This window comes from Winogradskyella sp. A2 (assembly GCF_046762865.1).
GTDB lineage: Bacteria > Bacteroidota > Bacteroidia > Flavobacteriales > Flavobacteriaceae > Winogradskyella.
Window position 1 is genome coordinate 57,672 of sequence record NZ_JBKQXM010000009.1, and the last position, 57,671, is coordinate 115,342.

Annotated in this window: 50 protein-coding genes (2 of these 50 cut by a window edge); 26 read left to right on the forward strand and 24 right to left on the reverse strand. The window is 32.9% G+C overall.

Translation table 11 applies throughout. From position 1 onward, the window contains the following. The 4 genes in view from ACFWV9_RS15415 to ACFWV9_RS15430 are tightly spaced (at most 2 nt apart) and all read left to right on the forward strand, a layout consistent with a single transcriptional unit that may run on beyond the window. On the forward strand, positions 1–67 hold the 3' portion of the coding sequence (locus tag ACFWV9_RS15415) for a BatA domain-containing protein (protein ID WP_411896128.1). The gene continues 1,859 nt to the left of window position 1, outside the view; the window shows 67 of its 1,926 coding nt (coding positions 1,860–1,926); its start codon lies off the left edge, out of view; it ends in the stop codon at positions 65–67. After that, positions 64–1,317: a dihydroorotase gene (locus tag ACFWV9_RS15420; RefSeq protein ID WP_411896129.1), complete on the forward strand. Its 1,254-nt coding sequence runs from the start codon at positions 64–66 to the stop codon at positions 1,315–1,317. The genes ACFWV9_RS15415 and ACFWV9_RS15420 overlap by 4 nt, the downstream gene beginning before the upstream one ends. Beyond that, positions 1,317–1,649, forward strand: a complete 333-nt coding sequence (locus tag ACFWV9_RS15425) for a hypothetical protein (protein ID WP_411896130.1) — start codon at positions 1,317–1,319, stop codon at positions 1,647–1,649. Before ACFWV9_RS15420 ends, ACFWV9_RS15425 begins: the two co-directional genes overlap by 1 nt. 2 nt (positions 1,650–1,651) lie before the next feature. Beyond that, positions 1,652–2,296: an alpha/beta hydrolase gene (locus ACFWV9_RS15430; RefSeq protein WP_411896131.1), complete on the forward strand. Its 645-nt coding sequence runs from the start codon at positions 1,652–1,654 to the stop codon at positions 2,294–2,296. On the opposite strand, the gene ACFWV9_RS15435 is transcribed toward ACFWV9_RS15430, so the two are convergent. Together ACFWV9_RS15435 and ACFWV9_RS15440 are read right to left on the reverse strand one after the other, a co-directional pair. Beyond that, complete coding sequence (locus ACFWV9_RS15435) at positions 2,293–2,799, reverse strand: hydrolase (RefSeq protein ID WP_411896132.1); 507 nt, start codon at positions 2,797–2,799, stop codon at positions 2,293–2,295. The genes ACFWV9_RS15430 and ACFWV9_RS15435 overlap by 4 nt on opposite strands. A 2-nt stretch (positions 2,800–2,801) precedes the next feature. Beyond that, positions 2,802–3,563, reverse strand: a complete 762-nt coding sequence (locus tag ACFWV9_RS15440; protein ID WP_411896133.1) for an MBL fold metallo-hydrolase — start codon at positions 3,561–3,563, stop codon at positions 2,802–2,804. Between the two features lie 90 nt (positions 3,564–3,653). Here ACFWV9_RS15440 and ACFWV9_RS15445 point away from each other — a divergent pair, with 90 nt between their 5' ends. From ACFWV9_RS15445 to ACFWV9_RS15460, 4 genes are all read left to right on the forward strand, one after another. Then, entirely contained in the window at positions 3,654–5,102 is a 1,449-nt protein-coding gene (locus ACFWV9_RS15445; protein WP_411896134.1) for a TonB-dependent receptor, read from the forward strand. A gap of 136 nt (positions 5,103–5,238) precedes the next feature. Further along, the gene (locus tag ACFWV9_RS15450) at positions 5,239–6,102 is read left to right on the forward strand and encodes a family 16 glycosylhydrolase (RefSeq protein ID WP_411896135.1); all 864 of its coding nucleotides are present in this window, start codon (positions 5,239–5,241) and stop codon (positions 6,100–6,102) included. A gap of 55 nt (positions 6,103–6,157) precedes the next feature. Further along, positions 6,158–7,042, forward strand: a complete 885-nt coding sequence (locus ACFWV9_RS15455; RefSeq protein WP_411896136.1) for a hypothetical protein — start codon at positions 6,158–6,160, stop codon at positions 7,040–7,042. Positions 7,043–7,143: 101 nt separating this feature from the next. Next, positions 7,144–8,703 carry a sugar porter family MFS transporter gene (locus ACFWV9_RS15460; RefSeq protein ID WP_411896137.1) on the forward strand — a complete coding sequence of 520 codons (1,560 nt, stop codon included), beginning with the start codon at positions 7,144–7,146 and terminating at the stop codon, positions 8,701–8,703. Between the two features lie 29 nt (positions 8,704–8,732). Here ACFWV9_RS15460 and bcp read toward each other — a convergent pair whose 3' ends face one another. Next, positions 8,733–9,188, reverse strand: a complete 456-nt coding sequence (bcp, locus tag ACFWV9_RS15465; protein ID WP_411896138.1) for a thioredoxin-dependent thiol peroxidase — start codon at positions 9,186–9,188, stop codon at positions 8,733–8,735. A 34-nt stretch (positions 9,189–9,222) separates the two neighbouring features. Between bcp and ACFWV9_RS15470 the strand changes: the two genes are divergently transcribed. Further along, a complete protein-coding gene (locus ACFWV9_RS15470; protein WP_411896139.1) occupies positions 9,223–9,879 on the forward strand; it encodes an endonuclease III domain-containing protein in 657 nt (218 codons plus the stop codon). Positions 9,880–9,926: 47 nt separating this feature from the next. Next, the gene (locus ACFWV9_RS15475) at positions 9,927–10,475 is read left to right on the forward strand and encodes a hypothetical protein (protein ID WP_411896140.1); all 549 of its coding nucleotides are present in this window, start codon (positions 9,927–9,929) and stop codon (positions 10,473–10,475) included. 230 nt (positions 10,476–10,705) lie between these two features. Here ACFWV9_RS15475 and ACFWV9_RS15480 read toward each other — a convergent pair whose 3' ends face one another. After that, complete coding sequence (locus tag ACFWV9_RS15480; protein WP_411896141.1) at positions 10,706–11,290, reverse strand: RNA polymerase sigma factor; 585 nt, start codon at positions 11,288–11,290, stop codon at positions 10,706–10,708. Positions 11,291–11,527: 237 nt separating this feature from the next. On the opposite strand from ACFWV9_RS15480, the gene uvrA reads away from it, so the two are divergent. Continuing rightward, positions 11,528–14,320: an excinuclease ABC subunit UvrA gene (gene uvrA, locus ACFWV9_RS15485; protein ID WP_411896208.1), complete on the forward strand. Its 2,793-nt coding sequence runs from the start codon at positions 11,528–11,530 to the stop codon at positions 14,318–14,320. On the opposite strand, the gene ACFWV9_RS15490 is transcribed toward uvrA, so the two are convergent. Further along, positions 14,317–15,399: a DUF3667 domain-containing protein gene (locus ACFWV9_RS15490; protein ID WP_411896142.1), complete on the reverse strand. Its 1,083-nt coding sequence runs from the start codon at positions 15,397–15,399 to the stop codon at positions 14,317–14,319. The two genes, uvrA and ACFWV9_RS15490, sit on opposite strands and share 4 nt — an antisense overlap. 221 nt (positions 15,400–15,620) lie before the next feature. Between ACFWV9_RS15490 and ACFWV9_RS15495 the strand changes: the two genes are divergently transcribed. Both ACFWV9_RS15495 and ACFWV9_RS15500 read left to right on the forward strand, forming a co-directional pair. Next, positions 15,621–16,319, forward strand: a complete 699-nt coding sequence (locus ACFWV9_RS15495; RefSeq protein WP_411896143.1) for a hypothetical protein — start codon at positions 15,621–15,623, stop codon at positions 16,317–16,319. A gap of 166 nt (positions 16,320–16,485) precedes the next feature. Further along, positions 16,486–17,808, forward strand: coding sequence for a hypothetical protein (locus tag ACFWV9_RS15500; protein WP_411896144.1), 1,323 nt, complete (start codon positions 16,486–16,488; stop codon positions 17,806–17,808). Between the two features lie 90 nt (positions 17,809–17,898). Here the strand turns inward: ACFWV9_RS15500 and ACFWV9_RS15505 are convergent, their stop codons facing one another. The 4 genes from ACFWV9_RS15505 to ACFWV9_RS15520 form a co-directional block, all read right to left on the reverse strand. Continuing rightward, positions 17,899–19,356, reverse strand: a complete 1,458-nt coding sequence (locus ACFWV9_RS15505) for a polysaccharide biosynthesis C-terminal domain-containing protein (protein WP_411896145.1) — start codon at positions 19,354–19,356, stop codon at positions 17,899–17,901. Positions 19,357–19,404: 48 nt separating this feature from the next. Beyond that, positions 19,405–20,694: a glycosyltransferase family 4 protein gene (locus tag ACFWV9_RS15510; protein WP_411896146.1), complete on the reverse strand. Its 1,290-nt coding sequence runs from the start codon at positions 20,692–20,694 to the stop codon at positions 19,405–19,407. Positions 20,695–20,702: 8 nt separating this feature from the next. After that, the gene (locus ACFWV9_RS15515; protein ID WP_411896147.1) at positions 20,703–23,141 is read right to left on the reverse strand and encodes a YfhO family protein; all 2,439 of its coding nucleotides are present in this window, start codon (positions 23,139–23,141) and stop codon (positions 20,703–20,705) included. Positions 23,142–23,205: 64 nt separating this feature from the next. Further along, complete coding sequence (locus ACFWV9_RS15520; RefSeq protein WP_411896148.1) at positions 23,206–23,496, reverse strand: DUF4834 family protein; 291 nt, start codon at positions 23,494–23,496, stop codon at positions 23,206–23,208. Positions 23,497–23,599: 103 nt separating this feature from the next. On the opposite strand from ACFWV9_RS15520, the gene ACFWV9_RS15525 reads away from it, so the two are divergent. After that, complete coding sequence (locus ACFWV9_RS15525) at positions 23,600–24,493, forward strand: transporter (RefSeq protein ID WP_411896149.1); 894 nt, start codon at positions 23,600–23,602, stop codon at positions 24,491–24,493. 24 nt (positions 24,494–24,517) lie between these two features. Further along, positions 24,518–25,639: a GTP cyclohydrolase gene (locus tag ACFWV9_RS15530; RefSeq protein ID WP_411896150.1), complete on the forward strand. Its 1,122-nt coding sequence runs from the start codon at positions 24,518–24,520 to the stop codon at positions 25,637–25,639. 57 nt (positions 25,640–25,696) lie between these two features. Here ACFWV9_RS15530 and ACFWV9_RS15535 read toward each other — a convergent pair whose 3' ends face one another. The 3 genes from ACFWV9_RS15535 to ACFWV9_RS15545 all read right to left on the reverse strand — a co-directional run bounded on the left by ACFWV9_RS15535 (position 25,697) and on the right by ACFWV9_RS15545 (position 30,343). Then, entirely contained in the window at positions 25,697–26,956 is a 1,260-nt protein-coding gene (locus tag ACFWV9_RS15535; RefSeq protein ID WP_411896151.1) for an aminotransferase class I/II-fold pyridoxal phosphate-dependent enzyme, read from the reverse strand. A gap of 215 nt (positions 26,957–27,171) precedes the next feature. Next, positions 27,172–28,209 carry a PLP-dependent cysteine synthase family protein gene (locus ACFWV9_RS15540; protein ID WP_411896152.1) on the reverse strand — a complete coding sequence of 346 codons (1,038 nt, stop codon included), beginning with the start codon at positions 28,207–28,209 and terminating at the stop codon, positions 27,172–27,174. 73 nt (positions 28,210–28,282) lie between these two features. Next, positions 28,283–30,343, reverse strand: a complete 2,061-nt coding sequence (locus tag ACFWV9_RS15545; RefSeq protein WP_411896153.1) for a S9 family peptidase — start codon at positions 30,341–30,343, stop codon at positions 28,283–28,285. Positions 30,344–30,418: 75 nt separating this feature from the next. On the opposite strand from ACFWV9_RS15545, the gene ACFWV9_RS15550 reads away from it, so the two are divergent. Beyond that, on the forward strand, positions 30,419–30,742 hold the full coding sequence (locus tag ACFWV9_RS15550) for a YbaB/EbfC family nucleoid-associated protein (RefSeq protein WP_411896154.1): 324 nt from the start codon (positions 30,419–30,421) through the stop codon (positions 30,740–30,742). A gap of 29 nt (positions 30,743–30,771) precedes the next feature. Here the strand turns inward: ACFWV9_RS15550 and ACFWV9_RS15555 are convergent, their stop codons facing one another. Beyond that, a complete protein-coding gene (locus ACFWV9_RS15555; protein ID WP_411896155.1) occupies positions 30,772–31,797 on the reverse strand; it encodes a threonine aldolase family protein in 1,026 nt (341 codons plus the stop codon). Between the two features lie 148 nt (positions 31,798–31,945). Here ACFWV9_RS15555 and prfB point away from each other — a divergent pair. The 9 genes from prfB (at position 31,946) to ACFWV9_RS15600 (ending at position 41,395) form a co-directional block, all read left to right on the forward strand. After that, a protein-coding gene (gene prfB / locus ACFWV9_RS15560) for a peptide chain release factor 2 (protein ID WP_411896156.1) occupies positions 31,946–33,056 on the forward strand; the annotation gives its coding sequence in 2 pieces (ribosomal slippage) (positions 31,946–32,008 and positions 32,010–33,056; 1,110 coding nt in all). After that, positions 33,057–33,674, forward strand: coding sequence for an HAD family hydrolase (locus ACFWV9_RS15565; protein ID WP_411896157.1), 618 nt, complete (start codon positions 33,057–33,059; stop codon positions 33,672–33,674). It begins immediately after the preceding gene. A 1-nt stretch (position 33,675) separates the two neighbouring features. Beyond that, the gene (arsC, locus tag ACFWV9_RS15570) at positions 33,676–34,017 is read left to right on the forward strand and encodes an arsenate reductase (glutaredoxin) (RefSeq protein ID WP_411896158.1); all 342 of its coding nucleotides are present in this window, start codon (positions 33,676–33,678) and stop codon (positions 34,015–34,017) included. Between the two features lie 9 nt (positions 34,018–34,026). Continuing rightward, positions 34,027–34,473, forward strand: coding sequence for a hypothetical protein (locus tag ACFWV9_RS15575; RefSeq protein WP_411896159.1), 447 nt, complete (start codon positions 34,027–34,029; stop codon positions 34,471–34,473). A gap of 133 nt (positions 34,474–34,606) precedes the next feature. Then, on the forward strand, positions 34,607–35,635 hold the full coding sequence (locus ACFWV9_RS15580; RefSeq protein WP_411896160.1) for a sensor histidine kinase: 1,029 nt from the start codon (positions 34,607–34,609) through the stop codon (positions 35,633–35,635). Continuing rightward, positions 35,635–36,306, forward strand: a complete 672-nt coding sequence (locus ACFWV9_RS15585; protein ID WP_411896161.1) for a LytR/AlgR family response regulator transcription factor — start codon at positions 35,635–35,637, stop codon at positions 36,304–36,306. The genes ACFWV9_RS15580 and ACFWV9_RS15585 overlap by 1 nt, the downstream gene beginning before the upstream one ends. A gap of 11 nt (positions 36,307–36,317) precedes the next feature. Then, complete coding sequence (locus ACFWV9_RS15590) at positions 36,318–38,744, forward strand: TonB-dependent receptor domain-containing protein (RefSeq protein ID WP_411896162.1); 2,427 nt, start codon at positions 36,318–36,320, stop codon at positions 38,742–38,744. 103 nt (positions 38,745–38,847) lie between these two features. Further along, positions 38,848–40,731 (forward strand): DUF294 nucleotidyltransferase-like domain-containing protein, encoded by a 1,884-nt coding sequence (locus ACFWV9_RS15595; protein WP_411896163.1) that lies wholly within the window; start codon positions 38,848–38,850, stop codon positions 40,729–40,731. A gap of 1 nt (position 40,732) precedes the next feature. Beyond that, positions 40,733–41,395 (forward strand): PolC-type DNA polymerase III, encoded by a 663-nt coding sequence (locus tag ACFWV9_RS15600; RefSeq protein WP_411896164.1) that lies wholly within the window; start codon positions 40,733–40,735, stop codon positions 41,393–41,395. 79 nt (positions 41,396–41,474) lie between these two features. Here ACFWV9_RS15600 and ACFWV9_RS15605 read toward each other — a convergent pair whose 3' ends face one another. Both ACFWV9_RS15605 and aceB read right to left on the reverse strand, forming a co-directional pair. Continuing rightward, complete coding sequence (locus ACFWV9_RS15605; protein WP_411896165.1) at positions 41,475–43,106, reverse strand: isocitrate lyase; 1,632 nt, start codon at positions 43,104–43,106, stop codon at positions 41,475–41,477. Between the two features lie 69 nt (positions 43,107–43,175). After that, the gene (gene aceB, locus ACFWV9_RS15610; RefSeq protein ID WP_411896166.1) at positions 43,176–44,774 is read right to left on the reverse strand and encodes a malate synthase A; all 1,599 of its coding nucleotides are present in this window, start codon (positions 44,772–44,774) and stop codon (positions 43,176–43,178) included. A 118-nt stretch (positions 44,775–44,892) separates the two neighbouring features. On the opposite strand from aceB, the gene ACFWV9_RS15615 reads away from it, so the two are divergent. Beyond that, positions 44,893–46,368 carry a helix-turn-helix domain-containing protein gene (locus ACFWV9_RS15615; RefSeq protein WP_411896167.1) on the forward strand — a complete coding sequence of 492 codons (1,476 nt, stop codon included), beginning with the start codon at positions 44,893–44,895 and terminating at the stop codon, positions 46,366–46,368. On the opposite strand, the gene ACFWV9_RS15620 is transcribed toward ACFWV9_RS15615, so the two are convergent. The 9 genes from ACFWV9_RS15620 to ACFWV9_RS15660 form a co-directional block, all read right to left on the reverse strand. Then, positions 46,365–47,027 (reverse strand): HAD family hydrolase, encoded by a 663-nt coding sequence (locus ACFWV9_RS15620; protein ID WP_411896168.1) that lies wholly within the window; start codon positions 47,025–47,027, stop codon positions 46,365–46,367. The two genes, ACFWV9_RS15615 and ACFWV9_RS15620, sit on opposite strands and share 4 nt — an antisense overlap. Positions 47,028–47,129: 102 nt before the next feature. Further along, positions 47,130–49,037 (reverse strand): acetate--CoA ligase, encoded by a 1,908-nt coding sequence (gene acs / locus ACFWV9_RS15625; protein WP_411896169.1) that lies wholly within the window; start codon positions 49,035–49,037, stop codon positions 47,130–47,132. Continuing rightward, positions 49,030–50,943 (reverse strand): acetate--CoA ligase, encoded by a 1,914-nt coding sequence (locus ACFWV9_RS15630; protein ID WP_411896170.1) that lies wholly within the window; start codon positions 50,941–50,943, stop codon positions 49,030–49,032. Before ACFWV9_RS15630 ends, acs begins: the two co-directional genes overlap by 8 nt. Further along, the gene (locus ACFWV9_RS15635) at positions 50,940–51,167 is read right to left on the reverse strand and encodes a hypothetical protein (RefSeq protein WP_411896171.1); all 228 of its coding nucleotides are present in this window, start codon (positions 51,165–51,167) and stop codon (positions 50,940–50,942) included. Before ACFWV9_RS15635 ends, ACFWV9_RS15630 begins: the two co-directional genes overlap by 4 nt. Positions 51,168–51,231: 64 nt before the next feature. Then, complete coding sequence (locus ACFWV9_RS15640; RefSeq protein WP_411896172.1) at positions 51,232–51,597, reverse strand: response regulator transcription factor; 366 nt, start codon at positions 51,595–51,597, stop codon at positions 51,232–51,234. Positions 51,598–51,617: 20 nt separating this feature from the next. Continuing rightward, complete coding sequence (locus tag ACFWV9_RS15645) at positions 51,618–54,308, reverse strand: ATP-binding protein (RefSeq protein ID WP_411896173.1); 2,691 nt, start codon at positions 54,306–54,308, stop codon at positions 51,618–51,620. 256 nt (positions 54,309–54,564) lie between these two features. Then, positions 54,565–56,340: a sodium:solute symporter family protein gene (locus ACFWV9_RS15650; protein ID WP_411896174.1), complete on the reverse strand. Its 1,776-nt coding sequence runs from the start codon at positions 56,338–56,340 to the stop codon at positions 54,565–54,567. A 31-nt stretch (positions 56,341–56,371) separates the two neighbouring features. Continuing rightward, positions 56,372–56,632 (reverse strand): DUF4212 domain-containing protein, encoded by a 261-nt coding sequence (locus ACFWV9_RS15655; protein ID WP_411896175.1) that lies wholly within the window; start codon positions 56,630–56,632, stop codon positions 56,372–56,374. Positions 56,633–56,644: 12 nt separating this feature from the next. Then, positions 56,645–57,671 carry the 3' portion of a hypothetical protein gene (locus ACFWV9_RS15660; RefSeq protein ID WP_411896176.1) on the reverse strand. The gene runs 215 nt beyond the window's last position, so 1,027 of the gene's 1,242 nt are visible here — the last part of the coding sequence; the start codon falls outside the window, past its right edge — the gene reads right to left on this strand; the stop codon is at positions 56,645–56,647.

Here is a 57,671-nt window from a genome sequence, read left to right on the forward strand (position 1 = left end):
ATGGTTTGTTATTTTTGCTCTAGTATTTTTGATTATAGAAATACTTATTTTAAAATATCTTAAATGAACGCACTCATAAAATCTGCAACTGTCGTTGATTCTAAAAGTGATTTTCACAATGAGACAGTTGATATTTTAATTGAAAAAGGTCGTATCGCTAAGATTTCCAAAAGAATTTCCAATCCTAATAATTACAGAGAAATAAAACTAGACAACCTCCATGTTTCGCAAGGCTGGTTTGACAGCAGTGTTTCTTTTGGAGAGCCTGGATTTGAAGAAAGAGAAACAATTGAAAACGGCCTAAAGACGGCTTCAAAATCTGGTTTTACTTCTGTTGCTCTAAACGCCAATTCTTATCCAGTTATTGATAGTTATGCTGATATTACTTTTGTTAAGTCAAAGGCATCAAACCATGCAACTACTCTTTTACCTATTGGTGCATTGACAAAGGAAAGCAAAGGTATTGATCTTGCAGAGCTTTATGATATGAGTAATGCTGGTGCGGTAGCTTTTTACGACTATCAAAAACCAATTGGCAATCCTAATCTAGCCAAAATTGCTCTGCAATATGCAAGTAATTTCGATGGCTTAATATGTTCCTTCCCACAAGAAACAAAGATAACAGGTGCTGGTGTTGTAAATGAACATATTAATAGCACCAAACTAGGTCTAAAGGGAAACCCCAATCTTGCTGAAGAATTGCAAGTTGCAAGAGATTTGTTTTTATTAGAATATACAGAAGGTAAACTACATATACCTACTATATCAACTGCCAAATCAGTAGAGCTTATTAGAGAAGCTAAAGCAAAGAAACTTGATGTCAGTTGTAGTGTTGCAATTCATAATTTAATCTTTACTGATGATGTTTTGTCTGATTTTGAAACTAATTATAAGGTCTTACCTCCTTTGAGAACAAAACAAGATTGTGAAGCATTAATTGAAGGATTAAAGGATGGTACTATAGACATGGTAACAACAGACCATAATCCTATTGATATAGAAGATAAAAAAGTAGAATTTGATTTTGCTAAATACGGTACTATAGGTCTCGAATCCGCTTTTGGCGCATTACAAACGTTATTTACAACCAAAAAAGTAATTGCTTTACTTACACAAGGAAAATCAAGATTTGGAATTGAAGAAAATCCTATTAATGTTGGTGAAATTGTAGATTTAACCTTATTCAATCCTAATACTAGCTATACATTCTCCAATTCTAGTATAACGTCAAAATCAAAAAACAGCGCCTTTATTGGTCAAAACCTTAAAGGTTTGGTTTATGGTATTATCTCAAATAACAAAATTGTCATAAAATAATGAACCCAAAGACTGTACAAGAGGGCAAAAACTTAAGCATAGTTGCTTACTTAACCATAATAGGTGTTTTGATTGCTTTTTTTATGAATCAAGAAAAGCGAAACCCTTTTACATTTTTTCATGTAAGACAGAGTCTTGGTCTTTGGCTAATGTATTTCATTTTTGGATACGTTATTAGTGGATTTGATAGCTGGATGCTCACCTATTCTTTTTGGATTTTCTTTGCCGTATTATTTTTATATGGAATATTAGGAGCGGTGTCAGGAAAAGCTAATAGTATTCCAATTCTTGGTGATTTTTTTCAAAAATTGTTTAAGTCCCTTGGCAGTTAATTATGAATAATCTATTCTACGTAAAACGCCCTTCATCATTAAAATCTAAGGCTCCATTATTAATTATGTGCCATGGTTATGGAAGTGACGAAAATGATTTGTTCTCTTTTGCACAAGAGCTACCAGAAGAAGTATTCATTATTTCATTGAGAGCACCTTACAGAATGCAACCTTTTGGCAATGCATGGTATGCAATAAACTTTGATGCTGAAAAAGGAAAATGGAGTAATAACGAACAAGCTAAAGAATCCGTAAAGCTAATTGCTGAATTTATAGATTATGCTTGCACAAATTATTCTGTAGATTCTAACAACGTCACATTGTTGGGCTTTAGCCAGGGCACAATATTAAGCTATGCTGTGGCATTAAATTATCCTAACAAAGTAAAAAATATAGTTGCTTTAAGTGGTTATATTAACGAAGATATTTTACCTAAAGATCTGAACAAAGAGGACTATAAACATTTAAACTTCTTTTGTTCCCATGGCACAGTAGACCAAGTAATTCCTGTTGATTGGGCTCGAAAAACTCCCAGATTTTTAAAAGCTTTAGATATTAACCACATTTACTCTGAGTACCCAGTTGGTCACGGTGTTGCACCTCAAAACTTTTATGATTTTAAATCCTGGTTAGAGAAATATATCTAATTGTTCATAGGATACAAAAAGTAATCAACTAGCTTATACTTTAATTCATTGTTTTCGTCAATTTCATAATTGACAAAGATTTCCCCCCAATTCTCTGTATCAGTAAAATCAGCGATAATCCATTTGTGATTTAGTATTCTCACCTTATTGATTACCATTTTAGACTCTGTCATGGATACATACGGTACAATAGGATGATCTTCTCCCTTATAATTATTCATGCTATATAATCCATCAATTATTGCCGGAATTAATTCCTCAGTTTTATAGCCTTTATCTTCAAAAAAGGTCAAGGCTTCTTCATTACCATTAATGCTGAAATGATTTAATTCATAATTCTGATCTTCTAATAGATTGATATTTTCTTCCTGTCCAAGGATATTAGTTTTATAGGTTTGTATATCCTTTTCATATTTATCTATTATATTTTTCGAATTGACATACTGAAAAACAATAAGTAATACCGAAAACAAAAACAGGTACATAAAAATTCTCTTCTTCATTTTTAAATATGTATTTGTAGGTTATCGTAAGCTAAAAAAACGTTTTTAGGTAGTTTTTGTTGTGCTTCGTCATGAAATCCCAGATGATGACTAATATGAGTTAAATAGGCACGCTTAGGATTTACATTACTTATAAATTCCAGCGCCTCTTCCAGATTAAAATGAGATATATGAGGTTCTTCCCGTAACGCATTTACCACAAGAACATCTAAATCTTTTAATTTATTCATCTCTTCTTTTGATACTGTTTTCATATCAGTTAAATATGCAAAATCTTTAAATCTAAACCCAAAAACCTGAAGCTTATGGTGTAGTCCGTCTATAGGCAAAACCTCTAAGTCACCAGCCTCAAATGGTTTATTGGATATTATGTGTTTTCTAACACTAGGAACACCTGGATACTTCGCTTTAGAAGTAAAGATATAATCAAATCGCTTTTCTAAAGCTTTAAAAACTCTCTTATGTGCATAAAGTGAAATATCACCTTGTCTAAAAAAGAATGGTCTTATATCGTCTAATCCCATGGTGTGATCCGCATGTTCATGCGTGAATATTATACCATCGATTTTAGTGACATTGGCATTTAGCATTTGTTGTCTAAAATCTGGTCCACAATCTACAACAAATGTATAGTCATCCCACTCTACTAATACTGAAACTCGCAATCTTTTGTCTTTTGGGTTTTCACTTAAGCAAACAGGATGTTTACTGCCGATAATGGGTATTCCTTGTGACGTACCAGTTCCTAAAAATGTTATTGTCAAGACTGTTAAGTTTAAAACAAAAATAAGCTTATTTTTTTGTTTACCACTGTAAAATAGTACCTTTACGGCATTATGAAGAACCCAAATTCTATGGAAGACATAAGGTACAAAGGTGACTTTGAAATAGAAAACATACCTTCATTAAAGGACAAAGCCTTACGTATTAATCTTAACAAAGATATTTACGGAACATTTGCAGAGATTGGTGCTGGTCAGGAAACTGTACGCCAATTTTTTAGAGCTGGTGGTGCATCTGGTACTATTGCAAAGACCATGTCTGCTTATGATAAAGACTTTAGCGATGCCATTTATGGTATTGAAGACGATAAGCGCTATGTAACCGAAGCAAGGTTAAGAAAAATGCTTAATCACGAGGTTAATCTTATTGAAGAACGTATAGGAAGAGAGAAGCATCCAAACAAGATATTCTTTTCATATGCCAATACAGTTGCAACAATTGATTTTGCTAAGAAATATAAAGGTCATGGTTGGGTTGGAATTAAATATCAAGTAGCTCCAGATCAGGAATATAATGATATTGTTATACATATTCGTTTTAGAGAGAATGATGCAAGACTGCAACATGAGACGCTAGGTAAATTAGGAACTAACCTTATTTATGGTGCATTCTACAAATACAATCAACCGCGCAAATTATTACGCTATTTATACGATCATTTAGATAAAGACCAATTAGAAATTGATACTATCAATTTTTCTGGTCCAGTTTTCGAAAATGTTGATAACAGATTAATGAGTTTGCAACTTGTTAAAAACGGCATGACTGATGCTGTGATGTTTGCTCCAGATGGTAACAACGTATTGCCAGCAAGAGTATTATACAAAAAGAACATCCTTGCACTAAGAGGTAGCTTTAGACCTGTTACAAAGGTAAATATGGACATGTTTGAGAAATCATACGAAATGTTTATCAAGGAAAATAAGGTTGACAAAGAGAAGACGCAGGTTATTTTTGAGATTACACTCTCCAACCTTAGAGCTGAAGGAGAAATAGACGAACAGGACTTTATGGACAGGGCTCGTCTATTATGTTCACTTGGCCAAACCGTTCTGATTTCTAATTTCCAAGAATATTATAGGTTAGTTGAATATTTTTCTCAATATACCAGAAATAGAATGGGACTTTCAATGGGTGTAAACAATCTAATTGACATTTTCGATGAAAAATACTATCGCCATTTAAGTGGCGGGATATTAGAAGCCTTTGGGAAGTTATTCTATAAAGATTTGCGTGTTTACCTTTACCCTATGGAAAATGAGGATGGAACACTAACAAATAGTGAAAATCTTAAGGTTCATCCACGTATGAAAGAATTATATAAATTCTTTAAATACAATGGGAAAGTTGTAGATATTCACGATTATGATCCATCTATCCTTAGAGTTTTCTCCAGAGAAGTCTTACAGAAAATCACTAGTGGTGAAGAAGGTTGGGAAGAAATGCTACCTGAGGGTGTCGCAAAATTAATCAAAGAGAAATCACTTTTCGGTTGTGAAACTGAGGAAGTATTAAGATAACCTCTACGACTCTTATTTTTAAATCTCATTAAAGTTTATTTTGTTTTCAGATTATTGAAAGTTGAAAACGTGCTTTGACTATAATTACTTATTTTTAGTCTTAGTAATCAACTGCAAATCAAAAATCACCTTCTGTATGAACAAAGTACCAAGAACTATTGTTGTTATTTTGACTATTTCCATGTCTATCCTCTCATGTAGGGATAATAAAAGCAAAGAAAATAATCAAATAAGGAAACAAATTGAGGGCAATGACCCTTGGAATCTTGTTTGGTCTGATGAATTCAACACAGAAACTATAAATTTAGACAATTGGAATTTCCAGGTATTAAAAGCTGGTCAATTTAATGATGAGTGGCAACGATATACCAATAGTAGCGCTAATGCCTATATTGAGGATGAATGTTTAGTGATTAAAGCAATTCATGAGAGTGACATCCATGGTATGAATCAGTATTCATCTGCTAGACTTCATACGGCCAATAAGCAAACTTGGGAATATGGCAAAATTGAGGCTCGTATTAAACTACCTAAGGGTAAAGGAATATGGCCTGCGTTTTGGATGTTGGGTGCTAATATTGATGAAAACGGTGGTGATACACCATGGCCACAATGCGGAGAAATAGATATTTTGGAGTTGTATGGCACTAAAGATGACTCTGTCATTGAAGCAAATTTGCATTATGCAGATCAATCAGATTCTCATGCTATGATGGGTGCAGTTTCTTATAAATTAAAGGAAGGAATATTTGCAGATAATTTTCATGTATTTGGATTAGAATGGGATGAAAATAAAATCTCGTGGTTTGTGGATGGCCAAGAATTTGCATCTACTTCTATATCAGATAATGAACGGTCAGAATTTCACAAAGAATTCTTCATACTACTTAATCTTGCCGTTGGAGGTACATATGCAGGGCGGCCTGATTCTTCTTCCCCTTTCCCACAATATATGTTTATTGATTGGTTAAGAGTATATCAAAAAACAAATGCTCAATAGTAACTTCTGACTAATTAAACTTATTATAGTATTAAGTCATAAAGCCTATTTTTAAATGACATATATTCTAAAAAATAAAACAATAGAACTTCATATTGATAATCCTTTAGAGAACTACAACTTTTCACGTTTTGACTGGACAGGTAAAATTAAAACTGTAAAATATAAAGGATTGCTCGTAACAGGAGATGAAAAGACAGATCCTATGGAAATACCTCATTTTGGAAGAGGTTTCTATAATGAGTTTGGTATAGATTCTCCTATTGGTTATCAAAACCTCAAACAAGATGATTGGTTTCATAAAATAGGTGTTGGACTATTAAAAAAGGAAGAGTCAGAGTACTTCTTCATGAAGAAGTATGAAATACAACCTGCAAATTTTGAGGTAAATGTTGATTCAGAAAATATTCATTGTACATGTGAATCTAAGTTGCATAATGGATATTCTTACCTCCTCGAAAAGGAAATAAGACTTTCGGGTAATGGTTTTATAATAAAGTACTATCTCAAAAACACAGGTAAAAAAACCATTATTACAAATGAGTACGTTCATAACTTCATGTCTATCAATAAAGCATTGATAAGTGAAGACTATAAATTAATCTTAAACTTTAATATGAACCCTCAATTATTTAGAGATACCGTTAATCCTGACTTAGTTGTAACATTTGAAGACAATAAAATAAATTTTAAGAGTAAGCCAAAAAGCGACTTTTTCTTTAGTAATCTTTCAGGTGGTAAGTTAGTAGATGCTCAATGGAAGTTAGAAAACTTAAAAAATAATATTGGAATTTCTGAAAAAGGAGATTTTAAAACTAACACTATTAATCTATGGGGCACTGGTCATGTAATAAGCCCTGAACTCTTTATTGATATAAATTTAAAAGCTGGAGCATCCAAATCTTGGACAAGAACCTATACTATTTACGAATTAACCTAATGTCCAAAATTATCAATAGGTTTTTAATTATAGATTAGTACCTTAGATGCTGATCTTATAACAGCCAATAAGATAAATTCATTAACTAACCAACCATTAAAATGAATAAACAATCACTATTTATCATTCGTATTGCACTTATTGTAGCATTAGGAGGTTTTTTGATGGGATTTGATGCATCTGTAATTTCTGGTGTAAATAAATTCATTCAAATAGATTTTAACCTAACTGATATAGAACTTGGTTTCTCAGTAAGTTCACTTACTATTATTGCCGCTTTAGCAATGATGATTTCTGGACCTTTAAGCGACCGCTTCGGGAGAAGAATAATGCTTAAAGCATGTGCAATTGTATTCACAATATCTGCCATAGGATCTGCCCTAGCACCAAATTTTTCACTTTTTCTAATTTTTAGAATGCTAGGTGGTTTTGGTGTTGGTGCCTCACTAATTTTAGCACCAATGTATATTGCTGAAATTGCTCCACCTGAACAAAGGGGAAGGCTAGTTTCCTTTAATCAATTAAACATTGTACTAGGTATTACCATTGCGTTTTTTAGTAATTACTATATTTTGTCATTAGCTGATTCTGATGCGAATTGGGTACAATCTTTAGGAATTGCAGAGAACAATTGGCGTTGGATGTTAGGTATAGAAGCCTTGCCTGCAGTATTATACTTTTTCGGGTTATTAACTGTACCTAGAAGTCCAAGATGGTTAATAATGAAAAATCATTTAGTTGAGGCAAAAAAAGTACTTCAGAAGTTTTATACTGATGATCAAGTCGAAAAAGATATGACAGCTATCCAAGATTCATTAGAATCTGACAAGAATAAAGAGAAAGTATCTGTTATGGAAATCTTTAAACCTGCAATGAGACTTGTTATTACAATTGGTTTGGTTGTAGGTATACTTCAACAGATTACTGGAATAAATTCGGTGTTTTTCTATGCGCCTATGATTTTTGAGCAATCAGGTATTGGTACTGACGCCTCTTTTATTCAAGCTATTTTAGTAGGTGTTACCAACTTGGTTTTCACCATTTTAGCAATACTTTTAATTGATAAATTAGGACGTAAACCTTTACTAACTTTTGGAGTTGCAGGAATTGGTGTCTTTATGGTACTACTAGCATACGGTTTTAATTCTGCGACATATTCACTTGACAATGATAAGATAAATCAACTTTCAAATATTGAACTAAGGGAAGACCTTGTTGTTCTGGCAGGTAAATCATTTAAAAATGACGTTGCATATAAAAATGAACTGAAATCCATACTAGGAGTAGAAAGAGCAAAACAAAATGAATCAGAATTAATCACTGCTGCAATTAGTATGAATCCATCTCTGATACTAATGGGTATTCTTGGATTTGTAGCTTGCTTTGCTATTTCTCTTGGACCAGTAATGTGGGTGCTATTTTCAGAGCTTTTCCCTTTAAGGATAAGAGGTGTGGCAATTTCGTTTGTAGGGTTCGTTAATTCTGCGGTTTCAGCAGCTGTCCAGTTTATTTTCCCATGGGAATTATCAACTATTGGAAGTGCAATGACCTTCTTGATTTATGGCTTATTTGCCTTTGCAAGTTTATTTTTCATTATTAGAGTAATTCCAGAAACCAAAGGAAAATCATTGGAAGAACTTGAAGCGCAATTGGTAAAATAGTTTATTACGAGACTTTATAAAATCAGATTCTAACTTACTAGAATCTGATCTGTATGTGCCTTAGTTTTCACTTTAGTGATTACATTTTCTAAAATACCGTTTTCATCAATAACAAAGGTAGTTCTATGAATGCCATCATACTCCTTACCCATAAATTTCTTTGGGCCCCAAACACCAAATGCTTCAATTACAGCTTTATCTTCATCAGCTAACAATGGATACTGAAATCCATATTTAGTTTTGAAATTTGATTGACGCTTTGCACTATCTGCACTTACACCTAAAATTTCATAGCCTTGAGCTTTAAAACGATCATAGTTATCATTAAGGTTACATGCCTCTACCGTACAACCTGGCGTACTTGCTTTTGGATAAAAGAAAACTACCAGTTTTTTTCCTTTATAATCTGATAATGATATATCATTTCCTTGTTCATCCTTGGCTGTAAAATCTGGTGCCTTATCCCCTATTTTTAAATGCGTCATAATGCTTAATTTTGTTTTTGTAAAAATACGATGAATGACTAAGCAAGAAAAGGTACAATTTGTTATAAATACGTTAAATGAATTGTATCCAGAAATACCAATTCCATTAGAACATAAAGATCCATATACTTTGTTAATTGCGGTTTTAATGTCGGCCCAAAGCACTGACGTAAGAGTTAATCAAATAACACCACTGTTGTTTGAGCGCGCAGATAATCCACATGATATGGTAAAACTAAGTGTTGAAGAGATAAGAGAAATTATAAAACCTGTAGGGCTATCACCAATGAAGAGTAAAGGCATATATGGGCTATCTCATATTCTTATTGATAAACACAATGGTAAAGTACCCCAAACTTATGAAGAATTAGAGGCATTGCCTGCTGTAGGCCATAAAACTGCCGCTGTAGTTTTATCACAAGCATTTGGTATACCTGCCTTTCCGGTAGATACGCATATTCATAGATTAATGTATCGTTGGAATTTAACCAATGGCAAAAACGTAGTCCAAACCGAAAAAGATGCTAAACGTCTATTTCCTAAGAAATTATGGAACGATTTACACCTTCAAATTATTTGGTATGGCAGAGAATATTCACCAGCTCGTGGTTGGAATATCGATAAGGATATTATTACTAAAACTATTGGAAGAAAATCAGTATTAAATGCTTATTACAAAAAGAAAAGTTAGGTTTTGTTGGCATAATTATTGATTCCTAAAAGGGAAATTATCAATCAATGAAAAATTTCCTTCTAATTCTGTTTTCTGTTACTATTGTTTCTTGTATTCCTGTTAGAATTGCTCCTAAATACAAAAAGGAAGGCTTTAAAATTAAAAAGGCAAAGAATTTTAAACACATGCTACCAAAGGAAATGGCTTATATATTTAAGGATTCAAAAGATGAAAATGAATTCTATAATTTTATTAATACAAAATTTCAACTTAATAATATCGACGTAGACTATGATGTACCGTTTCAAATTAACGATAAATATTATTTTATCACTTTTTATGAAGTGGAAATACCAGACAAATCAATAAATATACTGCCAATGTTTGTTGATGTATTAACATCAAATAATATAGAGACAGATTTGTCTGAAGTTTACTTTACAAGAAAAGGCAACTGGTATATAGTAGCTATTGTATTGGATGATGAATCTGAGAATTGTTTAAATACATCTTACCAAAATAGAAAAGAGATAATACTTTATTTAAATACTTTGAGACAAGAATATTTGAACACAAAGAATTATGAAGAATTATTATTTGCAAAAAAATCCTGATTTTTTCAAACCAGGATTCTTTTTCCAACTTAATTTAGAAGTGCTTCAAACTTCAATTTATTATAATTTATAACACTTAAAGCCTTAGAATAATTCAAAAGGAAACTTACAGTTTCATCTTTTGGTTTTAGGTTAACATTTTTTGGGGTATTCGTAGAGTAAATTTTTTCCATATTAATAATTTAGGATTTATTATATGGTTATAACGCAACCTATTCTACTTTATTATATCAATTTGTTAAAACAATATTATTTTGTTCTATAACCTTACGCATATTAATAAGTGCATACCGCATTCGTCCTAATGCAGTATTGATACTAACACCTGTTCTCTCCGATATTTCCTTAAAACTCATATCTTGATACATACGCATCATAAGAACTTGCTTTTGATCTGCTGGTAATTCCTCAATTATTCGTCTCACATCTTCTTCTACTTGTTCCTTAATAATAGATTTTTCAGCATTTAAACTAGAATCACTTAAAACTGAAAAAATGCTAAACTCTCCTGCATTATCAAACTTTGGCATTCTACTATTCTTTCTAAAGTGATCAATGACTAAATTGTGGGCAATCCGCATAACCCATGGTAAAAACTTACCTTCTTCGTTGTATTTACCTAATTTTAAAGTCTTTATAACTTTAATAAAAGTGTCTTGAAATATATCTTCCGTGATATCTCTATCATAAACCTTAGAATATATAAAACTGTATATTCTTTGTTTATGTCTTTTAATTAATACTGCTAGAGCATTTTCGTTGCCTTGTATGTAATTTGATACCAACTCAGCGTCTTGGATAAGTTCATTCTTCATAATAATTACTTTAACACCTAATAACTAGGCTATTAGGATTGGGGTTTTTAGCTTTTTAATTAAAGTAATTCTATGCTATACGCTGTGTTTTTTAATTGAATACGTCTCAAATATAACAACAATCATTCCGAAAAAACAAAATTTATTACCAAAATTTAACATTTAATCTATTATTGTTGCGTTTTATCAGCAAAATAAGTTGTAGTATCTTTGCAAAATTATACACCAAGAATACCTATGAATACTGCCATAACAGATGTTAATCCCAAAGAAAATATTATAATAAAAGGTGCTCAGCTCCATAATCTTAAAAATATTGATGTTGTAATTCCTAGAAATCAGCTAGTTGTAATTACAGGATTATCAGGTTCTGGTAAGTCAAGTTTAGCATTTGACACCTTGTATGCCGAGGGACAAAGGCGCTATGTAGAAAGTCTATCAAGCTATGCGCGTCAGTTTTTAGGCCGATTAAACAAACCCAAAGTAGATTTCATAAAAGGTATTGCACCTGCGATTGCAATTGAGCAAAAAGTAAATTCTACCAATCCACGTTCAACTGTAGGTACAACTACAGAAATTTATGATTATTTAAAACTACTATTTGCCAGAATTGGTAAAACATTTTCACCAATATCAGGAAATGAGGTCAAAAAACATACCGTTACAGATGTTATAGAATTTATATCACGCTTTTCGGAAGGAACCAAGCTATTGCTTTTGTCTCCTATTATTTTAGAAGAAGGAAGAACAATTGAGAATAAGTTACAGACGCTTCAAAAACAGGGCTATGCAAGAGTAAAAGTTAAGAATGAAGTATTAAGGATTGATGATGCATTAAAGGAAAATATAAAATCTATTAAAAATCTTTTTTTAGTTGTAGATCGAATAGTTTTTAAAGAGGATGAAGATTTTTTAAACAGACTGGCAGATGCCATAGAAACAGCTTTTTTCGAAGGTGTTGGTTCTTGTATTATTAAAACAGTTACTGAAGGAAAAAGAACAACTTTTAATAATAAGTTTGAATTAGATGGCATGCTGTTTCTTGAACCAAATGCACATCTTTTTAGTTTTAATAATCCATATGGAGCTTGTCCTAAATGTGAAGGTTATGGCGATATAATTGGTATTGATGAAGATTTAGTTATACCTAATAGTGCACTATCGGTATACGAAAATGCAATTTTCCCTTGGCGAGGTGAAAGTATGAGTTGGTATAAAGATCAGCTTGTCAACAATTCTCATAAGTTCGATTTCCCAATTCACAAACCATATTTTGAATTAAGTGACAATCAAAAAACATTGGTTTGGTCTGGTAATGAGTATTTTGAAGGCTTACATAGTTTCTTCTCTGAACTAGAGTCCAAGGCTTATAAAATTCAAAATCGTGTAATGCTATCGCGTTATCGAGGTAAAACAAAATGCAATGTTTGCAAGGGTAAACGATTACGTGAAGAAGCTGGTTATGTTAAAATTAATGGATCAACCATTACGGATTTAGTCGATTTACCTATCAAAGAACTTGTTTCATTTTTTAATCAATTAAAATTAGATAAGTACGATTCAAAAATTGCAAAACGACTATTAGTAGAAATCAATACTAGACTTGAATTCCTAACTAATGTAGGATTAGACTATTTAACGCTTAATAGAAAATCAAATACCCTTTCAGGCGGTGAAAGTCAACGTATTAATTTGGCCACCTCATTAGGAAGCAGTTTGGTTGGTTCTATGTACATATTAGATGAACCTAGCATTGGCCTTCACCCCAAGGATACAGAACGACTAATTAATGTTCTAAAATCACTACAAAATTTAGGTAATACAGTCATTGTTGTGGAGCACGATGAAGATATAATGAAAGCAGCAGACACCATTATAGATATTGGACCAGAGGCAGGTACTTTTGGTGGTAAGGTAGTAGCCACTGGACAATTTAAAGATATAATTGCTTCAGACAGCCTAACTGCAAAATACTTAAATGGTGAATTAAAAATTGAGATTCCTAAAAAACGTAGGGATGCTAAATACCAAATTGAAGTTGTTGGCGCAAGAGAAAATAACTTGAAAAATATTGATGTTACTTTTCCATTAGGAATGCTTACCGTAGTTACAGGAGTATCAGGTAGTGGTAAAAGTACTTTGGTAAAGAAAATATTATATCCAGCAATACAAAAGAAGTTAACAGGATTTAGTGATAAAGCTGGTCAATTCACAGAAATTAAAGGTAATTACACTAATGTTCAACATGTTGAATTTGTAGATCAAAACCCAATTGGCCGTTCTTCAAGATCAAATCCTGTGACCTATATAAAGGCCTATGATGATATAAGGGCATTATTTGCATCACAAAAATTAAGTAAAATACGTAATTACCAGGCCAAACATTTTAGTTTCAATGTAGATGGAGGTCGTTGTGAGACATGCAAAGGTGAAGGAGAAGTTACAATTGAAATGCAATTTATGGCAGATGTGCATTTAACTTGTGATACATGTGGTGGTAAACGTTTCAAAAAAGAGGTGTTAGAAGTAGCCTTTGAGGGCAAAACAATTGATGATATTTTAAACATGACTATTGATAATGCCATTGAGTTTTTTAATTCTTCCAATCAAACAAAAATTAAAAATAAACTACAACCATTGCAAGATGTAGGCTTAGGTTATGTTACTTTAGGTCAGTCCTCTTCTACGCTTTCTGGTGGTGAAGCACAGCGAATAAAATTAGCAACATTTTTAGGAAAAGGTAGTAAAAGTGAAAACGCACTTTTCATTTTTGATGAGCCTACCACAGGCTTACATTTCCATGATATTCAAAAATTGCTTAAATCGTTCCAAGCACTTATTGAAAAAGGGCATTCTATAATTGTTATTGAGCACAATATTGACTTGATAAAATGTGCAGATTACATCATAGACCTTGGACCTTCAGGTGGTAAAGGAGGTGGTAATTTAGTAGCAAACGGAACGCCAGAGGAAATAATAAAAAATACAAAATCCATTACAGGAAAATACCTATCTGTTAAGCTCCTTTAATAGAACACAAAGGAAAAGGCTATTAGTAATAAAAATGAGGTTGGGATTATAAATATTGTAAAAATAAATGTGATTATTCCACTTTTAAACCAAGTAAGCAACCAATGTTGGCGATAAAATTTTATCAGGGCTAGTAAAAAATATAAATAAGTCGATATTGCAATGAGCCAATCAATCCCATCTGGTATATCATAAACAAATCTATTTACCGCAAACAAAATACTAAATACGGTAAATAGAAAAGAAAAAAAGTAAAAACTAAAAACTAAGTGGTGCGCATATGTCCCTTTATTGAAATAGAAAATCTTCAAAATAAATGCAAACAAAGGCATTAAAAAAAACATTGCAATTGGTACACTATCAAAAAATGCTTGTACCATCCCTCCTGCTCCTCTACCTTCAATAAGATTAAGAATATTTGCAAAAAATCGTCTTTGAAAGTAACCAGCATCATCTGTCATTCCCATTTCCTTATAAATTAACTCTTTCTCAGAACCAGCATCAATCATAGAGTCAATTTTCTTCTTATTAAAACCAGAAAAAGAATTAATATTATTTGGTTCATTATTAGCGCTCTTAATTATAGAATCGGCAATTTTGAAATCTTCTTCCTTAAGCCCTAACTTATCTTGATTTTCCTTTAATGGCTTCAATACTTTTTCTAATTGTATTGAATCAAGAACGGCTTCTGCGCTATCAGCATTAATTTTATTAATTTCAATATCACCTTTTACCACCTTTTCATTAAGTGTATTTGCCTGAGACACCAGTTCTCTTGTACTAAATGATATAACAAAAAAGAAAATCACCGAAATAAATAAATACATCTGAGCAGGATGCAGATAAAGTAAACGCTTGCCTTTTATGAATTCCTTTGCAAGATGTCCTGGCTTAAACACCAACGGAAAAAAACTCTTTAAAAAACGTGCATCAAATGAGAAGTAGTTGCTTATAGTGTTATAAAATAAAACACCTATTGTAAGATCATCATTAGTCTTTTGCCCACAATGTGGACAAAATTTAAATCCTTCTTCAAAAGGTTCTTCACAATTTTGACAATTGACTTGTTGGTTATTCATGATTGGTTAATGTCTGTTTAAAATTAGTGAAATTTCTAATACACTCCACTTACAATATAGAAGATTGAAATTAAATATTGTAACAATAAAGTCATCAACAATTCATTTAATCATTTGAATATATGGCGCTTACAATAATGGCACGTTAATTGAAACCAGCTTAACTAATAGCGTAAGCCGAAAAGCTAAATATGAGTAGGCAAAATCTAAATTTTATAATTATGAAAAAATTAGTTTTACTATTTACAGGTTTGTTAATGGGATTAACAACTGTAACCGCAACAGAAAAAACTTCTGAAACTAAAAGTATCGATTTAGATATTACATCACGCTATCGCTATGCACAACCTATTTTGTTTGTAGAGCGTGGTGTAGAATTCTTAATCTTTGCTGATGGAAGCTTCGACTTTAACACAGAGATATTCTATGATTCACCTCGTAATGTCTATTACAAAGACAGAAGAAATAGAAGAAGCAGAAATTACGGAGCTCCAGGTCATGTTTATGGAAGATCTAACCATGGAACACTTGTGAGACATGATAGACTCGGTAGAGTCAGGCGCATTGGTAATGTATTTATTAATTACGACAGATTCGGAAGAATCATTAGGGCTGGTTCAGTTTATATGGACTACAGACGTGGTTTACTTCGTCAAGTTGGGGGACTTAGAGTTCTATACAACAGACATGGTTTTATGTCTGACACAAGAGGACAAGTGAATTTTGGCAATCCGGGTAATGGTGTATATGGCTTCAATGATTTTGAATCAGATCGGAATTATGATAGAAGAGGACAAGGAAATAATAGATGGGATAATGATGACTGGGAAGAAGATTGGAATGATGACGGATACTACTATTATAAAAAAGATGGAAAAGTCAAAAAACAGAAAAAACTGAAAAATAAAATTTCAGACTAATTTATAGTCCATTGACAATTTCTTAGTGGTTTTCAAAACCCTGAATATTACCCCAAATAATTCAGGGTTTTATTTATAATGTATATTACTAACAATCAGACTTTTAATTTTTTTGGCACGCTGTTTGTTTCATAGATAATGAGTATAATTTTAAAACCCTTTTACTATGAAACGATTACTATATTTATTTGCAGTTTTGGTGACGGCTAGCACCACTGCATTTGCAACTAACACAAGTTCAATGGAAGCTGATGCTTCAATTAATAATTATGTGAGAGGTTATGGTAATTCTTTCATATTTGTGGAAGCAGGTATTGAATTCTCAGTATTTGCAGATGGCCAATTCGACTTTTACATTCCTCAATATGGACCAAACGTAAATATAGGTATTAACAGACCAGGATTTACTTTAAGTTTTAATACTGGTTTTGATTATAACCCTTATGTTCAGTATGATAGTTTTGGAGCCATTGTTCAAATTGAAAACACACCTATTTTTTATGACTACTATGGTAGGGTGAATCAAGTAGGTAATATATTTATAAATTACAATGGGTTTGGGAGAATTAACAGAATTGGTGGATTAAATATTTATTACAGAAATAATGCCTTTTGGAGATATGATGGGTTTATAAATATTTACAACAGAGGTTATGTTTGGAGACCATGGCACAGATTCTATGCGATTCCACCAGTTAACTACTGTATTTTAAATACATTTCCTTATAGACAGTATTATTCACCTGTTAGATATACTTGGTATAGACCTTACAGAAATAATGTGAGATACTATAATGTAAATAATGGAAGACGCGGTAACACACAGTATGGAAGACGCAATGCTTCGACTAGAAACTCTAATAGATATGCTCAAACACCTAGAAATAGAACAGAGCGTAACATTCAGAGAACAGTTGAACGTAGAAATGCTGAAATAACAAGAACTAGATCTACACGTTTAGCCAATAATTCTGGCACAATGCGATCTAGAACTAATAATAGATCAGAAGCATTAACAACACGTTCTACTACAAGAAATAATGAGCGCGGTTTAAGCACAAGATCTAATACTAGAAATGTTGAGCGAGGTGTAAATACAAGATCTAATACCAGAGAAAATACTATGAGTAGATCTGGAACTAATAGAAATAGTAATGCTACTACTTCTCATTCTAACTCTAGAGTATCATCTCAAAATAGAACAAGTAGACTGAATAATACGTCACGTTCAAGAAATATTAAAGAAAATGTGACCAGAAGTAGATCTTCTGTGTCCAATAAGAAAGTAAGAACAAATAGTTCTTCTGTTAGAAAACCAAAAGCGACTAATTCTCGTAAATATAACAGACCGTCGTCGCAAAACAGAAGTAAACAGAAAAGTACAATTCAAAATAAAAGAAAGTCATCGTCTGTATCAACAAGATCTAAAAGTAGTAGAAAAAGCAACCAAAGTTCTACCAGATCAAGTTCAAGACGAACAAGAGGATAAAATAATGATTTTTTTGGTTGGTTAGTAGAAGTCCCGTATGCTGTATGCCTCAGAGCACCTTACGGGACTTCTCATTTATAGAAAAAGTACTTAAAGTTTTAAGTACTTTTTTATTTGTTCATTCACGTCCTCTGAAACATTCATTTTATAAATACTAATAAAGTATAAAATACCGATTAAAATGGATTTTAAAGCTATATTAAGAATTGGATGGAATGGAAAATCCCAGAAATACAAAATTAGAACTGAAACTACTAAGACAATACATATTTTCAACGATTGAACTGAAAAGGGTTGCATTTTAAACTTCTGTTTAACAAAGACGATTTTTACAGTATTGTAAAGCACAATGGCTAAAAAAGTAGCAAATGCAGATCCTTCAATTCCATATATTGGAATAAAAATAATATTCAAAACTATTGCAATAACCGCAAGAAAAACACCAAAATATAGAACCATCTTATAGTAATCACTATTAAATAGAATGGCATTGTTATTTCCTAGACTATTATCATAAAGTTTAGCAAGGCTAACAATAAATACAACAAACAAACCACCTGTAAATTCTTCAGGTAGAATTAGATAAAGCTGTTTTATATTTAAAACAATTAGCAGAAAAATAAATCCACTAATAATTAACAATGTCATGGAACTTCGTTTATATAAATCTTCTAGTGATTCACTATCATTTTCGTTTAAGTATTTCGCAGTCAAAGGCATCATAATTTGATGCATAGCACGTTGTGGTACTGCTATTACCGTTGCTATAAAAATTGCAACACTGTAATATGCGACTTGCTCAATGTCCTCAATTAAAATTCCTATCATAAATTTATCTATATCCAAAATCAACATTGCGACTGAGCCAGCAATTATCATTAGCAAAGCATATCTAAGAATTGATGATATATTATTTGGCAATTGAAATACAATTTTTGGAAATCTAACAGTATAGGCATACAACTTCATAATTAGCATTCTAAATACATAAACACCGACCAATCCAATAATGAACTCATCGATGCTAAGCCATTTAAGGTAAACTGCAAATAACAAAATCATTATAGCTATTCTATGGAAAACCTCTTTCATTATATTACCAAAAACAGTTTGCATTTGCACTTTTGTCCACGCAAAAAAGATCTCAAAATAGGCCATGGCAATAGCCAAAATAAAAATATGCCATGTGTAATTTTTTACAATTGAATTTTCTCTAGAAAGAAAGGATCCAATTGCTTCATATGAGAAATAACCAATAATTGCAGCTGGAATGATAAAAATCAATGGGAGGAAGAGCATCAATGTTAGGAATCCATTAATGCTATTTTTTGCTTTAAAAGAAGAATAATATTTAATTATCGCATTATGAACTCCAAACGCCATGAAAGGCATCATTATATTGGCTGTAGATAACAAAAAAGCAACTAGGCCATAATACTGATCAGTTAGAAAATTTGTATAAAGGAAAAGCGTGTTAATAGCACCTATACCAAAACCTAGATAAGTACTAATGGTATTTTTGAAAGATTGTTTTAAAATGATGCCCATTGTAAGGCAATTTACAACTTAATTTTATTTATGATTAAGGCATCGTAATTAAACCCTATTTATAATTTTGCTCAATTTTTCGGTTAAGGCTTTACGGCTATATTGTGCTATGCCAACTGCATTTACTTCTATATTCTGCGAATTGTAATCTGCAAATAATGATAAAATTTGAGTCTTTAGATTAGCCTTGGCATCATAAGTAAAATAATACCCAGTATTTGTAGATTTTATTATTTTCTCCACATCAGAATCAGATGGACCGACGGCTAAAATTGGAGTTTCAGAAATCAAATACTCAAAAACCTTACCTGGTATTATTGTTTTTGTATCCTCAGAATCAATTTCAATCAATAATAATACTTGCGATTTCATTTGATAAGCTAATGCTTCTTTATGCTCCACATAGCCAACAACATTCAAATAATTATCAAGTTGATGGTCTTTAATTGATTGTAATACCTCCTCGCTTACAACTCCAATTAAATTTAATTGGAACTTTTCAGCAAAATCATCATTTTCAGAAATGATTTCTGAAATAACTTCCCACAATACTTGAGGATTTCTTTCAGATAATAATGATCCTATATGTGAGAACGTGAAATTTTCATCTTTCTGGTCATTCGTTACGTTATGACGATCATAACCATTTGTAATTACTGTAATAGGTTGGCTTGTTTTAGAGGAAAACCCAGTTTTAGTATTATTACTAGTAACAATTATCTCATCAGCACTGTTGAGTACCTGAGATTCGAGAGTTCTATGCTTTCTCTCAGCTCTAGGAGTTAATTTTAACTCTTTATGATATCCTATGGTTGTCCATGGATCTCTAAAATCGGCTATCCACTTTACTCCTATGGCATTCTTTATATTTAAGCCTATTAAATGAAGACTATGTGGTGGTCCTGTAGTTACAATAGTATTTATGCCACTTTCAGTTAAGTATTTGGTAAGAAATTTTACGGAAGGATTAATCCAATTTTTTCGTGCATCTGGAATGAAATAGTTTCCTCTAACATAAAGCAATAATTTTTCTATAAAAGATTGCTTTTTTACTCTAGGGATAATACCAGAGCTTATTTTATTTGCACTTTTTTTTGAAAATATACGAGCTAATCCATACGGTTCCCTAATTGTTTTTTTTATTACCTCTATATCATTTGAAACCTCATCAATTAAACTCTCATCAATTATTGGATAGCTTGGGTTTTCTGGACAATAAACTATAGGGATTATATTAAAATCTGGTAGATATTTTACAAATTTTAACCATCGCTGTACACCAGGACCTCCAGCTGGTGGCCAATAATAAGTTATTACTAAAACTTTCTTAGATTGCATTAGTTCAATTAAGCATCAGTTTTACTCCGTTTATACTCGTAAAATACACCCAATATTAATAAGATGCCTAATATGGCAGAGCTGGCTAATGCTATGTTACTTCCTGTTTTAACCACTTGAGGTTCAAATTTAAATTCTATAATATGATTACCCTTAGGTATAAACATTCCCCTTAAAACATAGTTAACACGTTGATGAGGAACTTCTTTACCATCAATTGATGAAATCCATCCTGGCTGATAGTATATCTCTGAAAATACAGCGAAACCATCATTGCTATTATTAGACTCGTATTTTAAGTAATTTGGTCTAAATTCTTTAAGCTGTATTGAGGCAATAGAATCTACCAAGAAGTTATTTCTAAAATTATTAGTTTCAATAATGGACGTTTGTACTACCGCTTTTGTTTTAGTATCTAAACTATCGAGTGCTTTTATTTCTTCGTTAGCACTTTTGACACTTTCAAATCCTGAAATAAACCAGGCGTTACCATTTGTCTCTTTATTTGTGTATGGTAGCAATTGACCTTGTTCTTCAATAATAATGTACTTTGTATTAAGCATATTCAACACATTCATATTATTACGATAAACATGAAAATCTAATAGCTCATTATATCTTCCCAATTTTGCCGCATGATAGCCGAATAATGAGTTATGAAAATATGCTGCTCTTCCAGGCTGACTCTGACCTTGAGATGACATGTCCAATACTCTAAAATGACTTTTGTCTTGTAGTATTTCCTTATCTGCTGCGTTAAGTTGATATGGCTTATCTACTAAACGAGCTGGTTTAAAATTATCATTATTTACATATTCTCTGTTAACAGAAACTGAATCGAATAACAATAAAATTGCAAATACAATAATCACTAATTTTTCTGATAGCTTTTCCTTTATATAAAGTAAAACAGTGCCAGCAGACAGTAGGACAAAGATTAAAGTTCTTAATGTATCTGAAGTAAATAAAGCCTTTCTGTCTTTAACCAGGGCATCTACAAAAGGTTCGCCATAGGCTTGTGCATATCGATCATCACGTAATCCTTCAAAATCAAATAAAGTAGATTTAAATAATAAGAAAACAAGGCACAGACCGGCAGTAATAATGACTGTGTATTTTAAATACTTTAATTTTTCTTCATTCTTTTGAAAATCATTAAACAACCGTACTAATGCAAAAACACCAAGTATTGGAATACACAATTCTAATATTACTTGTATAGAACTTACTGCTCTGAATTTATTGTATAATGGCACATAATCAATAAAGAAGTTGGTTAAAAAATCTAGGTTTTTGCCATATGATAATAGCAATGACAGTATTGTTCCACCAACTAACCACCACTTTAATCTTCCCCTTACTAAAAACAACCCAAGTACAAATAGAAAAATTATAACTGCTCCTACATAAGCAGGTGCTTCAACTATGGGCTGATCTCCCCAATACATCGGTGCTTCTCTAGATGCCTCCAACGCCTCAATTGGAGAAGCTCCTAAATTTACATAAGCCCTATAAATTGCTGATTCCTTACCTACATCTTCCCTATTTCCACCACCCATGAATTTAGGTATATAAAGATTAAAAGTTTCCCATATTCCGTAACTATACTCAGTGATGTATTCGTTAGATAATCCTGTTGAAACTTCTTTTGGTGAACCATCAGGATTTATTGTTAGCTCACTTTTGCCACGTGTACTTTCTTTTACATACTCCTGAGTAGCCAAGAAATTAGTAGCATTTAATCCTACAGAGATAATAGCAGCAACTCCTAATATACCCACAGATTTAAAAAAGTGAGGTAAGAGTTTCTTTTTATACGCGTCAATTAAATAGGCAATTCCTAATACTAAAACCAGTAAAAGAAGATAATATGTCATTTGAAAGTGATTGGCGACTATCTCTAATCCAAGTGCTATAGTAGTTAATAAAAACCCTAAGATATATTGCTTTCTAAAGGTTAAAACAATTCCAGCTAAAACCAATGGCATGTATGCAATAGCATGCGCTTTAGAATTGTGGCCTACTCCAAGTATAATTATTAAATATGTAGAAAAGCCAAATGCTAATGCCCCTAAGGCTGCAAGTCTAAAATCAACTTTTAAGCAAAGCAAAAGAATATAAAAACCTAAAAAATATAAGAATAAATAATCTGCTGGTCTTGGAAGAAACCGTAAGGTTAAATCTAATTTCTTAATATAATTATGAGGATATTTTGCCCCTAACTGGTAGGTTGGCATTCCTCCAAAAGCACTGTTTGTCCAATACGTTTCTTCACCTGTTGACTTGGCAAATTCCTTTTGCTGTTGGGCCATACCAATGTAATGCATAATATCACTTTGGTATATTTTCTTACCTTTTAAAACAGGACTAAAATAAGCCAATGATAAAATAACAAATCCTAGTAAAACAAAAAGATGCGGAAGGAATTTCTTCAAAGAAAATGACATGAATTATGTATAAATTGAATGATTCTGAAAAGTAGTTATTTTTTTGAAAAGAATTGAGTAGGAATTACTCAATTTCCTCGTAATCGATATATTCACCTACTTTATCATTTGAGTTTTTGGTCTTATTAGGCATTTTGTCAATAACTGTTTCACCCTCTTTTCTTATGTCATTTTGAGGATTGTTTTGATTTTGAAATCCACCAAATTGATCTCCAAATCGTTGTTCTGCTTGTTTCGCCACAAATCTCAATAATAATGGTGTGAAAATGCGTGACAGTATCTTTAATCCAAAATAGATTAATAAAATAATTAATGTAGTTCTTAATAATCCCATTACCGAGGCGGTATATATCATTTTATCAAATTCATATCAAAAATACAATTCTCATAATTTATAATACGTTATAATTCCCTAAAAAAACTATAAAATATATATATTTGACTTTAAACAAAAACCAATGAAAATACTCAGATCACTACTTACCTTACTAATTTCATTCAGTTTTTTTTCAGCTTTTGGTCAATACACAGAAGTCATTAATTCTAACAGACCTGGTGTTTCAGAAAGTGCATTTTCTGTAGGTACTGGCATACTTCAATTTGAAGCTGGTGCTTTTACTGTTAAAGAAGAACACACACCTCTCAATTATGAAGTAGGTGGTTTTGGCTTTGATTTTTCCATTAGATATGGTGTATTATTTGAACAACTTGAATTTTCTCTTGACGGTATATATCAGAATGACAAAATAACGTTTAATAATGCAGCAATCCCAGTTGAAAACAATAGGTCAAATTTTAAAAATTTTACTCTGGGTGCTAAATACTTGGTTTATGACCCATATAAAAATGCTGAAGACGATAAACCAAACCTCTATAGCTATCATGCAAACAGAGCGTTTAAGTGGAAATCATTAATACCTGCGGTCGCAGTATATGTAGGTGCAAATTTTGATAGTGATCCTAATCCTTACACAGCAGCAAGCGTAGAAGGTTTTAGTCCAAAAGTAATGATTGCAACACAAAACAATTTTAATGGAGGTTGGGTGTTTGTAATGAATTTGATACAAGACAGAATAGGGAGTGATGATTCAATTTTTCAATATGTACTTACATTGACACATTCGTTTAATCCACAATGGGTAATATTTGGCGAAGCACAAGGAATAAACAGCGACTTCTATGCAGATAATATTTTCAGGGTAGGTGGTGCATATTTATGGAGTAAGGATTTTCAATTAGATGCTAATATTGCGTTTAATACAAAGGACACACCCTCAGTATTTAATATAGCATTAGGTGCATCTTATCGTTTAGATTTTCATAAGGACAAGAAAATTGATAACGGTTACTAGACTAAAATTACCTTAACCAACCATATGATTACAATAAAAGAAGTTTCTTCAAAATCAGGATTAAGAACCTTTGTTAAATTTCCGTTTAAGCTTTACAAAGGTTCAAAATATTGGGTTCCCCCTATTATTTCAGAAGAAGTAAAAACATTCAATAAAGACCAAAATCCAGTATTTAAGGATGCTGATGCACGATTTTTCTTAGCTTATAGAGAAAATGAAGTTGTTGGCCGTGTAGCTGCAATAATAAATTGGTTAGAAATTAAAGGCCAAAAACAAAAGAAAATGCGTTTTGGGTGGTTTGATTTTATTGATGATTTTGAGGTTAGCAAATCTTTACTGGAAATGGTTGAAAGCATTGGTAGGGAAAATAAATTAGATTATGCTGAAGGACCTGTTGGGTTCTCTAACTTGGACAAAGTTGGAGTAATGACTGAAGGGTTTGATAGTATCGCACCAATGATCACATGGTATAATCATCCTTATTATGTAGAGCACTATATAAAGCATGGCTATCAAATTGAAAAAGAATATTCCGAAAGTAAATTTCCTTTTAAAAATGTTACCCCAGAAAACTTTGCAAAAGCACAAAGGCTTATAAAACGTCGTTATAATCTCACAGCCCTTAAGTTTACAAAAACTGAAGAGGTGATGCCTTATGCGGACAAAATGTTTGATCTATTTAACGAAAGTTATGCTGCGCTTTCTTCCTTCGTTGAAATCACAGATATCCAAAAAGAATATTTTAAGAAAAAGTTTATAAGTTTTGTTAATCCAGAGTACATTAAATTTGTGATAGATGCAGACGATAATCTGATTGGGTTTGCTATTGTTATGCCTCGTTTTGCAGAAGCCTTGCAAAAAGCTAAAGGGAAAATATTCCCCTTCGGATTTAGACACATATTAAAAGCTAAAAAGAAAAGTAAAGATGTCATTTTTTATCTTATCGGTATTCATCCTGACTATCAAAATAAGGGTGTACATGCTGTGATTTTTAATGAATATTACGAAACTTTTAAAGCTCTAGGTATTGAAAATTGCTATAGAACACCAGAATTAGAGGATAACGATGCTATTCATAAAATATGGAAGCATTTTGATCCACTGGTTTATAAGAGGCGTAAAACATTCAGGAAAAACCTTTTTTAAAAAAAAGAAAGACTTTGTATCCACAAAGTCTTTCTTATTTATTTTGAATGTAAATGTCTATTCGCCCATGGCAGCTATTAAAGCCGCTGACATTCTTTTATAAGTTCCATTGGTTAGGCGCTCTCTAATTGCATCGAAGGCATCTAACGTAAGTTTTACATCCTCTAATGTATGAGTAGCAGTCGGAATCATTCTTAATAAGATCAATCCTTTTGGTATAACAGGATACACGACAATAGAACAGAATATACCGTGGTTCTCTCTTAAATCTCTTACTAATGCCATTGCTTCAGGAATACTACCCTTTAAATACACAGGTGTTACACAACTTTGAGTTGTACCAATATCAAAACCACGTTCTTTAAGACCAGATTGTAATGCGTTTACAATCTTCCATAGATTTTGTTTTAATTCTGGCATAGTCCTCAACATATCCAAACGCTTAAGTGCACCCTTAGTCAATGTCATTTGCAATGACTTTGCGAACATTTGAGAACGAAGGTTATATTTAAGATAATCGATAATTTCTTTATCTCCAGCAATAAATGCTCCAGTACTTGCCATAGATTTTGCAAACGTGGCAAAATAAACGTCGATATCATCTTGTACACTTTGTTCTTCACCTGCACCTGCACCTGTTGCTCCTAAAGTTCCAAAACCGTGTGCATCATCTACTAGAAATCTAAAATTAAACTTCTTTTTTAATTCAACTATCTCTTTTAATCTTCCTTGCTCACCTCGCATTCCAAAAACACCTTCTGAAATAACAAGAATTCCTCCTCCTGTTTGCTCTGCCATTTTAGTGGCACGTTCAAGATTTTTTTCTAAACTAGCAACATCATTATGTTTATAAGTAAATCTTTTACCCATATGTAATCGCACACCATCAATGATACATGCATGTGCATCGACATCATACACAATAATATCATCCTTGCCCACTAAAGCATCAATTGTTGACATAATACCTTGATAACCGAAATTTAAAAGATATGCTGCCTCTTTACTAACAAATTCTGCAAGTTCATTTTGTAACTGCTCATGCAATTCTGTATGCCCAGACATCATACGAGCACCCATTGGATAAGCAGAGCCATATTCAGCCGCAGCTTCTGCATCTATTTTTCTAACCTCAGGATGATTTGCCAAACCCAAGTAATCATTTATACTCCAAGTTATCACTTCCTTACCCTGAAATTTCATTCTGTTAGAAATTTGACCTTCTAATTTAGGAAACACAAAATAACCTTCAGCTTGAGATGCCCATTTACCTAAAGGACCCTTATCTCTATAAATCTTTTCAAATAAATCTTTCATTAGTTAAGTTTGCCATTAATCGATTCATTAGTGATTTTAATTACACCATGAAACTCTTAAAGTTTAGTTAATTTAATCTTGTTAGTTCGTGCAAAATTAGTTAATAATATTATGACAGCATAATTTATTTTTTTTGACTATTCACACGGTTTTCAACATAAAAAAAACCTATCATGGAACTACCATGATAGGCTTATATTATTAGTGTTATTTTATTACTTTATATATTCTATGGTAGTATGTACTTCGTGCTTACTATCAAAGAATCCTTGATCTTGCATCCATTTATCACTATATACTTTGCTCATATATCTTGATCCATGGTCAGGAAAAACAACGACTACCTTATCGGTTGATTTAAATTCTCCACCTTCATTTAATTGCTTAATAGCCTGCATTGCAGCACCGCTTGTGTATCCTACAAAAAGGCCTTCAGTATTAGAAATTTCTCTTGCTGTATGTGCACTTTCTTCATCAGTAACCTTTACGAATTTGTCAATGGTATCAAAGTCTGTTGCAGAAGGAATAAGGTTTTTACCTAATCCTTCGATACGATATGGATAAATCTCTTTGTCATCAAATTCACGTGTTTCGTGATATTTTTTTAAGACTGAACCATAAGCATCAACACCTATAATTTTTACCTCTGGATTTTGCTCTTTTAAATACTTAGCAATACCAGAAATTGTCCCACCAGTACCACTACAAGCCACAAGGTGAGTTATTTCACCTTCTGTCTGATCCCAAATTTCAGGCCCAGTTGTGTTGTAATGAGCATCAATATTCAATTGATTAAAGTATTGATTAATATATATAGAACCTTTTATTTCTTCGTGTAATCGTTTTGCTACTTGATAATAAGACCTTGGATCATCAGCATTAACATGAGCAGGACAAACATATACTTTCGCTCCCATTGACTTTAACATATCAATTTTATCGGCAGAAGATTTTGAACTCACTGCAAGTATACACTCATAGCCTTTAATAATACTAACCATAGCAATACTAAAACCTGTATTACCAGATGTAGTTTCAATAATTGTATCACCAGGTGTCAAAATTCCTTGACGCTCTGCTTCTTCAATTATGTGTAATGCTATTCTGTCTTTAGAGGAATGACCTGGATTAAACGCTTCAACTTTAGCATAATAATCGCCTTTAAAGTCGGCAGTCATTTTGTTTAATTTGATTAAGGGAGTACTGCCAATCAGCTGCAATACGTTATCAAATACATTTTTGTTGTTGCTCATAAATGCTATTTATCACTCATCAATTTAATAAAATGATGACTTAAACCTCGCAAAAGTAACATTTTTTTTTGAATCAGGTCTTTATTCCTTCAAGATGTAGTAAGAATGCAAACTCCTCGGCATCTTCCTTAAGACTTTCAAATCGTCCTGAAGCACCGCCATGTCCGGCCTCCATATTAGTTCTTAGATACAACGCATTAGAATCTGTCTTCATATCGCGTAATTTTGCAACCCATTTAGAAGGCTCCCAGTATTGAACTTGAGAATCGTGTAACCCTGAGGTGACCAACATGTTTGGATAGTTCTTAGCATCTACATTGTCGTATGGCGAATATGATTTCATATAGTCATAATATAACTTGTCATTTGGGTTTCCCCATTCATCATACTCACCAGTTGTTAATGGTATAGAATCATCTAACATTGTTGTAACAACATCTACAAATGGCACGGCTGCAATAACCCCGTTGTATAATTCTGGTGCCTCATTAATAATTGCACCAATTAAAAGGCCTCCTGCACTTCCACCCATAGCATATAGGTGCTTAGAAGATGTGTATCGTTGTTTTATCAATTCTATTGAACATGCTAAGAAATCTGAAAAAGTATTCTTTTTGTTTAGTAATTTACCATCCTCATACCACTTTCTGCCAAGGTATTCTCCTCCTCTAACATGTGCAATTGCATAAATAAACCCTCTATCTAACAAACTTAGTCTAATCGTAGAAAAATATGGATCTACTGTAGAACCATAACTACCGTAAGAATATTGTAATAGTGGGTTTTTACCATTTTTTTTGATGCCTTTTTTATAAACAATGGATATTGGTATTTTGGTCCCATCCTCTGCTTTGGCCCAAAGTCTTTCGGAAACATAATTTTCTTTTTGGAATTTACCACCTAAAATCTCTTGCTCTTTTAACACCTTTTTTGATTTGGTTTTCATGTCGTACTCAATAATTGAGGCAGGTGTAGTAAGTGCATTATAGCCATATCTTAAGACATCAGTGTCAAATTCAATATTTGTAGTTGTGTAGCACGTGTATGTCTCATTATCAAAAGGTAAATGATAATCCTCATGATTATCCCAACGCTTAATACGTATTTTGTTTAAGCCATTGTTCCTTTCACTTATCACTAAATATTCCTTGAAAATATCTATATTTTCAATTAAAACATTTTTTCGGTGAGGGATTACTTCTTCCCAATTATCTATAAAAGTGTTGTTTATAGAGGTTTTCATAAGTTTGAAATTAGTAGATTTATCCTTATTCGTAAGGATAAAAAAATAATCCTTATAATGAGAGATACTATACTCTACACCTCTAATTCTTTCTTGAAACAATTGAAATTTTCCATCTGGATTATCAGCATTTAAAATGTGATACTCATTAGTTAATGTACTATAACATGCAATTATGATATACTTTCTAGATTTGGTTTTGTAAACTGTGACACCAAAAGTTGCATCATCTTCTTCAAATACGAGGCTATCCTTGGTTGCTCCAAGTTTGTGCTTAAATATTTGATAAGCTCTCAATGTAACCTGGTCTTTTTTTGTATAGAATATCGTTTGATTATCATTTGCCCAGCTAGAAGACCCGGTTGTATTTTCAATGTTGTCCTTTAAAATTTCATTGGTTTCAAGATTCTTAATGTGAATGGTATATTGGCGTCTTCCTGTTAAATCAATACCATATGAAACTAATTTATTATCTGAGCTAATACTAATACCAACAATTTTAAAATAACTCTGCCCTTTGGCCATTTCATTGCCATCAAATAATAGTTCCTCAGGATTTTCAAGGGTGTCCTTTTTTCTAGTATAAATAGGATAATCCTTACCCTTTTCAAACTTAGTAATGTACCAATAACCATTATATTTATAAGGTACAGACGAGTCGTCTTCCTTAATTCTGGCTTTCATTTCCTGGAATAGCTCTTTTTGAAACTCCTTTGTGTGAGACATTTGTTGGTCACAATAGTCATTTTCAGCCTTCAGATAATCAATTACCTCATGGTTATCTCTGTCCTTCATCCAGAAGTAATTGTCAATGCGAACATCGTCATGTATCTCTAATTTATGTGGTATTTTCTTTGCAATTGGGTATTTCACATTTAATTTCTTTAACATTGCTTTATAATTATTTAGGCCAAAAAAGTTGAGCAATTTACTAATTTTGTGCTCTATAATATAAAATTGAAGATTATGTTTGGAGATATGATGGGTATGATGAGTAAACTTAAAGAGGCCCAAAAGAAAGTTGAAGAAACCAAAGAACGTCTAAATTCTGTGCTCTTAGATGAGTCTAGTAGTGATAATAAACTTTCGGTGACAATTACTGCAAACCGAACGATAAAATCATTAGAAATTAATGATGAGTTGCTGGAGGATAAAGAAATGCTAGAAGACTATTTGATTTTAACTATAAATAAAGCTATTGAAAAGGCAACAAAAGTTAATGAAGCGGAATTAGCTGCTGTTGCTAAAGAAGGCATGCCAAACATTCCAGGAATGGATATGTTTAAATAATCATTTAACTCGCGAAAAGTTATTCAAGCTTAAATCTTCAAGTTTTTTAGAATTTCTAAATGAGCATTATGCATTTCGTCTGTGTAATCTAAATGGGTCACCATTCTCAACTTATTACTACCCATACCAATAATCTGTATATTTTTAGATGTTAATACATTTAAAAACCTTGTTTCGTCTATTGAATCTTTAAGTTCAAATATTATAATATTTGTCTCAATAGGCTCAACCTTTTTTATCATACTTAATGCCTGAAGAACCTCACCTATTTCCTTGGCCTTATTATGGTCTTCTTTTAAACGATCTACATTATGTTCTAATGCATACAACCCTGCCGCTGCGAGATAACCTACTTGTCGCATACCACCTCCTAAAATTTTTCTAACTCTAATCGCATTTTGCATTAGTTCTTTATTACCTAACAAAACTGAACCTATTGGGCAACCTAATCCTTTGCTTAAGCAAACTGAGATAGTATCAAACAAATCACCATATTGTTTTGGTGTATGATTTGAAGCAACCAAAGCGTTCCAAAGTCTTGCTCCATCCAAATGATAACCAAGATTATGATTATCTGCAACTTTTCTAAGTTTTTTTAGTTCTTCAAAATCCCAACAAGCACCACCACCTTTATTTGTGGTGTTTTCTACTTCTATTAATGAAGTTAAAGGGCTATGATAAAAATCTGGAGGATTAATTGAAGCTTCTGCTTGCTCTGCTGTGAACATACCTCTTTCACCATCTACTAATTTACAAGAAATCCCACTATTAAAAGAAGCACCACCACCTTCATAATTATAGATATGTGCATATTTATCACATATGACTTGTTCACCAGGATTAGTGTGTAATTTGAGTGCTGCCTGATTGGCCATACTACCAGTAGGAAAAAACAAAGCTTCATCCATACCAAACATCTCTACAAGTCTTTCTTCTAATGCGTTAACAGTTGGATCTTCTTTATAGACATCATCACCAACCTCAGCATTTATAATAGCATCTAACATTCCTTTAGTTGGTTTTGTCACGGTGTCACTGCGTAAATCTATTATCATTTAGGAAAAGGTTTTTTCAAAAATACTTCTAATTGAAAAACTTAAAAGAATTCAAAATAGTTTTTAAAACTACGGAAAATCAAAAAAACAGCATAAAATTATGGCACTTTATTAGAGCAACTTATATTTGTCAAAATAGTACTTGTATATGATAACATCAGATCAAATTAAAGATCTAAATACACGCCTAGCTAAGCTAAGGCAATATCTTTGACTTAGATGCTAAGTTGATAGAAATCGCGAACGAGGAAGAACAAACGTTCGACCCTAACTTCTGGAACGACTCTAAAAAAGCTGAGCAGGTTATGCGTTCCTTAAGAGAAAAGAAAAGCTGGGTAAAGGATTTTGAGTATGCCAATACGCTTTATGAAGACCTAGAAGTTATTTACGAGTTCTACAAAGAAGATGAAGCTCCCATGGAAAATGTTGAAGTTCGCTTTGAAAAAGCTCTTAATGCTTTAGAAAAACTCGAATTCAAAAACATGCTTTCAGAGGAAGGTGACAGCCTTAGTGCAGTTCTGCAAATTACGGCAGGCGCAGGTGGTACGGAAAGTTGTGATTGGGCAAGCATGTTAATGCGCATGTATTTAATGTATGCCGAAAAAAGTGGCTTTAAAATAAAAGAACTCAACCATCAAGAAGGCGATGTTGCTGGTATAAAAACTGTAACGTTAGAAATAGAAGGCGACTATGCCTTTGGTTGGTTAAAGGGCGAAAATGGTGTACACAGACTAGTAAGGATTTCTCCTTTTGATAGTAATGCTAAGCGTCACACAAGTTTTGCCTCTGTTTACGTTTATCCATTGGTTGATGACTCCATCGAAGTTGAAATAAATCCTGCAGATATTGAAATTACAACTGCGCGTTCAAGTGGTGCTGGAGGACAAAATGTTAATAAGGTCGAAACAAAAGTTCAACTTTTGCATAAACCAACTGGTATTCAAATTCAGTGTTCAGAAACAAGATCTCAACACGATAATCGCGCTAGGGCATTACAGATGTTAAAATCTCAATTGTATGAGATTGAATTACAGAAACAAATGGCACAGAGAGATGATATTGAAGCTGGCAAGATGAAAATTGAATGGGGAAGCCAAATTAGAAATTATGTAATGCACCCATATAAGCTAGTGAAAGATGTAAGATCCAGTCATGAAACTGGCAATGTAGATGCCGTAATGGATGGAGATATAGAACCCTTTTTGAAATCTTATCTTATGATGATGGGACAAAAAGAAGAAGACTCAAATGCGTTATAAATGATTAAGATTGATACAATAATATTTGATTTAGGTGGTGTTCTAATTGATTGGAATCCTGAGTATGTTTATCTCGATGTGTTTAAAGGTGATCGTGATAAAATGAATTGGTTTTTTGAAAATATTTGCACAAATGACTGGAATGAAAATCAAGATGCAGGTTACCCATTAGAATTGGCAACTGAAGAAAGAGTCGCCATGTTTCCTGAACATGAGGAACTCATTAGAATGTATTATGGTAGATGGGTTGAAATGCTTGGTGATTCTATTGAAGGAACGGTCAAAATCTTGCAAGCATTAATACTTGATCCAAAATATAAAGTTGTTGCTTTAACAAATTGGAGTCATGAGACTTTCCCAATTGCTTTAGACCGTTTTGAATTTTTACATTGGTTCGAAGGAATTGTTGTTTCTGGTGAAGAAAAAACAAGAAAACCGTTTAAAGACATCTATGAATTAACTTTAAATAGATTTAATATTACGCCTCAAAATTCAATTTTTATTGATGATAACCTAAGAAATATTAATGCTGCAAAAGAATTAGGCATAAATGGCATACATTTTGAAAGCCCTAAAGCATTAATTAAAGAATTAAACAACTACACAATCAATTTATAGAATGATTACTATTTACCATAATCCACGATGTAGAAAATCAAGAGAAGGTCTTGCGATCATTGAGTCAACAGGTAAGCCTTTTAGTATTGTAAATTATTTAGATGAAAAACTTAATGTATCAGAACTAAAGGATATTATTGAAAAACTCGAAATTAAACCAATTGAGCTTGTAAGAAAGAATGAAGCAATTTGGAAATCAGACTTTAAAGGTAAATCGCTAACCGATACTGAGATCGTTGAGGCAATGATTACCAATCCAAAGTTAATTGAGCGACCAATTGTGGTAAATGGCAGTAAAGCTGTAGTTGGCAGACCACCAGAAATGATAAATGAAATTATTTAAACTCTAAAAATGAAAAAAATAATTATAGCATTAATATTACTTTTCTTAGGACTAAATGTATACAGTCAAACTAGAAGAGATAGAATGGGTAATCCGCAAGTGAGCAGTGAACCATCTCAGCAAGACATTGAGAAACGCAAACGAATGATTGAAGAACGTAAACTAGAGTACATTGATAATTTTTTAACTACTCTTGAAGGAGATGAGTTTCAGAAAGAGATAATAAGACAGCATTTATTAACCTTTTACGATGCGAAAATTGCAATTTTAAAGACTCGATTTGATCACAGTTTAGATAGACAAAACGCTATAAAAGGTCTTGAAACTTCACACTTTAAAGAATTACAAACTTTGATTTCAGAAGGTGACATGAAGAAAATTCAAGCTATGATTACGGGAGATTTCGACGAAAAAGAGGCAAAAAAGAAAAAGAAGAAAAAGAAGAAAAAAGGATAAATCCTATACTAAAATAGCCTTTTAAAAAATAATCGGTTGCGCTTTACAGGTAAAAGTATGTCATTAAGGTAATAGTACTTACCATTCACGTTTTTCAACTAAACACCGTATAATAAAAACGTATTTTTGCGGTGTGAAATCAAATATTAACACATCACCGCTTAATTTAAAAGAGCTTTTTTTTCAAATTGCACTTAATATTATTGTGTTCATATTTTTTGCTTTTGACAGGCGCTTACCTGGTATAGAAGCTCATCAGATTTTATTTTATCTAAACTTTGCAATTGCAGCGCTAATTATTAACTACATTCTATTACCAAAATTTCTTTATAAAAATCGGTACTGGCATTTTGCGCTTTACTCGCTTCTTTTAATTGCCATAGTGATTTTAACAGAAGAAGCTGTTCTAGAACAAATCTATTATCCTGAAACACGAGGCAGAAGGTTTTTGGGCATTTTTTATAACTTAATGAGCACCTTGCCTACAATAACCATATTGGTTGGTTTTAAGTTTGCATGGGATGCACTCATTAAACAACGTGAAGTTCATGAGTTAAAGAACTATGCAAAAGAGAGCGAATTACAATATCTTAAATCACAGATTAATCCCCATTTTCTATTTAATAATATCAATAATCTTTATGCCTACGCGGTAGAGCAATCACCAAAAACTCCTGATCTTATCTTAGAATTATCCTCAGTGCTTCGTTACATGTTATACGATTGTAGAGCGAGATTCGTCGCTTTAAACAAAGAAATAGAGCATCTTAAGAACTATATTAATTTAAGTACACTCCAAATAGAAGGTCGTGGTAAGGTTAACAATACTATTGGTAATATACCAGAAAACTATAACATCGCACCCTTAGTTTTATCCGTTTTTATAGAAAACGCCTTTAAACATAGTGCATCAAGTCAGACAGAAAACATTTCAATTAACATAGATATTAATGTTAGCGATAATGGAATTCTCAATTTTAGATGTACAAACTCATACCAATCAGAGACAAATGTAAATAAGTTGGATCAAGGAATTGGCCTTCAAAATGTAAAAAAACGTTTGGATTTGATGTATCCCAAATCACACGAATTGAAAATTTCTGACGATAATGAAAACTTTAAAGTACAACTTGCTTTAGATCTTAATAAAACTAAAAATTAATGAACTGTATAATAATAGAGGATCAATTACCTGCTCAACGTCTTTTAAAAAAATATATAGCAGACACTGGCTCTTTGACCTTAGTGGCGACCTTTACAGATTCATTAGAAGCAATTGAAACACTAAATTCAAAACAAATTGATCTCATATTTCTAGATATACACCTGCCAAAAATATCAGGAATGGATTTCTTAAAAACTTTATCTAATCCTCCTTCAATAATTCTCACAACTGCATTTCAAGACTATGCTTTAGAAAGCTATGAATATAATGTTGTGGATTACCTATTAAAACCCTTTTCATTCCAAAGGTTTATTAAAGCAATTTCTAAGGTGAATAATGCTTCTGTAAATAAATCCACTAATGAGCTTTACATAAAAAGCGGTCATGAGCATATTAGAATTATACCAAAAGAAATCATTTATATAATGGCAGATTCTGATTATACAGAAATACATTTTAACAACAAAAAAGTTATTTCGGCTGAACCTTTACGTCATTGGGAAAATCAACTTTCTAATACTATGTTTTACAGGATACATAAATCCTTTATCATTAATACTAATAAAATTATTAAGATTTCTGGTAACGAAGTATTCCTTCAAAACAATGTTATCGTTCCTATCGGTAGAACTTTTAAAAATGATTTTATTAAAAAATTTGCCTCATAAATTAAAAATATATGAAACTGAAAAATAAATTAATACTTACAATATTACTTGTCATTTCTATTAGTGTTAGCAACGCTCAAAGAGAAGTAAAAGTTGAAGGAATAGTTGTTGAACAAGAAAGCAATATTCCATTAGAATATGCAACAATCACATTTAAATCTAATACAAATAATAAAGTTATAACGGGAGGCATTACTGATTTGAATGGAAAATTCAGTATTAAAGTTGCAAGTGGAACCTATAATATATCTGTAGAATACATTTCATATAAAACCAAAGATTATTATAATAAAACTATTAATCGTAACATCAATTTAGGAACTGTAGGATTAGTACCAGATGTTGAAGCTTTGGAGGAAGTGGAAATAATTGCTGAAAAAACTACCGTTGAGATAAAGCTAGACAAGAAAATTTATAATGTTGGTAAAGATCTTACAGTCAGAGGAGGAACCGTTAGTGATGTTTTAGATAACGTCCCATCGGTTTCAGTAGATGTTGAAGGTAATGTGGCCTTACGAGGAAATGATGATGTAAGGATCTTGATAAATGGTAAACCTTCAGGCCTAGTTGGTTTAAATTCTACAGAAGCCCTCCGTCAATTACCTGCTGAAGCGATTGAGAGAGTTGAAGTAATTACATCTCCTTCAGCAAGATATGACGCAGAGGGTCAAGCAGGTATTTTAAATATTATTTTAAGACGAAGTAAATTAACTGGATTAAATGGTGCAGTTACTGTTAATGCAGGTTATCCTGAGCAAGCTGGAGCTTCTGGGAATATTAATTTTAGAACTGGGGATCTAAATTTTTTCAATACAACTAGTTATAACTACCGTAATGTACCTGGCAATTCTTTTACAGATACCGAATTTATTAGTACTAATAATTCAATTGAAGAAGAACGAGAATTTGACAGAATTAGAAAAGGATTAAACACCAATATTGGAGTAGAATGGTACATCAATGAAACGGCTTCACTTACTACAGCAATCCAGTATAGAGATAGTAATAATGAGCAAGAAACAACAAATATCTTAAGAGAATTTGATGAAAATAACACTCTAAATAATACAACTTTACGTTTTGACCCAGAATTTGAAGATGACAAAACCATCCAATATTCAGTCAATTTTGATAAGCAGTTTAATGGTAATTCGGAACATAAATTAACGGCTAATTTTCAATATGAAAATAGTACTGAATTGGAGGCTTCATTGATTCAGCAAGATGGTATTAATGTTGAAGACGTTGTAACAGACGAAAATCAAGATCGTATTTTTTTACAAGGAGACTACGTGCAACCAATTGGAGAAGTAAGTCAATTTGAAGCTGGTTATCAAGGTAGGTTCCTAACTTTAGATACCGATTATGCCCTAGCTTTTAGTAATGATAGTGGAGATTTTATTCTTGATGAAAACCTAAGTAATAATTTAATATATAAGGAATACGTTAATGCTTTTTACACGCAATTTGGTAGTAAAATGGGTGAAAAATTTAGCTACTTATTAGGTCTTAGAATGGAAGATTCACGTATTACTATAGATCAGATAACAAGTGGTGATTTTGAAAAAAAGAGTTATGTTGGTCTTTTTCCAACTGTGAATTTGGCCTATGAAATGAGTGAAGATCAAAATATCACCTTGGGTTACAACCGAAGAATTAGACGTCCAAGATCAAGATTTATCAATCCATTTCCATCTCGTAGTTCTGCAACAAATTTATTTCAAGGGAATCCGGATTTAGACCCTAGCTATTCCAACACTTTAGATTTAGGGTATTACAACAAGTTTGGCAAGCTGGCCTTAAATAGTTCAATTTATTATACCCATGCCACTGATATATTTGTTTTTATAACAGAGGAAACGGGAGAAACTGCCATAGTTGGTGGTACAGAGGTACCAGTAATTCGTCGCTCACCGATTAATTTAGCTACTAATGACCGTTATGGATTTGAATTTACACTTACCTACAGACCATCTAAAAAATGGAATATGAATGGTAATTTTAATTTATTTCGATCCATAACTGAAGGGTTTTACGAAGGCACTGATTTTGGTGCTGAAAATACAAGTTGGTTTGTTAGACTTAATAACAAATACACTTTACCTGGCAACATAGATTGGCAAACACGTCTAAATTATAGAGGCCCTTCGGTAGATGCTCAAAATGAACGTAAGGGTGTTTTTTCAATGAATCTTGCTTTTAGTAAAGATTTATTCAAGGATAAAGCCTCATTGGCATTTAATATAAGTGATGTTTTTAATTCAAGAAAGCGAATTACCGAAACCACTACTCCAACATTTACTTCAGAAAGTGAATTTCAATGGCGCGTAAGATCCTTTAATCTTGCATTCACCTACAGATTTAACCAACAAAAGAAAAGGGAGCGTTCTGGACGAGGTAATGGTGAAAATGGTGATGACTTTGAATTTGAAGGGTAATTTCCTAATCGCTTAGTCTAGTTCATATAAAAGCTATATCAATTTAGCAAAAAAGATGACTATTCTCATATTAGTCTCTTAATTTTTTAGCTAAATTGCTAAAATGAATACCATAGCTGAGCGGATATATGATTTTTTAAAGGACTTCCCTCCCTTTAATATGCTCACCATAGATCAACTATTCTCAATTTCCAAAGCAGTTGATGTAATTTATATCGAAAAAGACGAATCTATTTTTAATATAGATGAACCCATTGAAAACTTTTTCTATGTAATTAAAGATGGTGCAGTAGGTTTATTCAATTCAGTCAATTCATTAGTTGATCAATGTGATGAAGGAGATATTTTTGGTTTAAGGGCACTTTTGAGAAAAGGTAATTACAAATTAAGAGCTAATGCCTTAGAAGAAACTATTCTATATAGCATATCTTCAAATCTATTAGAAGATTACATAACATCAAATTCGAAGGCTAGTCAGTTTTTGATGCATTCATTTATCTCGAACACAAAATCAAATAATATTGAGATTGATGACTCAGAGAACTTAGGAATTCTAGTTAATTCTGACTTACAAACTGCAGATTATTCAAAAAACCCAATTACTTGTACCAGTACAACCACAATTCAAGAGGCCGCACAAATTATGACTACTAATCATGTAGGATCAATCGTCATTGTGGAAAACTCAAAACCAATTGGTATTATAACGGACAAAGATCTAAGAACAAAGGTTGCTACAGGTAATTGGTCAATTTCAGATTCAGCTGCGAAAATAATGTCCTCACCAGTAATAACATTCCCATTAGATATCACTGTAGCTGAAGCTCAAATTGCCATGCTAAAACATCGCATAACGCATCTATGTATCACTGAGGATGGAACAAACAACGCGGATTTAAAAGGAATCCTCTCAGAACATGACATAATCGTTCTACGAGAAAACAACGCTTCATCACTAATTAAAGAAATTAAACGCAGTAAGAGTCCTGAACAACTAAAACAGATCAGACTTAGAACTGAAGGATTATTAAAACGATATTTGGGACAAGACATTCCAATAGATTTCATCTCAAAGATGATTTCAGCTATTAATGATGCAATAACTCAAAAAGTAATTGACTTAGCTATAAAAGAACAAGATGAAACTCCACCTAATAAATTTGCTTGGCTTGCAATTGGAAGTCAAGGAAGGCAAGAACAATTACTCCTCACTGACCAAGACAATGCACTTGTATTTGAAGATGTTTCTGAAACAGATTACGATAAGGTTAAATCCTATTATCTGAAATTGTCATCGACAATTAACAAGTCTTTAGAAATTGTTGGATTTGAACTATGTCCTGCAAAAATGATGGGTAGTAACCCAAAATGGTGTTTGTCTTTATCAGAATGGACTAATCAATTTAACAAATGGATTACAAAACCTGACCAAGATAATTTAATGCTCTGTACAATCTTCTTTGATTATCAACAAATTTATGGTGAAAAGGAAATAGTTGAAAACCTATCTGATAATATTTTTAATAGTATAAAATCCTATGATATTTTCTTAACCTATTTAGGAAGAAATGCTTTACAAAATCCTCCTCCATTAAGCTTCTTTAGACAGTTTTTAGTTGAGGATGATGGAGCACACAAGGATCAATTCGATATTAAGGCACGTGCTTTGATGCCTTTAGTCGATGCGGCTAGACTATTAATCTTATCACATAATATTAAATCCATAAATAATACGGTTGAGCGCTATGATAAGTTGATGGAACTAGAACCTCAAAACAAGGATGTTTATTTGTTTTGCGCAGAAGCCTTTATGGATTTACTGAAATTCAGAACCGAACAAGGGTTGGCAAATAACGATTCCGGTAGATTTATTGACTTACAATCCTTAAATAAGAGTGATCGATTAAAGCTTAAAAGAAGTTTCAGAGCTGTAAAATCTATTCAAGAACTTATTAAAACCAGGTTTAAACTAACACAACTCTTATAAAATGAAATGGTTAAGGCGCAAATCTCATCCTGAATTTTGGGTGAATTATATAAATCATTTTAAGTCTTTACAGACTCAAGAATTAGAAAAAATCAGGTTTGTAGTTTTTGATACTGAAACTACTGGACTCGATACCAAAAATGACAGAATCCTATCAATAGGATGCATTGCCATTGAGGATTTAAAAATCAAAATTTCAGATCAACTTGAATGTTATCTCAATCAAGATAGTTTTAATGCCGAAACGGTAAAAATTCATGGACTACTCAAAGAAGGGAAGCTTTCAAAAATTGAAGAAAAAGAAGCCGTTATAGAATTTTTAAGCTATTTGAAAAATGCGGTTTTAGTGGCTCATCATGCTGCTTTTGACATGGCCATGATAAATAATGCCCTAAAACGGAATGGACTCCCCAAACTAAATAATAAGGTACTAGACACAGGGCATCTATTTATAAAAACAAAACTAGAAAGTGGTAAAGACCATTATAGTTTAGACGAACTCTCAGAACGATTCAACATACCAAAGCATGATAGACATACTGCATCGGGTGATGCCTTTATTACTGCATTGTTATTTCTAAAGTTGATCACTTATTTAAAAAGAGAAAATGAAATCAAGCTTAATGATTTGATGAAATCAAATAATAGAATTGGTTTATTATAGTAAAAAACACACCCATTTCTGAGTGTGTTTCAATCTAACTAATTAATAAACAGAACTGATTATTACATAATCAACTTTATTAAGCAACAACACCAAGTTTTTGATTGACCTTTTTAACTTCGGTCTTATCTTCAAACTGATTTGAAGTGTTCTTTTCACCACCAGCTTTTAATGCTTTATCTCCTGCAAAGAAAGCTTTATGGTCATCACCAAGGTCAGAACCGGCCATTCTTTGATGCTTAACACAAGATACTTTCTTTCTTATTTCTTGTCTCTGCACACCTTGCACATATGCTAACATGCCTTCATCTCCAAAATAACCTTCGGTTAAATCATTCATATGTAATGCTGTTGTATGATATGTTGGTAAAGTGATTAAATGGTGGAAAATACCTGCTTCTTTTGCACCATCTTTTTGGAACGACTTTATTTTCTGATCTGCACGATAGCTCAATTCAGTATCATCATATCTTTCATGCATTAAATTATTTCTATCGTATGCCGTCATATTCTCACCTTCAGACAACATTTCTTCATAGACCTGATCCCTAAAATTTAGAGTCCAGTTAAATGATGGCGAATTATTGTAAACCAATTTTGCATTAGGTATTACTTCTCTAACACGATTAACCATAAGTGCAATTTGCTTAATGTTTGGTGTTGGTGTTTCAATCCAAAGTAAATCTGCACCATTCTGTAGACTGGTAATACAGTCTAGCACTACCCTATCAATATTAGACCCTTCTTTAAATTTATAAAGACCATTTGCCAATCTCTTAGGTCTTACAAGTTTACCATCACGCTTTAATAGTACATCATCTTCCCTAGCATCTTCAATAGCTACTTCTTCTGCATCAACAAATGCTAAATACTGAGAGGCTAAATCCCCAGGTTCTTGACTTACAGGTAATTTTTGAGTTAAGCCTGCGCCTTCAGAATCAGTACGTGCTACAATAATACCATCATCAACACCTAGCTCTAAAAATGCATATCTTACTGCATTAAGTTTGGCAATAAAATCTTCATGTGGTACTGTAACTTTACCATCTTGATGTCCACATTGCTTAGCATCGGACACCTGGTTTTCAATCTGAATAGCACATGCTCCTGCCTGAATCATCTTTTTAGCTAGTAAGTAGGTTGCCTCTTCATTACCAAAGCCAGCATCGATATCTGCTATAATAGGAACAATGTGAGATTCAAAATTATCTATTTGATCTTGTACATCTTCACCATTAGCTAATCGTCTAAACAAATCATTTAATTCTATAGCATCTGCCTGTCGGAGAAAATCATAAATTTCTTCAATAAGATTAGGTACAGCTGTTTTCTCATGCATAGATTGATCTGGCAGTGGTCCAAATTCTGAACGTAAAGCTGCAACCATCCATCCAGACAGATATAAATACCTCTTACTTGTGGTTTTATGATGCTGCTTTACTGCAATCATCTTCTGTTGCGCTACAAAACCATGCCAGCATCCTAATGATTGTGTATAATTAGAAGAATCTAAGTCATACTCTGCCATATCCTTTCGCATAACAGAAGCAGTATATTTTGCAATGTCTAAACCTGTTTTAAAACGATTTTGAAGATTCATTCTTGCTACATTTTCTGGAAGAATTGAATTCCATGTTTCTCCGTATTTACTTTTGAGGTCTCTTACGGTTTTAAGTACTGAGCAGTAATTGCTTTGTGGTAAATTTTTCATAATTTAGATTTGTATTAATTATTTAATATCGATCCCGTGAAATGTTGCCGCATTAGCGGGATTTGTTTTTTAAAGTTGTTTATATGCTGAGAGTGTTAAAAATTCTTCAAATTCATCTTGAGTTACTAAACGCTTAAATAGTTCAACAGCTTCGCAGAATTTGGTGTTTTCAATTTTTTCTTCACTCACTTCCGTTACTATTTTTTCTACTTCGTCATCAAAGAACTGCTCAAATAATGAATTATTGAACTGACGTCCATCATCTAGTAAAACTTCATTTTTAAGCCATTGCCAGAGTTGAGTTCTAGAGATTTCAGCAGTGGCAGCGTCTTCCATTAAATGGTAAAGGGCTACCGCTCCATATCCTCGAAGCCAAGCTTCCATATAAAGAATACCAACATTGATGTTTTTCCTAATTCCCGCTTCTGTAATGGTACCTTTTGGGATTTCTAATAAATCTGACTCAGTGATTGATAAGTTTTCTCTTTTTCTAAAAATTTGGTTTGGAGTTGGCATATATTTATCAAACTCCTTAATGGCAACTTCAACCAGTGCTGGATGTGCAACCCAAGTGCCATCATGTCCGTTTTTTGCCTCACGTTCCTTATCTACTCTAACTTTTTCCAATGCTTCTTCATTTGCCTTGGGATTATTCTTAATTGGAATTTGAGCTGCCATTCCTCCCATAGCATGAATTCCTCTTTTATGGCAAACCTGAATTACCAAATTTGAATATGCAGCCATAAAAGGTGTTGTCATTGTTACTTGATCTCTATTTGGTACAATAAAATTCTTATGATTTCTGAATTTCTTTATATAGGAAAATATATAGTCCCAACGACCACAATTGAGACCTACTATATGATCTTTAAGCTCGTAGATTAATTCATTCAATTGAAAACTGGCTGTTATTGTCTCAACCAATAAGGTTGCTTTAAAGGTACCCTTGGGAACATTTAAGAATTCTTGTGCAAACTCAAATACACTGTTCCACCAACGTGCCTCCAAATAATGCTCTAGTTTAGGGATATAAAAATATGGTGCCGAATCTCGGTCCAACAAGATCTTAGTATTATGAAACACATATAAACCAAAATCAAATAAACTACCAGACACTTCTTCTCCATCAACTAATAAATGACGTTCATTGAGATGCAATCCTCTTGGTCTAACCAATAAAACTGCTGTTTTATCATTTAATTTATAATGCTTTCCTCTTGTTTCATCAATAAGTTCAATTTCTTTTTTATTTGCATCTAACAAATTTTGTTGCCCTTCTAAATTGTTAGACCAACTCGGCGCATTACTATCCTCAAAATCTGCCATAAATGTTTTCGCTCCAGAATTAAGAGCATTAATGACCATTTTTCTATCAACAGGACCTGTAATCTCAACGCGTCTGTCTAATAAATCTTGAGGGATTTCACTAACGGTCCAATTACCTTCTCTTATATCTTTCGTTTCCTTTGGGAAACTTGGGTATTGACCTTGGTCAAATAAAGCCTGTTGTCCTTTTCGTTTTTCTAATAATTGTAATCGTTGTGAATTAAACTTTCTATGTAGTTGTTTAATAAACAATAAAGCCTCCTCAGTTAAGATATTTGGGTAGTACTTATTTACGTCTTTTGCGAATGTAATTTGTTTTGGTGTTTCGATTATATATTCCATATTGATTTGATTTGATGAAACAATGTTACAACAAGTTTTTGAAAAAAACAAGCGAACGTTCGCTAATCCAATTTATTCGCTTTTTATCGATATTCGCAAATAAGTTTATATTTGTTTTATGGAACAAGATTATATAAAGTTAATATTCGGTCTAAAACTGAAGCAAATACGCTCAGAACGAGGGCTTTCGCTATTTGGCTTATCAAAATTATCAGGTATGTCTAAATCATATTTGAACGAAATCGAAAAGGGTAAAAAATATCCTAAACCCGATAAAATAGTGCTACTTTCAGAACATCTTGATATCCCATACGATGATATGGTGTCTTTAAAACTAGACAAAAACCTAGCGCCAATTGGTGAGATTCTACAATCTAAATTGCTTAAAGAAATTCCATTAGAGTTATTTGGTATACAAGAAAGTACCATGATAGATATTATATCAAATGCTCCAGTAAAAGTTACCGCCTTTATAAGTACCATTATAGAGATCGCAAGGAATTACAATTTTAGCAAAGAGAGTTTCTATTTAGCTTCAGTCCGTTCGTTTCAAGAAGCCAACAATAATTATTTTGATGATTTAGAACAAGCTGTAATTAAATTTGCTAAAACCTATCAAATTAATCTTAATGAAAAGATATCTACCCAAGAATTAGAGGACGTCTTAACAGAAGAATATGGATACACCATCAATAATGATGAATTAGGCGCACATATAGAACTTGAAAATTTAAGATCAATATTTGTCCCAAAAACCAAAACATTATTAATAACCAAAAGTATTGACGACTCACAACGTGCATTTATCTACGCAAAGGAACTTGCCTATAATTATTTAAACATTAATGAAAGGCTATATACATTTTCATGGATAAAATTTGAAAACTTTGACGAAGTCCTCAATAATTTTTATGCGTCATATTTTGCAGGTGCTCTTACAATACCAAGGCAAAGTTTTGTCAATGACGTTAAAAATTTATTTGAGCAAAAACAGTTTAATACAAAAGATTTTAACGCAATACTCTTTAAATACAACGGTTCTCCTGAAAGCATTTATCAACGATTAACAAATATCCTACCAAAGGATTTTAATTTAAATAACCTCTTTTTTCTTAGATTTTCTCATCGCAAAGATTCTAATCTATTCTATCTCAATAAAGAACTGCACCTCGCAAAACAACAAACACCGAGGGCTAATGAAAACAATGAGCATTATTGCAGAAGATGGATGTCACTCAAGGTATTAGAAGAGGTCAGCAAAAATGATTCGGAACATGCTTTTGATATTCAAATCTCCAATTACCCAGAAGAAAACACTCAATATTTAGTATTTGCTTCTGCAACCAAAGACCCTTTTAGGTCAGATCGTTTTAGAAGTATTGCTATCGGCATAAAATTAAATACCCAATTACGTCGAAAAGTTAATTTCCTAGACCACAAATCTTTAAAAAGAATTGATGTTGGTGTTACTTGCGAGCGCTGTAGCATTCAAAATTGCGATGTTAGACAAGTGCCCTCAACAATATTGGCTTCTAAAGCTAAAGAAGCCAAAACAGCGGAGGTAGTAGAAGAAATCACAAAAAGGTACGGTTAGTGACCCAATGCACCATTAAGCTTATGAAGTTTTATTGCGTCAAAATCTGAAATTATTAAATCTGCCTCTGAATAGTCTTGGCCGGATGAGTGAGGGCTTTTAAAACCAACACAGAAAATTTCAGCTCCTTTTGCCGCTTTAATACCATTTGTAGAATCTTCAATAACCATGCATTCTTTATTTGAAAAACCAGTAAACTCTGATGCCTTTATAAATATTTCTGGATGTGGTTTTGACTCCTTTAAATCAGCACCACTAAATTTTCCAGAGAAGTATTGATTTAAATCAAACTTTTCAAATACCCTGTTGATATTAGACATAGAAGCAGAAGAAGCCACAACAAGCTTTATATCATTATCGTGATAATCTTCTATTAATTCTAATACGCCATCAATTAATTTCAAGTCTTTGTCGTGCTCAAATAAATATTTAAAATGTTGACGCTTCAATTTTATCAAATATTCTGGTGCAAAATTCAAATTGAAATGATAGACTAAGCGTCTGCAAATATTAATTGTAGATTGCCCAGTGAATGATTCATACAAATCTTCATCAACATTAATATTTACATCTCTAAACATCTTATGATAGGCCTTATAGTGTAAAGGTTCAGTATCTACAATAACACCATCCATATCAAAAAGAACAGCTTTAAGCATCGGTTTCTAATTTGCGGCGAATATAAAAACTTAAACATAAAAAAGCATCAAACCACAATTTGATTTGATGCTTAACTTAAAGGTTTTGAATATTAGAAATATCTAAACAACATTGTCCATAATATCTTGAACCACCTCAGGGTTCAACAATGTACTTGTATCACCTAAATTACTCGTGTCATTTGACGCTATTTTTCTTAATATCCTTCTCATGATTTTTCCAGATCTTGTTTTAGGCAAGCCAGCAGTAAACTGAATTTTATCAAGCTTTGCAATAGGGCCAATACGATCGGTTATCAGTTGGTTTATTTCTTTTCGAACATTTTCATGAGAACGTCCTTCTCCTGTATCCTTCAAAGTAATGTAACCATAAAGCGCATTACCCTTAACATCATGAGGGAATCCGACAATTGCAGATTCGGCAACAGCATTGTGCTCATTGATGGCATCTTCGATTGGTGCAGTTCCTAAATTATGACCAGAAACAATAATTACATCATCTACCCTACCTGTTATTCTATAATAACCAACCTCATCTCTTAAAGCACCATCACCTGTAAAATACATGTTTTCAAAAGCAGAGAAATAAGTGTCCTTATAGCGCTGATGGTTTCCCCAAATTGTTCTCGCCATAGAAGGCCAAGGAAACTTTATACACAATCGCCCATCTACTTGATTGCCTTTGATTTCTTGTCCATTTTCATCCATTAGTGCAGGCTGAATACCAATAAATGGTAAAGTTGCATATGTTGGTTTTGTAGGAGTTGAAAAAGGAATAGGTGTAATCATAATTCCACCCGTTTCTGTTTGCCACCAGGTATCTACAATTGGACTTTTCTTCTTACCAATATTGTCATTATACCAATGCCATGCCTCTTCGTTAATAGGTTCACCTACCGAACCAAGCACTTTTAAAGACGACAAATCATATTTATCGACTAATTCTGTACCATGTTTAGCTAAAGCTCTGATAGCGGTTGGTGCTGTATAAAATTGATTGATTTTATGTTTCTCAACTATTTCCCAAAACCGTCCAAAATCAGGATAGCTAGGAACACCTTCAAACATCACAGTGGTTGCTCCATTAGCTAAAGGACCATAAACAATGTAGCTATGCCCAGTAATCCAACCTATATCAGCTGTGCACCAATAGACATCTTCCTCTCTATATTGGAAAACATTTTTAAAGGTATATGCTGAATACACCATGTAACCTGCCGTTGTATGCATCATACCTTTTGGCATACCAGTAGAACCCGATGTGTAAAGAATAAATAATGGGTCTTCAGCATCCATTTCAACAGCAGAATATTCCTGATAGGCATTGTCTAAAAGCTTTTGCAACCAATAGTCCCTGCCCTCTTTCATATATATATCAGAATCTATACGTTTTGCAACAAGAACAGATTTAACTCCTGAGCAATCTTCCAATGCCTCATCTACAATACCCTTTAAATCTATTGTTTTAGCACCACGAAAAGAACCATCTGAAGTGATAACCATCTTTGCATCACAATCATTTATTCTAGTTGATAATGCTGTTGAAGAAAAACCAGCAAAAACGACTGAATGTATAGCACCAATTCTGGCACAAGCAAGCACTGAAATTGCAAGTTCTGGTATCATTGGCAAGTATATACAAACACGATCACCCTTTCTTATACCTTTATCGTGCAATACATTAGCGAATTTGCAAACTCGTTGATGCAGATCTTTATACGTGATATGCTCAGCTGGTTCATTTGGGTCATTTGGCTCAAACAAAATTGCCGTTTTATCACCTCTTGTGTGCAAATGTCTATCTATACAATTTTCGGTTATATTAAGCTTTGCGCCTTCAAACCATTTTATTTCTGGTTTGCTAAAATCCCAGCTGAGGACGTTATCCCATTTTTTGCGCCAAACAAAATGTTCTTCAGCAATTTCTTCCCAAAATCCCTCTGGATTTCTTACTGACTTTCTATAAACTTGAAAGTATTCTTCAAAATGTTTTATATGATAATTACTCATGGTTGATTATGTTTTTGTGTATTCCTATTTGATTTAATTTATATACATTTTCAATTTCCGAAATTATTTTAACATCATCAATTGTTGACGGTATATTATATTCTAATTCATCTGAAATATTACGAAGTAATTTACGTAAAATTTTACCAGAACGTGTTTTGGGTAAGCGTTTTACAACAAGAACATCTTTAAACGATGCCACAGCACCAATTTCATGACGCACCTCACTTATTATTTCATAAGCAATATCAGATGCGTCATATTCATTATCAGATTTCAACACAATAAGACCAAGCGGCTTCTGCCCTTTTAAATCGCAGTGCACACCAAATACTGCACACTCGGCAACCGAGTTGTGCGAAGCAACAATTTCTTCCATCTCAGCCGTCGATAAACGGTGTCCTGCAACATTTATAATATCATCCACCCTACCGGTTATAAAAACATAACCGTCTTCGTCTTTGTAGCCTCCATCACCTGAGAAATAATAACCTGGGAATTTATTTAAATACCCAGATTTAAACCTTTCAGGATTTCCCCATAAATTTAACAATGTTCCTGGAGGTAATGGTAATTTTACAGCAACGAAACCTTCAACATCTGCTTTAACCTCTTCTCCTTGTTCATTTAAAATTTGAATATCATATCCACATACTGGTACTGAGGCAGAGCCAGGTTTAACAAGTAACAATTCCACACCACACATATTTGCTAACATTGGCCAGCCACTTTCTGTTTGCCACCAATGATCAATTACTGGAACCTTTAGATGTTTTTCGGTCCAATTTAACGTAGAAACATCACAGCGCTCACCAGCCAAAAACTGATACTTAAGACTAGACAGATCAAACCTTTTAATAAATTCACCATTCGGATCTTCCTTCTTAATGGCCCTAATGGCAGTTGGTGCTGTAAACATAACATTAACTCTATGCTCACTTATTACACGCCAAAATGTTGAAGCATCAGGCGTTTTAATTGGTTTACCCTCAAACAATACAGTTGTATTACGATTTAATAACGGTGCGTACACTATGTAGCTGTGACCCACTACCCAACCTACATCACTTGCGGCCCAATACACCTCATCTTTCTCTACTCCATAAACATATTTCATAGAAAATTTTAATGCAGTTGCATACCCACCAGTATCTCTTATAATACCTTTAGGTTTACCAGTAGTTCCTGATGTGTATAAAATATATAATGGATGTGTAGATTCTACTGGGAGAGGTTCTACAGGAACTGATTTTGAAACCAAATCAGAATAATCTATATCATAAGATTGATGAGGTATATCTACACCAAGCATTCTATCAAAAACTAGCACCATATCTGGTTTATGTATTGCTAGTGAAATGGCCTCGTCAACATAAGGTTTGTAAGGGATTATTCGCTTAATTTCAATTCCACTTGATGCAGTAATAACAGCTTTTGGTTTACAGTCATCTATTCTTATTGCCAACTCATGTGGTGCAAATCCACCAAAAACTACCGAATGTATAAGACCCAGCCTTGCACAAGCAAACATAGCATATATTGCTTGTGGTATCATTGGCATATAAATTATAACTGTATCACCTTTTGCAAGTCCGAGTGCCTGGATACCTCCAGCAAGTCTTGCAACTTCACTATGGAGTTTATTAAAGCTTATAAACTCTTTGGTGTTGGTAACTGGCGAGTCGTATATAATGGCATTTTGGTTTCCATGACCATCTTCAATATGTTTATCTATACACAGATAGCTAATATTAAGTTTACCATCCTGAAACCATTGCGGATAACCGTATTTATCCTTTCCTAATATTGTCTTTGGCTTTTTGTACCAAGATAAATTCTCTGCTTGTTCCTTCCAGAAATCTTGAGGATTCTCAATACTCTGATTATAAAAATCTTGATACTTCATAACTTGGCCTTTTTTGTATTAAACAATCCAAACCAGTTTGGGTTTAAAACCTTAAGTTTTATCAAGACCCAAATGATAACAACAAAGCACAAACCCATAACCATAGATTCCAAAGCTCCTGTCGCTGTTTCACTCTCTAATTTAAAACGGAAAAATAATGTAACAATAGCATATAGACTGATGATAATATCAGACGCTAATGCATTTAATCGAAGTCGTTTCATTGTATTATACTTTAATTACACATTGTTTGTTTGCACACAAAACCAATGGGAATTAAAGTTGAAATTAATTTGCTACTAACTCCTTAATTTCTGAAACTATTTTTTTTACTGAAAACGGCTTTGTTAAATATTTATCTGCTCCAAGTTTTAAGCCTTTTTCAATATCTGAAACTTTATTTTTTGCAGTTAAAAAGACAACTTTTGTATCCTTCAACTTATTTTTTTCTTTAATTGACTTAAGTGTTTGATAACCATCAACATTAGGCATCATAATATCTAACATAATGACATCTGGAATTACCTCTTCTAAAATCTCTAATGCCTCACTTCCATCTCTGGCGATATACACTTCAAAATTATGTTTTTTGAAAGTATATTCTAATGTCATTACTATATTTGGTTCGTCATCGACGATTACGATTTTCTTCATTCTTCAAACACAATTGTAATTTACTTAAAAGGTAGCTTAAAACCAAAGGTTACACCACCTTTTTTGTTATTTTTTACCCATATTTTACCATTATGGTTTTCAATGATCTGTTTAGAGATCGCCAAGCCCAATCCACTCCCTTCAGGTTTTTGTATATTTTGATTTTTCGATTGGTAAAACTTATCAAAAATATACGGTAAATCTTGCTCTGGAATGCCCTTCCCATTATCTTTTATTGTCACCTCCAAAAAGCCCTCGTCATATTTGTAATTTGCTACAACTTTTCCTTCTCCTTCTTCACAGAATTTAATAGCATTAGACATTAAATTAGTTAGCACCTGTACAATACGATCTTCATCATACTCTGCATAAAATTCACTTTTGTTTGAGTGCTTTAAAGCCACACCCTTTTTTGAAGCTACATTATGAAGCCTATCTACAGTATTTTGTATGGTAATTCTAATGTTGTGTTTGCCAATATTGAGCTGTGTTCTTCCTTTTGAAAGTTTTTCAAAATCTAATATGTTGTGAATAAGACGTGATAATCTATCACTATCTTGAAGCATATTCTTTAAGAATTGGGTCTTAATTTCAATTGGCATTTCATCTTCATCATCCATCAATAATTCTGTTGTTGCTCTTATCCCAGTTATAGGCGTCTTTAATTCGTGCGCAACAGTATCTAAAAACTCATCTTTTTGTCTGTCCTTTTCAATAAGCTCTACATTGGCTTCTTTTAATTGATTTGTGAGCTTGGTCAATTCCTTAGATTTCTCTCTTAACAATTTATTTCTAGAATTGGCCTCCTTGGACTCTTCTAATATCTTTAAAACCTCAACTAAACTTACTTCTTCCTCTTTTACAACACTGGCAATCAAAATTTTTGCAGATGCACTACCAATACTACCCGTAAGAAGTTTTTCTGAAAAGTTTATAAGCCTTGCATCGGCCATTTGGGTATCTAAGGGTAAGTTATATTTTTTGAAAAATAGATTAAACGCTCGTTCGGTTCTGGTCTCCCCGAGAAATTTAGACAACACATTTCTGATTTCCGCAACATAAGCTTCCCCTTTCCAAACCAATGCTTCATCCTGAAGATCTGTATAATTCTTACTGTCTACAAACATTTCAGCGTAATTACGTTCTCGATAATTACCTTTAACAATTACAGAAATAATCATGTACAATAATGTGTTTACAATCATTGACCAAAAGAAAGCATGTGCTGGTGGACTTAAAAAATCAATACCAAACAAGGCATGTGGTTTTAAAAATTCAATACCACTTAATCCATATTGTGTAAAATCATCTGATCCTGTAACTGCATGAATTGTAAAAGGCAAAACCAACGTATAAAAGGTTACCGCAAATCCTGCAATTATACTAACTATACTTGCCCTAGATGAACCTCTATTCCAAAAGAGACCAATAAAAAATGATGGTGCCAATTGCGATATAATCACAAAAGCCATTAGCCCAATAGAATAAAGGGACAATTCATAAGAAAAGTTGACATAAAAAGCATAGGCAATAATGATGATAGTAAATATTGAAATTCTTCTAATATTCTTAATATACTTGGCATTTCGCTCTGGGTGACTTCTCACAAAACGATCCAAAAATCCATATGGAATTATCAAATTGTTACTTACCATAGTAGACAAAGCCAAAGTCGCTACAACAACCATAGAAATTACAGCAGAAAAACCACCAAGGAACACTAACAATGCAAGAAAGGTATTATCATTTTGAAGTGGTAATAACAATGCATAGTACTCTGCGGATTCTGAATTATTAATAGTAAGATTACCAGCCCAGGCTATAAAAATTACAAATACGTTAAACAGTAATAGATATAATGGAAACATCCATATTGTATTTTTTAAATGCTTTTCTCTAACATTTTCTACCACAGAAACTTGAAATTGTCGAGGCAATAGAAATATAGCCATGAAGGACAGCATTATTGTATATAACCAATTAAAGCCATTCTCAATACCCCCAAAATGAATTAACGATTCAAAATTTGATGTCGTTTTTATCTTATTATAAATATCTGTTGTACCATCAAACAAGATGAAGGTTACATAAAAACCAACGGCCAAAAAGAAAACTAATTTTAAAACGGATTCTATCGCGACAGTAGTCACAATTCCTTTATGTTTCTCAGAAGCATCAGTGGTTTGAGTTCCAAAAAAAGTTGCAAAAATTGCCATTATAAGTGCAATATAGAAAGTTGAATCATCATAGACCGAAGTAGAAACATAACTACTCTTATCTGATAATATCTGAAACGTTTCAGAAACTGCTTTTAGCTGTAATGAAATGTATGGTACAATACCAAATAGGCAGATTATAGTTACCAAAGCACCTAAAAACCTATTGTTACCGTATCGCAAGGAGATAAAATCTGCAATAGAACTTATTTTATGCTGTTTAGAAATCCTAATGATTTTCCTCAACAATACAATCCATAATGGAGCAGCGATTACTGGGCCAAGATAAATTGGTAAAAAATCAATACCCGAGTTTGCGGCTATACCAATACTTCCATAGTATGTCCAGGCGGTGCAATACACTGCTAATGACAATGTATAAACTATGGAATTGTTTACCCATTTACTTTTTGAGTTCTTTTCTGAAACAAATGCGATAACAAATAATGCTACTAGGTAAACAACAATTATGGAAAAAAGCACGTAATTATTCATAATGTCTTTTTAAAACGATATATGAAATTACTGTAGACAATAACCAAATACTGAAAATTGAAAAATAGAATATCGGGATTCCTAAAATAGCACCATTAATATCAAACACCATTAATAACGGCATATTTAGCAACAAAAAAACTGCTAAGGAGAGAATAATTAATTTTTGCTCGTGTCTTTTCTTCATTGGAAACTAAAATACAAAAAACAGTGTTGCCGTAGCAACACTGTTTCACCCTAACTAATAAATCAGCCACTAATGGCTTTGAGCTTCTCCAGCTCCTGAAGGTATTCTTATATTTTCAACTATTTCTTGAACATGCTGTGGTGGTGGCGGTGTCATCCTAGACACTACGACAGAGATAACAACATTAACTAACATAGCAATAGTACCAAAACCTTCTGGTGAAGTACCGAACCACCATTCACTTTTAGGTCTTGGGTCCATGACTCCAATTAAACCTGTTTTGTAAACAATCATATAGTAAAGCATAAGAACAATTCCAACTATCATTCCCGCAACTGCACCTTGTCGGTTCATTCGTTTATCAAATATCCCAAGTATTATTGCTGGAAAGAATGATGCAGCTGCTAAGCCAAAGGCCAGTGCTACTACTGCCGCAACAAATCCTGGTGGATAAATACCGAATAATCCTGCAACGATAATCGCAAAAACTATTGCAATACGTGCTGCCATTAATTCTCCTTTTTCTGAAATATTTGGTTTGATCTGTTTCTTGATCAAATCGTGAGAAATAGATGTAGATATTACTAATAATAGACCTGCAGCTGTAGATAACGCTGCAGCTAAACCACCAGCAGCAACCAATGCAATTACCCAATTTGGAAGATTAGCAATCTCAGGATTTGCCAATACCATAATATCTCTATCTACATAAAGCTCATTGGCTTCTGCATTTGGATTAGAAATCTTACGTTCTCCATATTCACCTCTTCCATCAATATAAACTGGTTTTTTACCTTCTATTGCACTACCTGCTACGTATTGAATTTTACCATCTCCATTTTTATCACTCCATGCAATTAAGCCAGTATCCTCCCAGTTTTTGAACCATTGAGGGATTTCTTTATATTCTGTATTACTAACAGTTTCGATTAAGTTTGTTCTTGCAAATACTGCAATCGCAGGTGCAGTTGTATAAAGAATTGCAATAAACAATAATGCTAAACCTGCAGACTTTCTGGCATCTTTTACCTTTGGCACGGTAAAGAATCGTACAATTACGTGAGGCAATCCGGCTGTACCAACCATTAATGCCAAGGTAATTGCAAACACATCCCATGTTGATTTTGTTCCACTTGTATATTCGTTAAACCCAAGTTGCGTATGCAGTTTATCAAGTTTGTCTAGTAAAAACTCTCCTCCTTCAACAGATCCACCCATACCAATTTGAGGAATAATATTTCCTGTCATTTGCATTGAGATGAAAAATGCAGGCACCATAAAAGCAAAAATCAATACACAATATTGTGCTACTTGTGTATATGTGATTCCTTTCATTCCTCCTAGGAAGGCAAATACTAAAACAATTGCCATTCCTATTACTACACCAAGATTAATATCTACTTGTAAGAATTGTGAAAAAACAATTCCTACTCCACGCATTTGTCCTGCAACATAGGTAAACGAAACAATTAATGCGCAGATCACCGCTACAGTTCTTGCTGTATTAGAGTAATAACGATCACCTATGAAATCTGGAACAGTAAACTTTCCAAATTTCCTGAGGTAAGGTGCTAATAATAATGCTAATAGCACATATCCACCAGTCCAACCCATTAAAAATACAGAACCATCATAACCCATAAAGGATATTAATCCTGCCATTGAGATAAATGACGCTGCACTCATCCAATCTGCTGCAGTTGCCATACCATTTGCCAACGGTGATACACCACCACCAGCAACATAAAAGTCTTTAGTTGAGCCTGCTCTAGCCCATATTGCGATTCCGAAATATAGTGCGAATGTGATCCCAACTAATATCCATGTCCAAGTTTGTACACTCATAATATTTTAATTTTTTGGTTATTAGTTAAGACTATTCGTCAAAACCGTATTTTTTATCTAGTTTGTTCATTATTCTTACGTAAACAAATATCAGTATTACGAATACGTATATAGAGCCTTGTTGTGCAAACCAAAAGCCAAGCTTAAAGCCACCAAGTCTAATTTCATTTAAGGCATCCCTAAATAGGATACCACAGCCATAGGATACCAAGAACCAAATGGCTAATAGGATGGATAGGTATTTTACATTTTCCTTCCAGTATGCTGATGCATGTTTTTGTTTTTCTGACATAATAGTTAGTTTTTATAGATATATCATCGCTTGAAGGGTAACAGTACCAACGCCATCGTTACTACCATACTTCGTGTTTTGATATTCTAAAGTTAGTTTTGAATGATGCCCACTAAAGTAAACATTAGAACCAAGACCGAATTGGTTAGCGCTATCATCAATAGCATCAATGCTTCTGTTTGTATAGTGAACATAAGGTTGAAACTTTGTTTTATTCCCACCAGGAATTACATAACCAACATGTGCATGTAGCATAGAACCTGTTTCATAAGTTTGTCCTAAGGTGAAGTCTTCACCATAATCGTTAAACTGTGCTAAGGCATATGCTGTAATTGCACTGCCATTATCACCAAGTGGCGCGTCATAAAAAGCATCTACTGCAAAAATAGAGACATCTTCACCCGAAAGTGTACCTGAGTTATCTGTAGCTACAGCACCCTTTGGATGCAAGAAAAAACCAGCACCTACATTGAAGACTTTTTTGCCTCCTAAATATGTTCCTACTTTATAAGGTAAGAAATTAGATTCTTGATCTAAAAAGTTAAAATCGAAATAACCAGCATAAGCTCTACCCGCTTCTTTAGATCCAAGCAATCGTCTACCAGAATAAATCGCTGCCCCACCATTAACTGGTGTTGTAGACGCCTGAAGGTTATTTGTAAGTGCATCGTTCACAGCAATACGGTACTGTAGTTTACCAAATTTACCTTTTAAGTAAACACCCATATGACGCGCAAATTGATCTGACAAACCAATTGTTGCCCATGCCTGACGTGTATTATCTAAGGTCATCATGTTTAAAGTACTCTGATTATTAGCTCTAGAAATACCATTCCAATAATGCAAACCACCGCCAATGGCATGGTCATCACTTAATCGGTATTGCCCCCAAACATCATGAAAGAACAATTGAGATCTATCACCTGTACCTATAGCAGACATGTTATCTGCGTTTAAACTGTTAAGACCAAAATGAGTTAGAATTAAAAAATCTTTGTTTAACTGTGCGTACATAAGAACACGTGCACGCCTTATACTG

Coding starts and splice junctions, on each gene's coding strand:
- ACFWV9_RS15515 (WP_411896147.1), bottom strand. CDS start 23,141: ATGTCATTTTCTTTGAAGAAATTCCTTCCGCATCTTTTTGTTTTACTA.
- ACFWV9_RS15585 (WP_411896161.1), top strand. CDS start 35,635: ATGAACTGTATAATAATAGAGGATCAATTACCTGCTCAACGTCTTTTA.
- aceB (WP_411896166.1), bottom strand. CDS start 44,774: ATGGAATATATAATCGAAACACCAAAACAAATTACATTCGCAAAAGAC.
- ACFWV9_RS15595 (WP_411896163.1), top strand. CDS start 38,848: ATGAATACCATAGCTGAGCGGATATATGATTTTTTAAAGGACTTCCCT.
- ACFWV9_RS15550 (WP_411896154.1), top strand. CDS start 30,419: ATGTTTGGAGATATGATGGGTATGATGAGTAAACTTAAAGAGGCCCAA.
- ACFWV9_RS15430 (WP_411896131.1), top strand. CDS start 1,652: ATGAATAATCTATTCTACGTAAAACGCCCTTCATCATTAAAATCTAAG.
- ACFWV9_RS15495 (WP_411896143.1), top strand. CDS start 15,621: ATGAAAAAATTAGTTTTACTATTTACAGGTTTGTTAATGGGATTAACA.
- ACFWV9_RS15615 (WP_411896167.1), top strand. CDS start 44,893: ATGGAACAAGATTATATAAAGTTAATATTCGGTCTAAAACTGAAGCAA.
- ACFWV9_RS15455 (WP_411896136.1), top strand. CDS start 6,158: ATGACATATATTCTAAAAAATAAAACAATAGAACTTCATATTGATAAT.
- ACFWV9_RS15490 (WP_411896142.1), bottom strand. CDS start 15,399: ATGAATAACCAACAAGTCAATTGTCAAAATTGTGAAGAACCTTTTGAA.
- ACFWV9_RS15540 (WP_411896152.1), bottom strand. CDS start 28,209: ATGAGCAACAACAAAAATGTATTTGATAACGTATTGCAGCTGATTGGC.
- ACFWV9_RS15640 (WP_411896172.1), bottom strand. CDS start 51,597: ATGAAGAAAATCGTAATCGTCGATGACGAACCAAATATAGTAATGACA.
- ACFWV9_RS15475 (WP_411896140.1), top strand. CDS start 9,927: ATGAAAAATTTCCTTCTAATTCTGTTTTCTGTTACTATTGTTTCTTGT.
- ACFWV9_RS15435 (WP_411896132.1), bottom strand. CDS start 2,799: ATGAAGAAGAGAATTTTTATGTACCTGTTTTTGTTTTCGGTATTACTT.
- ACFWV9_RS15460 (WP_411896137.1), top strand. CDS start 7,144: ATGAATAAACAATCACTATTTATCATTCGTATTGCACTTATTGTAGCA.
- ACFWV9_RS15505 (WP_411896145.1), bottom strand. CDS start 19,356: ATGGGCATCATTTTAAAACAATCTTTCAAAAATACCATTAGTACTTAT.
- arsC (WP_411896158.1), top strand. CDS start 33,676: ATGATTACTATTTACCATAATCCACGATGTAGAAAATCAAGAGAAGGT.
- acs (WP_411896169.1), bottom strand. CDS start 49,037: ATGAGTAATTATCATATAAAACATTTTGAAGAATACTTTCAAGTTTAT.
- ACFWV9_RS15480 (WP_411896141.1), bottom strand. CDS start 11,290: ATGAAGAATGAACTTATCCAAGACGCTGAGTTGGTATCAAATTACATA.
- ACFWV9_RS15470 (WP_411896139.1), top strand. CDS start 9,223: ATGACTAAGCAAGAAAAGGTACAATTTGTTATAAATACGTTAAATGAA.
- ACFWV9_RS15510 (WP_411896146.1), bottom strand. CDS start 20,694: ATGCAATCTAAGAAAGTTTTAGTAATAACTTATTATTGGCCACCAGCT.
- ACFWV9_RS15575 (WP_411896159.1), top strand. CDS start 34,027: ATGAAAAAAATAATTATAGCATTAATATTACTTTTCTTAGGACTAAAT.
- ACFWV9_RS15555 (WP_411896155.1), bottom strand. CDS start 31,797: ATGATAATAGATTTACGCAGTGACACCGTGACAAAACCAACTAAAGGA.
- bcp (WP_411896138.1), bottom strand. CDS start 9,188: ATGACGCATTTAAAAATAGGGGATAAGGCACCAGATTTTACAGCCAAG.
- ACFWV9_RS15630 (WP_411896170.1), bottom strand. CDS start 50,943: ATGAAGTATCAAGATTTTTATAATCAGAGTATTGAGAATCCTCAAGAT.
- ACFWV9_RS15605 (WP_411896165.1), bottom strand. CDS start 43,106: ATGAAAAATTTACCACAAAGCAATTACTGCTCAGTACTTAAAACCGTA.
- ACFWV9_RS15535 (WP_411896151.1), bottom strand. CDS start 26,956: ATGAAAGATTTATTTGAAAAGATTTATAGAGATAAGGGTCCTTTAGGT.
- ACFWV9_RS15450 (WP_411896135.1), top strand. CDS start 5,239: ATGAACAAAGTACCAAGAACTATTGTTGTTATTTTGACTATTTCCATG.
- ACFWV9_RS15655 (WP_411896175.1), bottom strand. CDS start 56,632: ATGTCAGAAAAACAAAAACATGCATCAGCATACTGGAAGGAAAATGTA.
- ACFWV9_RS15500 (WP_411896144.1), top strand. CDS start 16,486: ATGAAACGATTACTATATTTATTTGCAGTTTTGGTGACGGCTAGCACC.
- ACFWV9_RS15425 (WP_411896130.1), top strand. CDS start 1,317: ATGAACCCAAAGACTGTACAAGAGGGCAAAAACTTAAGCATAGTTGCT.
- ACFWV9_RS15420 (WP_411896129.1), top strand. CDS start 64: ATGAACGCACTCATAAAATCTGCAACTGTCGTTGATTCTAAAAGTGAT.
- uvrA (WP_411896208.1), top strand. CDS start 11,528: ATGAATACTGCCATAACAGATGTTAATCCCAAAGAAAATATTATAATA.
- ACFWV9_RS15545 (WP_411896153.1), bottom strand. CDS start 30,343: ATGTTAAAGAAATTAAATGTGAAATACCCAATTGCAAAGAAAATACCA.
- ACFWV9_RS15525 (WP_411896149.1), top strand. CDS start 23,600: ATGAAAATACTCAGATCACTACTTACCTTACTAATTTCATTCAGTTTT.
- ACFWV9_RS15590 (WP_411896162.1), top strand. CDS start 36,318: ATGAAACTGAAAAATAAATTAATACTTACAATATTACTTGTCATTTCT.
- ACFWV9_RS15565 (WP_411896157.1), top strand. CDS start 33,057: ATGATTAAGATTGATACAATAATATTTGATTTAGGTGGTGTTCTAATT.
- ACFWV9_RS15530 (WP_411896150.1), top strand. CDS start 24,518: ATGATTACAATAAAAGAAGTTTCTTCAAAATCAGGATTAAGAACCTTT.
- ACFWV9_RS15635 (WP_411896171.1), bottom strand. CDS start 51,167: ATGAAACGACTTCGATTAAATGCATTAGCGTCTGATATTATCATCAGT.
- ACFWV9_RS15650 (WP_411896174.1), bottom strand. CDS start 56,340: ATGAGTGTACAAACTTGGACATGGATATTAGTTGGGATCACATTCGCA.
- ACFWV9_RS15620 (WP_411896168.1), bottom strand. CDS start 47,027: ATGCTTAAAGCTGTTCTTTTTGATATGGATGGTGTTATTGTAGATACT.
- ACFWV9_RS15645 (WP_411896173.1), bottom strand. CDS start 54,308: ATGAATAATTACGTGCTTTTTTCCATAATTGTTGTTTACCTAGTAGCA.
- ACFWV9_RS15445 (WP_411896134.1), top strand. CDS start 3,654: ATGGAAGACATAAGGTACAAAGGTGACTTTGAAATAGAAAACATACCT.
- ACFWV9_RS15600 (WP_411896164.1), top strand. CDS start 40,733: ATGAAATGGTTAAGGCGCAAATCTCATCCTGAATTTTGGGTGAATTAT.
- ACFWV9_RS15520 (WP_411896148.1), bottom strand. CDS start 23,496: ATGATATATACCGCCTCGGTAATGGGATTATTAAGAACTACATTAATT.